The sequence below is a fragment of the Xanthomonas sp. WHRI 6106 genome (assembly GCF_040202405.1).
Lineage (GTDB): Bacteria > Pseudomonadota > Gammaproteobacteria > Xanthomonadales > Xanthomonadaceae > Xanthomonas > Xanthomonas cannabis.
Map to the genome: position 1 here is coordinate 428,908 of NZ_JBEGFC010000001.1, position 56,986 is coordinate 485,893.

A 56,986-nucleotide genomic window follows, 5' to 3' on the forward strand; every position below is an offset into this window, starting at 1 on the left:
CCAGCGCATGCCTTGCCGCGCCGATCCGGGAAAGAAATGGTGATTGTTGTGCCAACCTTCGCCGAAGGTGATCAGCGCCAGCAGCCAGTTGTTGCGGCTATCGTCGCGCGTGTCGAAGCGGCGGCTGCCGAAGCGGTGCGCCAGCGAGTTGATGGTGAACGTTGCATGGAACAGCGCCACGGTGGAAATGGCGAACCCCCACACCAGCAGCTGCGGCCCGGTGGTCTGCAGCGCCGGCGCCGCATCGGCCAGCCAGTCGCCAAGCAGGTACAGCCCCAGCGCCAGCAGCACCGGCATCACGATGTCGAAGCGGTCGAGAAAGCGCAGCTCGGCAAACCGACGCAGATCCGGGATCGCCTCCCAGTCAATGCGGAAATTGCGCGGGGTCAGGAACCAGCCGGTATGGCTCCACCAGAAGCCATGGTGGGCCGGCGAATGCGGGTCGCGGCCGGTGTCGGTATGCCGATGATGGTTGCGGTGATGCGCCGCCCACCACAGCGGCCCGCGCTGCACGCAGGTGGCGCCGATGGCCGCAAACACGAACTGCAGCACGCGCGAGGTCTTGAACGCGCGATGCGAGAAATAGCGGTGATAGAACCCGGTGAGGGCGAACATGCGCAGCGCATACAGCGCCAACGCCGTGCCGACCGCAAACCACGACGCGCCCACCCAGAACACCGCAAGGCAGGCCACATGCAGCGCAATGAAGGGCAGGGCACGCAGCCAGTCGACCCGGTCGGCGCGCGCCTCGTCCAGCGGCTCATCGGTTTGCGAATCCACCCAGCGGCGCAGGCTGCCGACACGGGATGCAACCCAGCCACGGCGCTGCGTGGAGGGCGGCTGGGGCGGTGCAGCGCGAGGGTCGAGTTCAGTACTCGGCACGCATGAATCTCCATGGATAGTCGTGACCCTCTACGGAAACGGCCGGCCAATAGATGCACCAGCCCGCTTGATCGTCGCATGCATGGATGAGGCCCGGTCGGCTGCACCAGGCAATCGCGCAACGCGCACACCAATGTGTGCACCCAGTATCACTGACGCGGATGAGGCTGCTTGTGAAAGACGCTGCGCAGACAGGGGCGCATGCCAGCCAGATCGGCGCGTCTCGCGCAGGCCTGACGGCTCCCTGCCGACGGGAGCCGGCAGGGGCCAATGCACTGCGAAGACGATTGGCAAACGCCTGCTGCGCACCGTCATGCGACGCGCAACAGGTGGGTGCCACGATGGATCAGGGCGCCATTGCCAGCGTGCTGATGCCACCCTTGGCGACCACGGTGCCGGTGGCCACGCCACCCGGCGCACCGCCCGGTGGCTCCAGCGTCACGGCCAGGATCGCCTCGTTGCTCAGCATGGGCATCAGCTGATCGGGAATCTGCGCGCGACGTGCGCGCTGGTCGTCGAAGGTGCCCATCGAATGCGCCTTGCCGTCGGGAGTGATCAGCCACAGCTCCGGCACCTTGTCGGCGGTGGCGGTGCGATCCAGTGGCGTCACGGTGATGGTGTGCTTGTCGGCATCCATCAGCGCCACATACCCCGGCCGGCCGTCCTCGGTGGCGAGGGTGGACGTCATGGCGATGCCGGTGGCCGGCGGCGGCGTGACTGCAGGCGGGGTGACCGGCGTCTGCACCACAGGCCCCGAGGTCGGTGGCGGCACCGGTGCCTGCGGCGTGCGCAAGGTCAGCAGTGCGAGCACGCAGACGGCCGCGGTGGCAACGCCACCCGCGCTGGCCCAGCGCCAGAACCGCACGTTGTTCCACAACGGCGCGACCGGCGCGGTGGTCATGGCCGGCGTTGCCGAAGGCACGGCACGTAGCGGGGTGTCGAAGGCCAGGCTCTGGCGCACCTGCGCCCAGACCTGGTCGGGGGGCGTCACCGCGGCGATTTCTTCCAGCAGTGGCGCCAGATGCGCCTGCCACTGCAGCACCGCCTGCGCGAACTGACCGTCGGTGGCAATGCGCTGTTCGGCTGCCAGGCGCTCTTCGGCGCTCAGCAGACCTAGTACGTATTCGCCGGCAAGCACGTCGCGCGGCGGTTCCTGGTCGATGGGAAAGGGCGTGCTCATCGTTCCAGACATGCCTTGAGTTTGGCCAGGCCGCGGCGGATCCAGCTCTTGACCGTGCCGATCGGTGTATCGGTGCGCGCGGCGAGTTCTTCGTAGGTGATGCCTTCGAAGAACGCGGTGCGGATCAATTCGCTGCGTGGCGGCTCGAGCTCGGCCAGGCAGTGGTCGATGCGCCGCCGCGTGCTGGCACGCTCGGTGCGCTCCAGCGGCGAGACATCGCCATCGCGCAGTTCACCTGCATCGTCCAGTGCCACGTTGCGGCGCTGCGGCGCGTTGGCGCGCAGGTGATCGATCGCCTTGTTGCGCGCGATCATCGCCAGCCAGGTCAGCCCGCGCGCACGGCTGGGGTCGAACTGGCCGGCCTTGTGCCAGATCAGCGTGAACACGTCCTGCAGCACCTCTTCGGCTTCGGCACGTTGCGGGATCATGCGCAGGCAGACCCCGAACAGTTTGGGCGAGGTCTGCCGGTACAGCGCTTCGAAGGCATGCCGGTCGCCGCCCGCGGTTGCGGTCAGCAGGCGTCCGGTTTCATCGTCGTCGTGGCCAGGAATGGCACTCATGCGGTCGGGCGTTGGGTAAGGTGGGGGCGATGCTACCGGACTGGGCAGGCGCTGTCTGTCACTTGCGCAGCCACAGCAGCACGGCTGCGAGCAGCAGCAGGATCTCCACGCCGGCAAGCGCCACGGTAGGCGCGGAGACCGGCCACAGGCGCGCCAACGAGACGCTGCGGAACAGCACGATGGGGACGTAGAAGGCCAGTGCGACCAGCAGGCCGGTGCGTGGCTGGTCGATCCAGGCGAAATAGCCGAACAGGAACGCCATGCCCAGCTGCAGGCCGCCATAGATGACCAGATATTCCGACTGGCCGGCCGGCGACAGCTGCGTGTAGCCGACCGCGTTCGCGGTCTTGGTCGGGGAGAGCGTGCACCAGATCGCCAGGACGACGTAGAGCACTGCGTTGATCCAGAGATAGGCTTTTGCCATGACGGTGGTCCTGTACGAGGAATGGGTGCCCGGGCCGTTGTACGCAACGGCGTGTGGTCGGGCGTGAAGATGTGGCGCGTGTGGCTCACGGCGCCTCGCAGCTGCGGGCCAGCGCCTGCTCGCGCGCCTGGCGCAGCTCGTCATCGGTGCTGGCACGCGCAGCGGTGTCCGGGAAAACGATGCGCACCCGCGGGTAACGCCCCTGCGCATCGCGCAGGTTGCCGACGCCGCGGAATTCGAGCAGACGCTTGTTGGCGATGGAATAGCGCACCTCCAGCGACGGCACCGCCGCGCCGTACCACGCATCGAGCGAAATGCGCAAACGCCGCTGGCCGCCGCTGTCGTCGATGCGTTCGACCTTGAACGCCAGCTGCCGCTGCAGGCTGGGCAAAACGAAGTCCACGCGCTGCGGGGCGCCGGCGAGCGCGTCCCAGTGGGTGCGCAGATATGCATCGAAGCCGGCATCGATCACGCGCTCGTCTTCGCCGGCCGGCAGTGGCGTATGGCGTTCGGGTTTGCCGGGCAGCTGCTGGAACATTTCGCGCACGCCATCGCGCCGACGCACGCCTTCGCGATAGCCGTCGCGTCCATCGAGCAGGCTGAAGTCGGGCGCGGTGCCGCCGCCTTCGACCTGCTTGCGCGCAAAGGGTTGCCCGTTCGGGCAGCGATACAGCACCAACCGGCCGCCGTCGTCGAGCAGCCAGTGCGATTCGCGATACCGCAGTGCGCCGTTGTCGGCATCGAAGGCATCGCCTTCCACGCGCGTGACCGCTGCGGCCGACAGCGGCGCACTGCCCAGCACCAGCAGCAGCAACGGCGGAATCGGCCGGCAGTGTCTGGCCAGTGCGGCAACGGCAGCAGCAAATGGACGCATCGGTGGAGTCCTCGATGGGAGTGCCTAGCAATACGGGCGCGGCCGCAGCACGGATGCGCCGGCGGGGTCAGGACGTTCCTGACCGCATGTAGGACTGGGGCCACCGGTCCGGCGCCGCGTCGGGTCGCGCGGCTGGGAGCGCGCAGGGCCAGTACCGATGCCGATGCCTAGCCGGCGGCGTGCAGCACGATGCAATCCACCGGGCATGCCGGCAGGCACAGCTCGCACCCGGTGCACAGCGGTGCGATCACCGTGTGCATGTGCTTGGCACCGCCGACGATGGCATCCACCGGGCAGGCCTGGATGCACTTGGTGCAGCCGATGCAATCGGCTTCCACGATCCAGGCCACCTGCGGCGCTTTGTGCGCGCCGCGGCTGCGATCGAAGGGGCGCGCCGGCACACCCAGCACCCGGGCTAGCGCCCGCGCGCCGGCATCGCCGCCGGGCGGGCAATGGTCCACGCCGGCACGCCCATCGGCCATGGCCTGCGCGTACGGGCGGCAGCCGTCGTAGCCGCACTGGCCGCACTGGGTCTGCGGCAGCAGGCGGTCGAGGCGTTCGACCAGGTCGGGCACAGGCGTGATCATTGCCGCATCAGTGCAGCGGATGGCCGCGAAACCAGCGCTGTTGCGCCAGTGCGAGCATGGGTTTGTCTTCGCGGCTGTCGCCATAGGCATGCACGCACGCATAGTGCGACAGATCGTAGCGCGCGCGAATCTGCGCGGCCTTGTGCGGCCCGCAATCGCCCTGGGCATAGCGCCCGCTGAGGCGGCCGCCGTGGTGCTCCAGCCGGTTGCAGATCAGCGACAGCCCGTGTTGCGCGCACCACGGTTGCAGGTACAGATCCAGCGATGCCGACACCAGCACCACTTCGTGCCCCTGCGCCTGATGCCAGTCGATACGTTGCATCATCTCGGCACGCAACACGCCCGGGAGTGCGGTGCGCGCGTAATCGGCGCCATGCGCGACCATCTCGTCCAGCACGCGGCCACTGAACACCAGGCGCGTCACGCGCGCGCGCAGGGCCGCTGCAGACACAATGCCCATGCGATAGCCAAGCACCCAGGGGCCGACCTGCCACTTTGCCGCTGCCACCTGCGCCGGCGCCGCCACCTTGCGCAGAAAGCGCGCGTAGGTGTCGCAGGTGGTGATGGTGTGATCGAAATCGAACAGGGCCAGGTGCATGGGGGGCTGGGATTTGGGATTGGGGATTCGTAAAAGTTGGGGGCGAGAGTTGGTTCGGGAGCGAGAGTCGGGAGCGAGAGTCGGGGAGGGCGCTGTATTTCTCGGGCCAATCCGTTTTCCCTTCTCCCTGTTGGAGAAGGTGCCCCGCAGGGGCGGATGATGGTACGGGCGAAGCCACATGCAGTCTGGAAAGACGTCAGGGCTCCGCACCGTACCCTCATCCCGGCCCCTCTCCCGGCGGGAGAGGGGCTTGCACCTCGGGGATGTGTGGAAACGGGCTCGGCACTCGCTTTTGAAATCTCTCAGTGGTCAGATCCTGGAGCTTCACCGAGCATGTCTCGCAGACCAAATCAGGTGTTGCTTCTACGAATCCCCAATCTCCAATCCCGAATCCCGCTTCACCGCACCGGCATACCCGGCTGCGCGCCATCATCGGCATCCAGCAGCGCCAGTGCGCCGCCGTCGAAGCCGGCCGACAGGATCATGCCTTCGCTGATGCCGAAGCGCATCTTGCGCGGGGCCAGGTTGGCGATGAACACCACGCTGCGGCCGACCAGCGTTTCCGGTTCGCCATAGCTGCCGCGGATGCCCGAGAAGATCTGGCGCTTGCCCAGCTCGCCCGCATCCAGTTCGAAGCGCAGCAGCTTGTCCGAGCCTTCCACGAATTCGCAGACCAGCACCTTGCCGATGCGCAGGTCGAGCTTGGCGAAATCGTCGATACCGATGAGGCCGGGATTGGGGATTGGGGACTGGGGATTCGCAGCGGCGGCGGGCTTTGCGTCGGCCTTGGCTGGTGCGGGCTTGGCGGTTGCAGCGGGTACAGCAGGCGCGGCGAGAGTGTCTTTGGAAGCGTCGGTCATGGCGTCGATCAGTTTGGGGTCGATACGGGTGAACAGGGCGGTGTAGGGCTGGATCGTATGCGTCGTCAGCGGGCGCTCGACGTCTTCCCAGCTGGTCATCGGCGCAGACAGAAACGCTTCGGCTTCGGCGCAGGTGCGCGGCAGGATCGGCTTGAGCGCAGCCACCAGGATGCGGAACAGGTTCAGGCCCTGCGTGCACACCGACTGCAACTGCGCATCGGCGCCGTCCTGCTTGGCAATAACCCACGGCTTGGTGTCGTCGATGTACTTGTTGGCCTCGTCGGCCAACGCCATGGTCTGGCGGATCGCGCTGGCCGCATCGTTGCGTTCGTAGGCCTCGCGAATCGGTGCCAACGCCGCGACGAAACGTTGGTATTGCGCGGCATCGGGAAGCGCCTCGGCCAGCTTGCCGTCGAAGCGCTTGCCGATGAAGCCGGCGCAGCGGCTGGCCAGGTTGACGAACTTGCCGACCAGATCCGCATTCACCCGCGCGATGAAATCGCCCAGGTTGAGATCCAGGTCGTCCACACCACCGGAGGATTTGGCCGCGAAGTAATAACGCAGCGCTTCCGGCTCCAGGCCGACATCCAGGAACGTCCGCGCCATCACGAAGGTGCCGCGCGACTTGGACATCTTGGCGCCGTCCACGGTGAGATAGCCGTTGACGTGCAGGCGCGTGGGCGCGCGGTGGCCGGTGCCGTGCAGCACCGCCGGCCAGAACAGCCCGTGGAAATTGACGATGTCCTTGCCGATGAAGTGATGCAGCTCGGTCTGCGTGCCGGCCACCAGATGCGATTCGAAGTCTTCGCCCATCTGCGCGCACAGCGTCTTGAAGCTGCACAGATACCCGATCGGCGCATCCAGCCACACGTAGAAATACTTGCCCGGCTGGCCGGGAATCTGGAAGCCGAAATACGGCGCATCGCGCGAGATGTCCCAGGCGCGCAGGCCGCCCTCGGTGTCCAGCCATTCCTTGAGCTTGGCCTTGACGCCGGGCAGTGCCACGTCGCCGGCCAGCCACTCCCGCAGGAAGCCGTCGAAATGGCCCACTTCGAAGAAGAAATGCTCCGAATCGCGCAGCTCCGGCGTGGCGCCGGAAATCACCGACTTGGGCTCTTTCAGCTCGGTTGGCGCATAGGTGGCGCCGCAGACTTCGCAGTTGTCGCCGTACTGGTCGGCGCTGCCGCAATTGGGGCAGATGCCCTTGATGTAGCGGTCCGGCAGGAACATGCCCTTGGCCGGGTCGTAGAACTGCGCCACCGAGCGCCGGCTGATATGGCCGGCGGCCTCGAGCCTGGTGTAGAAGGCCTCGGTCAGCTCGCGATTGACCGGCGAATTGGTCGAGTCGTAATGGTCGAAGGTCACCCCGAACGCGGCGAAATCGCGCTCATGGCTGGCCTGGACGCTGGCGATGAAGGCTTCCGGAGTCACCCCGGCCTTCTCGGCGGCCAGCATGATCGGCGTGCCATGGGTGTCGTCGGCGCAGACGAACCAGGTCTTGTCGCCGCGCAGGCGGCGCGCGCGCACCCAGATATCGGCCTGGATATAGCCGACCAGATGGCCAAGATGCAGCGGGCCGTTGGCATACGGCAGGGCAGTGGTGACGAGTGCGGTGCGGGTCATGGCAGGCGTAATGCGGGGGACACGCGATTATCGCACGGCTATGCCAGCTGCCCGCCAACGTCCCCGGGGCAGGGCTGCAGGCCGGCGACCGGGCCCTTACCAGGCCCGGTCGCCGGCAGCCCTCAGAACCGGTGATTCAGGGTCAGCATGTAGCGACGGCCCAGCCCGTCATAGACCCACGGAAACGCCGCCAGCTTGTCGGTCACATTCAATGCGGCCAGATTGACGCTGGTGTGGCTGTCGAGCGCATAGCCCACGTTCGCGTCATAGGATGTAAAGCTGGGAATGCCTGCAAAGTCGCGTGTCTCGACCGTGTTGTTGAGGTCATACACCGCGCCGCTGGTGTAGTTGGCGCTCAGGCCAAGGTTCCAGTGCGTGCTCATGTAGCGCGCATTCCACTGGAATTGCCGCTTCGAGGTGTTGATCTCGCCGACCGCTTCGTCGGGCGGAACATCCTGTGCCGGCGCGCTTTCCAGGGTTTTGGGGAAATAGCCGTAGAAGCCCAGATCCACCACGCCGGTGCCCCAGTTCATGTCGGCCAGATCAAACCGATAATTGACCTCGGCCGTCCAACCGCGGAAGTTGGTGTACGGGCCGTTGGTATAGCTGGTGCGGATACTGTTGGCCACACCGGTTTGCGGGTTGCGCGTGATCAGGCTGCAGAAGCTGTTGGCATTGGGGACGTCGTTGACGTTGAAGGTGTCGCTATCGAAGCAGCCTGAGGCAATGTCGGCCTCCGTCAGCGTGGTGATCGCGTTGGTGATCTGGATGTCGTACCAGTCCGCTGCGATGCGCAGACCCTTGATCCATTCCGGCTGCAGCACGATGCCAGCCGTCCACGACTCTGCCTGCTCGTTTTGCAGGCGCGTATTGCCACTGACCGATCCAAGCTGGCTGCTGGGCGCCTCCTCAAACGATGCCGGGTCGACGTTGCTGTAATAGTCGAAGAATGCCTGGCAGTTGCGTGCACGCACGTCCGGCCGGGGGCCGCTGCCGATCTGCGCTGCGCTGCAAGGCTCGGGGATGAAGTAGTACGCGGGCTGTTGGCTGGTGTAGAGCTCGGCAATGGACGGAGCGCGGAACGAGCGGGTCTTGTTGCCGCGCAGCTGTACGCCCGCAACGGGCTCGTATTGCAGCCCGTAGGTGTAGGCGCTGAACCAGCCGTTGACGGTATTTTCAACCCGGCGGATCTTGCCGGTCACATCCAGCCGGTGCAGGCCAGGAATATTGGCGTCCGGGTTGACCAATGGCGCAAGAATCTCGCCGAAATATTCGTTGGTGGTGTACTCGCCGGAGGCCGGCTGGATCGGAACCGAACGCCCCTGGCCCAGACGCTCGAACTCGCTGGGCGTGAAGTTGCCCTGTTCCTTGCGGCGCTCGTAGCCGGCATTGAATCGCAGTTCGCCGCCTGGCAGGTCCAGCAGCGCGCCGGTAATATTGGCGTTGAACACTGTCTGCTTCATTTGCGCTTCTGCATGCGTCGGCGTGGTGACGTACCCGCGCGCAGCCGAAGAGGCTACACCTTCGCCGAAGATGTTCAACGGAACGCACGCCGGGTCGGCGGTGGTCCCGGCAGCCGCACTGTCGCAGACGATCTGGCCTGCACCATTCCGGGTGACATTGAGCGCATTGATGAAGTTCTGCTGGATCAGTCCGGTGCCGTAATAATCAAAGTTGCCTTCGCCGCGATTGACGCTCGCCTCCCAGGTGAAGTTACGACCAGCCGCATCGAACGCACCTTGCAGGCCGAAGACCGCGCGCCACAGGTTGGTGTCGGTGCCCGAGTTGTTCAAGGCCAGGTCGCGCGATGAGCGTGAAAGTACAAAGTCTTCTGCACCCAGGTTGCGCAGCACCTGCCGGTTTTGTTCGGTGAGGAACGGGTTGTTGATGTTGAAGTTCAAGGTGCCGCTCTGGTCGCCGCTGCCATCGACCGCGCCCACGCCGAAGCCGGCGGCGTTATAGACGTTCTGATCGACCAGCTCGCGTGCAGTCGAGCTGTAGAAGGAGGCTTCGAAAAAGCCGGAGACGTGCTCGTTGAAGTCGTAATTGCCGAGGGCAAACACCGACTTGCGGTCCAGGTCGGAAATGATCTGGGATGTTTCGGTCAGATCGACGCCGTCACCGCCGGAGGCATCGCTGACGCCAAAATTGGTGCCGGGGTTGTAGCTCACCAGGTTGCCATTGCGATCGAACTGCACGAACTGATCTTCGTTGCTGCCGAATCCACGCAGCTGCCCGCTGGCGTCGCGCACGGTGTTCCCGTCGGCGGGGAACAACACGCCACCCCAGGTCATGTCGCTGATGCGGCGATTGCGGATCAGGACACGCCCGGGGATGCCGTCGTTTGCGCCCGTATTGAACCCGGTTTGCGGGTTTACCCGGCCGTCGTTGCCAGGCGTCCGGCCCGGCTGAAATGCCGCGATCGCGCTGGCCGAAGGGTTGGGACGGGACGAATAGCTCTGGCGAAGGAATCTGCGTGCCGAGCTGAGGACGCCCTGGCTGTTGTCGGCGTCCAATGCGATGGTCACGTTCCCGCGGCCATCGGCAAAATTGCTGCCGAGCAGCGCCGAATAGTTGAAGCGCTCGTTGTCGCCGCGATCGGTGAGGCCATAGCCCATGCGCACCTCGGCACCCTGGTAGTTCTTCCTCAGGATGATGTTGCTGACGCCGGAAATTGCATCCGAGCCGTAGGTCGGAGCGCCGCCCACGCCGATGGTCTCGACCTGATCGATCAGGATGGTCGGGACAACATTGAGATCCACCTGGGTGCCTCCACCATCGGGGCCGAAGACGGTTGGGGGATTGGAGGAAACGAAGCGACGGCCGTTGATCAGGGTTAGTTGACGATTCGAGCCCAGACCGAAACGGCCAAGAAAGTTGACGCCCGCACCATAGCCGGATTGGTCGCCCTGCGAGGACGCACCCGCACTGAAGCTGGGTTGGATGAACATCGCATCGGCCACGTTGGTAAAGCCGAAGCCCTGGATGTACTCGCGGCCAACAACGTTCGCCGGCTCCAACGAATCGAACCCGACACGGGCGATGCGTGAGCCGGTCACCATGACACTATCGAGCTGCTTCGCCTCTCCGCCGGTACTGGCCTGGTCGGATGCAGCCGTTGTAGGTGCTTCACCCGTCTGCGCCTGTGCGGTGGTGGCGGCTACCAGTGCAGACATCAGGGCAAGACTCAGCGAGCTGGCGCGTGGCCAACGTGTGCGATTACTCATGGAATGGTTCTCTCCTCTAGCGGGCAGCGGTCATGTCGCAACGCCATGACCGGCGGATGAATTCGCGGGACATGTTTACCCCGTGTTAATTCATGCACGGTTGTGCTCGCTTTTGCAACGCGTCCATTCGCATTTGCTACGTATTTGGCGCATTAACTTCGTCATCGCCGCCGAACTGCCAGGCGCACTTGCTGGCGCACGTTGAAGATGACTCGTCAGTTGCAGGCGGAAGCGATTGTGACGCCCAGGGTGCGGCTCTCGCGAGTTGTATACCGCAAGAGGGTTCGCGCGGCTGACCAGGAAGGTCGGTCTCGCGTGCTGCACAGATAACGAAACGGGGGGGCGGTTACGTGGCGCGGTAACCCCCGTCGGAGAATGGAAGGCCGCCGCTTGCTGCTCGTCTACAGCGCAAACGGGGATGGTGGCGCATTGCACGCCACCATTGGCCATCGCATGTGCTGGTTACTCACGCACCCAGGTCTGCGTGCGGCCCAGCGCTTCGATGCCCACGTAGCCGCGCATCTGCAGCTTCTTGCCGCCTTCGGTCAGGGTGATCTTGGCCTTGTAGGTCTTGCCCTTGGCCGGATCGAGCACCGAACCGCCGTCCCACACGGCGGTGCCGTCGGCCTTGAGGCCCCACAGGATGGTCATGCCCTTGATCGGCTTGCCCTTGCGCTCGCCCTCGCACTTGTCGCAGAGCGGGTTCGGGCCCTTGGCCGACTGCAGGATCTCGACGACTTTGCCGCTGAGGGTGCCGTTGGCGGCCTGTTCGATCTGCACCACCGACTTGGGCTTGCCGGTTTCATCGTCGATGGTCTTCCAGCGACCGACCGGCGAGTCGGAGGCCTGAGCCAGCAGCGAGGCGGCGGCCAGCGGCAGGGCCACCAGCAGGGTCTTGAAGGTCTTGCGCATATGTCCCCTCCCAGGGATTGCTAGGGCCGCCGTCGGCGGCCTGATCGCGAATGTATACCGTGGAGTATGGTGCGGGAAAGACGCCCTGGAAGATGCGTTCATGCGCGGCCGCTGCAGGGTGAGCACACCCCCGGCCTTCCGAACCACGCGCGCGCGACTACGGCGGACGCCGCAGCCACGCCACGTTGCTGCGGCCATCACAGCCTGCTCCACCCGGCAGGTCAATTGGCCAGCAGACTGATCCGTCTACGGTTGTCGTCCGGTACCCTGTCGATCAGCTTGTTGTCGGGGTCGAACCCGGCTTCGATGGGCAGGTCGTCGACAGTCAAGGTGAAGCTGGGCGTTGCGCTGGTGACGTGCTGGCGTCGCAGCGCCAGCAGTGGCGCCGGGGCGTTCTTGGCAGAGGGCAGGCCGTAGATCGCCACTTCGATCCAGTCGTCCATCGGCACCGCGTGTTCCTTGCCGCGGCCATCGGCCTGCATCTTGGCCGCCTGCGCCTGCACGGTCACATCGAAGCGTCCATCCGGGCGCTTGCGGGCCTGCGCGCTCACCACGCGGTTGTCGTAGAAGGTGATCCTTTCGAACAGGTCGGTGATCATTGCCTGCTGATCGGGGCGTGCCTCGGCACGAATGGCCTGCAGCAGCTCGGCGGAGGTGGTGTAAGGCGGCTGCTGAAATGCCTTGGCCTGCAAAAAACGCTGCAATGCGCGATTGAGCGCCTGTTCGCCGAGTTCCTCGCGCAGGCGGTAGAATACCAGCGAACCCTTGCGGTAGTGGATGTACTGCTGGTTTTCCACCCGATACAACGGCAGCTCATCGATCGTTTCGCCGCTGCGTCCTTCCAGATAGCGGTCCAGTTCGTACTTGAGGAAGCGGCGCATGCGCGCGCGCTCGTATTCGCGCTCCATCACCATCAGCGCCGAGTACTGCGCCAGTGATTCGGACAGCATGGTGGCGCCTTGCACATTCGCACCGATCACCTGATGCGCCCACCACTGGTGCGCCACCTCATGCGCGGTGACGTAGAACACATAGTCGATGTCGTTTTTGTCGCGCAGGTCGGCGATGAACCCAATCGATTCGGAATAAGGGATGGTGTTGGCGAACGACTGCGCAAACCCCGCATAGCCCGGGAACTCGATGATGCGCACCTGATGATGCTGGTAAGGGGTGAAATTGGCTTCGTAATAGGCCAGCGACTTCTGCACGCCTTCGATCATGCGTTGCACGTTGTACGGGTGCTTGGGGTCGTAATAGATCTCGATTGGAATCTTCTTGTAGTAGGCCTTGCGCACCTGCCAGCGCGCCGACAGGTAGGCATAGAAGTTGAGCATCGGGCGATCCATCACGTAGCGGAAGCAGCGCCTGCCAGCCTGCTGGAACTCCTTCTGCAGATAGCCGGGCGCCAGTGCGATCTGATCCGGGGCAGTGCAGATGGTGCTGGCGAACTGTAGCCAGTCAGCATCGTTGCTGACATACGTGTTGGCGCGGGCAGCCTGGTCTTCCAGCTTGGGCATGCGCGTCGGCTCGCCCAAGCCACGCTTGCGGCGGTCGTTGCGGTCGGTGATCTCGGTTTGCGTGTTGTAGCCGAACCAGGGCAATGACCTGCTGTTGAAGAAAGTGCCGTTGGCGACCAGATCGGTCTGTGCCTGCGCGGCGGTAAGGCCATGCGGGTGCTGGTCCACACGGAAGCGGAACATGCGCTCCTCGCCAGGTTGCAGCGGGTGCTGCAATCGATAGATGCGGTAGCCGGCCGGAATGTCATGTGTGATCAGCGTCTGCCCGCCCAGATCCACTGTCACCAGGCTACGGTCGCCGCTGCGGCCCTGCATGCCGATGTGCACCTCGCTGATCGGTACGCTGTGGCTATTGCGCACGGTCCAGGTGGCATCGATCACGGCTGACTGCGTTTCCGGATGCAGGTCGATGTGGTTGTCCACGGCGATGATGCGCGGCTGCGGCAGGTCCTTGTACTTACGGTACTCGCGCTCGTAACGTGCTTGCAGGTCCAGCTCTTGTTCCGGCGACAGGAAGCTGTTGTAGACGTTGGTGTTCCAGTACAGCCAGCCGCCGATTGCTGCAAAGCCGAGCAGGCTGATCGCCAGTGCCGCGCCGGTGAGGCTGCGCAGGCGCCGCAGCGCCACGCGCGCACGTTGGCGCAGGCCATGGCCGACACCACGCGGCCAGAACGCCGAGGACAGCAGCAACAAGGCCAGCAGGAACACGCCCCAATACGCCTGGAACCACAACTGTCCGGGCAGGAAGTGGCCAAAGCCGTTCATGTCCGAATACGGTGCGTTGGGCCAGCTTCCGAAGTTGTACAGGTTCTGCGTGTAGTCGAGCAGCGACAATACCGATTGCCCGATCAACACCAGCATCAGCAATGCGTAGCCGACGAACTTGTTGTTGCTCAACACCTGTAGCACCAGGGCCATGCCACCCATCAGGACGTACAGCACCGAGCCGAGCGCCATGGTCTTGAGATACAGCAATGGCTCGATCGTGGTGTAGCCACGGCCGAGTTGCAGCACGATCGAGGTCAACGCGCCAGCGAACTGGAAGCTGGCGATCACGGCCAGCAAGGCGACGAACTTGCCGAGCAGCGGAACCCAATCCGGCACCGGCATGGCATCGGTGATGCCGTCGATGCGGTTGCCGCGTTCCTTCCACACCAGTTCGCCGGCATAGAACAGCACCACGATGATCAGCAGAAAGCTGTAGCTGTTCTGCAGTGCTTGCAGCATCAACGAGGTGACCGGCAACACGGCGGTGCCGTAAAGGCGCGCATTGAACAACGCGGTCGGGACGAAGTTGGCCAGGCCCAGCATGAGCAGCACCACGAACGGCGTGCTGCGCAGCACGCCGAGCGTGTCGAAACGGATCTGGCGCAGCAGCTGCCGGAAGGCGGTGGTGGCCGCGAAGGCGGGCGTCACGGTGAGGCCGGTGGTGGTGATGGCACGCACGCTGGCTGTTTGCGCGCTGGAAGACGCCGCAGGCGTCGTGCCGCGGCGACCACGCGTGTCGCTACGTTCGGTGCGGAACCGTGCGAAGGTCGCAGCGAACAGCAGCCCGCCCATGCCCAGCCACAGCGCGCGATTTGCGAGCAGGTAGCCGGCCAACGGAGGTAACTGCAGGTTGCGTTGTTCCGCCGACCAGTAGCGCAGCGTTTGCGATAGTGCGCGGATGCCGAGCGGGTCGGACAGGGTCGCAACCCAGACGTTGTCCAGATCGGCCAGCAGTGCACGGCTCACGCCATACAACACGAAAACCACGATGACGCCGATGTAGACCCACAGGATGCTGCGCGTGGTGACCGCCAGCAGCGACAGCAGCGCGGTGGTGAACAGCAGGTTGGGCAGCACCAGCACCAGCAGCGACCACAGGTACGGCAATAACGAGACCGGCCCCAGCCGCGCCGGGTCGATCCAGGGCATGAACTGCGCTACGAACATGCCCAGCGCGATCACCAGATACATCACCGTACCGGCGATCAGCGCCGCGCCGATGCGGCCGCACAGGTAATCGCGGCGACGCACCGGCGTGGAAAACACCAGCTCTGCGGTGCCCAGCTCGAAATCACGCAACAACGCATTGCTGACGAACAGCGCAGCCACCAGCAGGCCGAGCAGGCTGAAAATCGCCAGCACGCTGGCGATCACGGTCGGCGCGTTGCGCAGCACATTGCCGATGCCGCCACCGATCTGCACGGCATCGCTGGCCAGCGCGGCAAAGGCCAGCAACGCGTATAGCGTGGCTAGCAGCCACAGGAAGGGCGAGCGCAGTTGTTCGCGCAGTTCGAAGCGCAGGAACGCCAGGATCATGGCCGCGCTCCGTCAGGCAGCCAACGCGTGCTTGCGCAGGCGCTGGAAATAGACATCCTCAAGATCGGGAGCGACCTGCTCGAAACCCGGTTCCGGGCAGTCCGCACTGAACACGTGGATCACCGGATGGCCGGCGATCAGGCGCGTGGACAACACGGTGAAGCGCGCTTCGTAGTCGGGCAGGGTGCTCTTGCTGACCCGCTTGCGCCATACCTGCTGATGCAGCATGTCGATGGCGTCGGACGGCCGTCCTGTCAGCAACACCTGGCCCTTGTTCATGATGGCCATCGTCGGGCACAGGTCGGTGACGTCTTCGACGATGTGGGTGGACAGGATCACCACCACGTTTTCGCCGATCTCGGCCAGCAGATTGAGAAAGCGATTGCGCTCTTCCGGATCCAGCCCGGCGGTGGGCTCGTCGACGATTACCAGCTGCGGGTTGCCCAACAGCGCCTGCGCAATACCGAAGCGCTGGCGCATGCCGCCGGAGTAGGTGCCTAGCTTGCGCTTGCGCGCATCCCACAGGTTGACCTGCTGCAACAGGCGCTCGACCACCTCCTTACGCTGTGCACGGTTGGTCAGCCCTTTCAGCACCGCGAAATGATCGAGCAGGTCCAGCGCGCTGACCTTCGGATACACACCGAAATCCTGCGGCAGATAGCCCAGCCGGCGCCGCAACAGGTCTTTTTGCTTGAGTACGTCGATACTGCTGCCGTCGGCGCCGGTCAGCGTCACGCTGCCCGAATCCGGCTCCTGCAGGGTGGCGAGCGTGCGCATCAGCGAGGACTTGCCGGCGCCGTTGGGGCCGAGCAGCCCGAACATGCCGCGGGGAATGTCGAGCGTGATACCTTGCAGCGCATGCACGCCGTTGGCGTAGGTCTTCGACAACGCGCGGATCTGCAGCATGGACGGTTCCTTTGCCCTGGGTACTGACGATCATCACGGCGTTGCCGCATTGCCGCATGCGCCGGAAGTCATGCCACATTGACGCGCAGATGCAGTGGATGTGACCGTACCGCGCAACCGGGCTGCGAGGTCCGCAGGTTCTAACCGACCTCGTATAACTCCAGTGGCAACGCATCCGGGTCGGCGAAGAAGGTGAAGCGGCGGCCGGTGTATTCGTCGATGCGGATGTCCTCGGTGGCCACGCCGTGCGCGTTGAGATGCGCGACCGCGCTGTCCAGATCTACGACGCGAAACGCCAGGTGGCGCAGCCCTTGCGCTTCCGGGCGGCTGGGGCGTGCCGGGGCAGCGGGAAACGAGAACAGCTCGATCTGTCCGCCGTCGGGCAGCGCCAGATCCAGCTTCCACGAATTGCGCGCCTGCCGGTAATGCTCGTCGAGCACGCGCAGGCCCAGGATCCCGCAGTAGAACTGTTTGGAGCGCGCGTAGTCGCCAGCGATGATGGCCACATGGTGGATGCCGGCGAGCATCATGCCGCGCTCCGACGCATCGACGTGGGCCAGCCGGGCAGTGCCGGCACGCTCGACGGCGCCGCGCCTGCAGAGGGCAGGCGTGTGCCCGCGATGCAGGACGCAGTCGCGTCATCGCACGCAGGGTGCTGTGACATTGGCAGCGTTGTGGGCAAGCCCACAGCAAGCAGGTAGTGCGCGGATGGTTGCGCAGATGGAAGGTAATGGTGCGGCATGTCAGAGGACCGGCAGAAACCAGTCGGCAGCATAACCGCCCGAGCGTTAGCCGCAGGCCCTGTTTCACCGCTCGCCAACGCACGGCCGTGCCCGTCTGTGTCCGTTGGGCAGGTTGGCCGATCGACATCGGGCGGAAGTGATGCAATGCGCCTGACGCAGCGCTCCGTGCGTGCACAGCGAAGACCACCGCACGGCTGACTCGTCCACGGCGCCAGCGCGCACGTGCAGCGCCAACATCCTCCGCCTGGCAGGCCGATGTCAGGGGTTTGCCGATGGGCGGCACTGTCGACGCAACCGATGCTGGACACCGATGTCGTATCGGTGCGCGTTTGCATCGCCGCCGGGGCATCGTCCTTCCATGTCAGGAACTTACCCATGTCCATTCTCGCGTTCCACCCGCCGCATCTCAAATCCATCCCCCAGGGCGTACATGTGATCCAGCACCCGGCCGACACGCTGCCAGGTCGCGACGCGATCGTCGCAGCCTTGCCGCGCACGCGCAGGACACGCCGCAGTTGCAGTACGACACGGTGTGGATCGGCGGCGGCCACGGCAATGTGGACAACCGCGGCGCACCGACCCAGTTCAACGGCTGCAGCGATGTCAAAGTGTTCACGAAGTTCATCGAGGATCTGGTCGCCATCGGCATCCGCACGCCGGCGCTGATCGTCGATACCTGCTTTTCGCTGGCCTCGCTGCCGCAACTGGTCCCGCTGCTCACCGAGCACGGCGTGTTCGCCGGCTGGTCGGGCATCTGCAACAGCAGTCGCATCGAAACGCTGACATCGGGCCGCTTGCCTGCGCTGGTTGAGCAGCCCGAGACTGTGCTGGCCCAGGTGACCGCGGCCGCGTCCAGCCAGTTGGTCTACACCGCACACGACCGGGTGCTGATCCGCTATGCGCCGTTGACCGTGAGCGAGGGAGTGATGACTGCCTGCGATAGACGCGATACCGAGGCAACTCTCGCTCGCGTGGGCAGGGCGACCTGGCAGGGCAGGCCGCTGATCGCGACCGAACAGCGCATCGAGGACCGCGCCGGGTTCATCGAACGCCTGCACAAACTCTGACCGGCACTGCACCGCCGCCCATCCGCGCATCCACCCAACACAAGAGGACTGTCTCCATGACCACCTACACCAACAACGGCACCGGCACGTTCAGCAGTGCCAGCAGCAAGATCCGCAAGCATGTGCTCGACGACTACCTGACGGCGAAGATCGCCAACTATGTCGGTATCGGCCGCAGTAAGGTCAACGACGATACAGTGCTCCAAGTCCCCGCCGACTATGCCAACAGCGAAGGCGTGATCGTGGGCATGGATCTGGTCAAAGGCCTGCGTGTGGACCTGCAGCGCGCCCAGACCCACGACGGGAACACCTACGCGACCTGGCAGGTGCAGTGGGGCACCGGCAGCGACGGCAAAACCGGCGGTGCCTATGCCGGCGTGTTGATGCGCGTGGCGACAGACTTCACGTTCGCGGAGTTTCGCAACGCGATGCGCGAGAGCTTCGGCTATACCCCGGGCGCGTATTGCCGGCTCGATCCCTGACCGGCACGGCGAACGTTCTGCCCTCGCGCGTCCTGCGCGAGATCCCGCGCGAACTGCTGCACGACGTGCGGCCGAAGGTGCGGGTCTCGCGTAGCGCCTCGCTGGGCGCGCCGCGCAGCATCCGGCACGGCATGATCGAGGCGCCGGCGATCACGCTCGGCGCCAACGTGCAGCATCCCAGGGTCGGCGGCGTGGTCACCGACGACGAGGACAACGGCGCGCCTTCCCGCGTGCAGGCCTAGTTGGACCCGGCACGGTCAAGGCGCGTCGCACGTACAGGGCAGGCGTGTGCCCGCGATGCAGAGCGCAGCAAGGTCATCGCATGCACGGTGCTGTGGTATTGGAAGGTTCGTGGGCAGACCGGCCGCGCGCAGAGGTTTGCGCAGCTGGATGGTGATGATGTGGCAGGTCGAGGGACTGCGGATACCAATTGGCGGCATCGCCGCCCGTCAGTCAGCCAGAGCGCATGGCTCATGGTTCGTCCGCACACGGCTGTGCCCGCCTGCCTGCGCGTGGCAGGATACGGCTTCCCCCCGATCAGATGCACCCATGCCCGAGTCGTCGTCGACCACCGCACCGCAGTTCCAGCGCAGCATGCAGGTGCGTCATCTGGTGATGCTGTCGCTGGGCGGGGTGATCGGTACCGGGCTGTTTTTCAACACCGGTTACATCATTGCCAGCACCGGCGCGCTGGGCACGGTGATCGCGTATCTGATCGGCGCGCTGGTGGTGTACCTGGTGATGCAGTGCCTGGGCGAGGTGGCAGTGGCGATGCCGCAGACCGGCGCATTCCATGTGTATGCGGCGCGTTATCTGGGCCCGGCCACCGGCTACGTGGTGGCGTGGTTGTACTGGCTGACCTGGACGGTGGCATTGGGATCGAGCCTGACCGCCGCGGCGTTCTGCATGCAGTACTGGTTTCCGCATAGCCCGGCATGGCCGTGGTGCCTGCTGTTCTGCGCGCTGATCTTCGGCTTGAACACGGTGTCGGCGCGCTGGTTTGCCGAGGGCGAATTCTGGTTTTCGTTGATCAAGGTGATCACCATCGTGGTGTTCATCGTGCTGGGTGGCGCGGCAGTGATCGGTGTGCTGCCGCTGGCCGACGGTTCGCCTGCACCGGGGCTGCGCCATCTGCGCGCCGACGGCTGGTTTGCGCAGGGCAGCTTGCCGATCCTGATGACGATGGTGGCGGTGAACTTCGCGTTTTCCGGCACTGAATTGATCGGCGTGGCCGCCGGTGAAACCGCGCAGCCGGCACGCGCGATTCCGCTGGCGATCCGCACCACGCTGGTACGGCTGGTGGTGTTGTTCGTAGGCACGGTACTGGTGCTTGCCGCCTTGCTGCCGGCCGGGCAGGCAGCGGTGGAAAAAAGCCCGTTCGTGCGCGCATTCGAATTGCTGGGCATTCCGTATGCGGCGGATATCCTGAATGCGGTGATCCTCACCGCGATCCTGTCGGCGGCCAATTCCGGCCTGTACGCAGCCGCGCGCATGCTGTGGTCGCTGGCCAACGAGGGCACCCTGCCCGCGGGCCTGGCGCGTCTGACCCGCCGCGGCATCCCCTTGCGCGCGGTGTCGCTGAGCATGCTGGGCGGCTTGCTGGCGCTGCTCACCGGCGTGTATGCGGCCGACACCGTGTTCGTCGCCATTTCGGCGGTCTCCGGCTTTGCGGTGGTGGTGGTCTGGCTGAGCATCTGCGCTGCGCATTACCGGTTTCGCCGCCAGCTGCTGCGCGATGCGGTTGCGCTGGAGACGTTGGCGTACCGTGCGCCGTGGTATCCGTGGACGCCGATCCTGGGCTTTTTGCTGTGTCTGCTGGCCTGCATCGGCCTGGCGTTCGATCCGCAGCAGCGCATCGCGCTGTACTGCGGCATTCCCTTCGTCGCGCTGTGTTATGGCGCCTACGCATTCACCCAATGGCTTGCGGCCCGGAGACTGCACCCATGACGATTCTTCCACGCCAGCCGCGCGCCAACGCGCCTTTCAGCCAGGCCTTGCAGCATGACGGTTATGTGTTGCTGGACGGCGCCCTGGCCACCGAGCTGGAACAGCGCGGCTGCGATCTCAACGATGCGCTGTGGTCGGCGCGCGTGCTGATGGAGCAGCCGGAGCTGATCTACCAGGTGCACCGCGATTATTTTGCTGCCGGAGCGCACTGCGCGATTACCGCCAGCTACCAGGCCACGCCGTTGGGTTTTGCCGCGCGCGGCCTGGACCTGGCGCAGTCGCAGGCCCTGATCGCGCGCAGCGTGGCGCTGGCCGTGCAGGCGCGCGCCGATCATCTGCAGGGCCGGCCGCAGGCCGCGCCGCTATGGGTGGCAGGGTCGGTCGGGCCGTACGGTGCCTATCTGGCCGATGGCTCGGAATATCGCGGCGACTACGTGCTGCCGCTGGCGCAGATGATGGACTTCCACCGTCCGCGCATCGCCGCGCTGGCCGCGGCCGGGGTGGACGTGCTGGCCTGCGAGACCTTGCCTTCGGCCAGCGAGATCGACGCCTTGCGCCGGGTGCTGGAAGAATTTCCGCAGCTGCACGCATGGTTTTCGTTCACCCTGCGCGACGCGGCGCATCTGAGCGATGGCACGCCGTTGGCGCAGGTGGTGCCGGCATTGGATGCCTGCCCGCAGGTGCTGGCGGTGGGGATCAACTGCATTGCGCTGGACCAGGTCACTGCAGCGTTGCAGAGCCTGGCGGCGCTGACCACGCTGCCGTTGGTGGTCTACCCCAACTCGGGCGAACACTACGACGCCAGCGACAAGCGCTGGCACGCCGGCGATGCGCCGGCGTGCACCCTGGCCGACCAGCACACGCAGTGGCTGGCCGCCGGCGCGCGCCTGATCGGCGGCTGTTGCCGCACCACGCCGCGCGATATCGCCGCGTTGGCCGCGGCGCGGGCGGCCGCCCGGGGCTGACGATGGTCACGGCGGTGGCGCGCCGTGGCCGCCGCCGCCGCGGTGGACGGGCAGGCGCGGCGCGTCTGCCGGCGAGCGGTGGCACGCCGGTTTCGGGACGCGCGCGACGGGACTGTGCCGCGCGTGTCTGCCTCAGCCCTTCTGGGTGGCGATCCAGCGCTGGATCTTCTCCTGCAGGATCTCCAGCGGCACCGAGCCGTCCTTGAGCACTTCGGTGTGGAAGGCGCGCACGTCGAAGCGCGGCCCCAGCTCGCGTTGGGCCTGTTCGCGTAGCTGCGCGATCTTCATCTCGCCCACCTTGTAGGCCAGCGCCTGGCCGGGGATGGCCATGTAGCGATCGACCTCGGCTTCGGCATCGGTGCGGCTCATCGCCGAGTTGTCCAGCATGTAGTCGATCGCCTGCGTGCGGGTCCAGCCCTTGCTGTGCAGGCCGGTATCGGCGACCAGCCGGATCGAGCGCCAGAGCGCGTTCTGCAGGTAGCCGTAATAGTTGTACGGGTCCTGATACAGCCCCAGCTCGCGGCCCAGCGATTCGGCGTACAGCCCCCAGCCTTCGATGTACGCGGTCTCGCCGCCCAGGCGACGGAACTTGGGCAGGTCGGTCAGTTGCTGCTGCAGGCCCAGCTGGTAGTGATGGCCGGGGATCGCCTCGTGCAGGTACAGGCTCTCCGCTTCCCAGGTCTTGCGCGAGGGCAGGTCGGAGGTGTTGACGTAGAAGATACCCGGCGTGCTGCCCGCGCTGCCGTTGGCACTCGGGCGCATGTACGAGCCGCTGGCTGCCGACTGCGCGCGCTGCGGTTCCACCGCCCGCACTTCCAGCTCCGGCATGCCCTGGACGGTGAACAGGCGCGGCACCGCGCCCTGCACGCGTCCCTGCAGGCCCCGGTAATACCCCAGCAGCTCGGTCTCGCTGCGGAAGCTGAAGCGCCTGTCGGTCTGCATGAACTTGTAGAACTTGGGCAGGTTGCCGCGGAACTTGACCTGCTTGGTCAGCGCCTGGATCTCGCCCTGCAGGCGCGCCACCTCGTCCAGCCCGATCTGGTGGATCTGCTCCGGGCTCAGCTCCGAGGTGGTGCTCTGGCGCACGTCGTAGGCGTACCAGGCCGCGCCGTTGGGCAGTGCCGCCAGGCCGTCGGTGTCGCGACAGGCCGGCAGGTATTCGGTGGCGATGAAGCCGCGCAGCGCGCGGTAGGCCGGCAGGATGCGCACCTCGATTAGCCGCTTGTACTCGGCGGTGAGGCGCTGCTTGTCGGCTTCGGGCATGTCGGCCGGCAGGTTGCGGATCGGCCCCCAGAACAGGCTGTCCTCGGCACTGCGTGCAATGATCGCGTCCAGCTGCGGCAGCACTTTCTGCATCAGCACCTTGGGCTGCACCACGCCGGCCTGCATGCCGGCGCGCATGTTGGTGATGGCCTGGTCGAACAGGTCCGGGATGCCCAGCGCACGCCGCGACCAGTTGTCGTAATCCTTGACCGTCTTGAACGGCTGGGCGCCGGTGCCCGAGCCCAGCACCACGGCAATGCTGGCGATGTTGTAGAACTGGTTGATCGGCAGCATCCAGCTGGGGAACTGCTCGGCGGCCAGCGCACTGCGCGCATCGCGCACGAAGATCTGGTAGCTCAACAGGTCCTGGCCGCTCAGACCGTCCGGCCCGAGCGCCTCGGCCTTGCCCAGCCACAGCACGGTGAAATCGTGCGACTGCTGACGGAATGCCGGCGACAGGAAGTTGGGCAACTGGTCGTTGTAGCGGCTCTCGCCCTGGAAGGTGGCCTGCAGCGGGTTGAGCTTGAGCGAGGCGTCCCAGTACTGGTCGTAGAGCAGGTTGAGTTGCTGGGCCTTGGTCAGCACCACCGGGGCAACGACGGGCCGCGGGCGCGCCTTGGCTGCCTTGCTGCCCTTGGCGGTCCTGGAGCCCTTGGCCGCGGGTTTGGTGGTCTTCTTGGCTTTGCTCGCCTTCGCGCGCGTCTGCGTGGTCTGTGCCTTGGCGGTCTTCTTCTTGGCCGCATCGGCGGGCGCTGCCACTGGCAGGCTCAACACGGCGGCGAGGGCCAGCGACAGCAGGCGGGAAAAGCTGAGGGGCATTACCGGCTCCGGAAACAAGCGAGCGGGGAGCTTGCCCGATCCGCACGGTTACGGCCACCCATCGCGGTCATACCGCCTATCGGCAATTCATGCAGCGCACTGGCTGGACGTGGTTCCGCTTCGGATGATGCAGCGCGGCAATCGGCGGATGCCTTGCAGCGCCTGGGAAGCGCGCCACCCGGCAAGCCTTGCCGCTCAATCGGCCGCGGCGTCCTGGCGCAACTGTTCGGCCCGCTCGGCGCCCAGGTAGGCGCCGATGCCGCGGCGCGCCAGATACAGCAGCGGGATCAGCAGGACGGCAAAGCCCATCTTGTACACATAGTTGAGCGTGCTCACCGCCAGGAACTGATCCATCGACCAGTGCTGGGGCCCGAGCACGAAGGCGATGTAGATCACCACGAAGCTGTCCACCAGCTGCGACACCGCAGTGGAGCCGGTGGCGCGCAGCCACACGTGCCGTTCGCCAGTGAGCTTGCGGATGCGATGGAACACCGACACGTCGATCAACTGGCCGACCAGGAACGCCACCAGCGAGCCGCCGATGGTCCACAGCCCTTGCCCGAGCACCGCCGCAAAGGCGGCCTGATAGTCCGGCACGCCCTGGCTCTGCGCCGCGGTCACCCACCACCCGGCCGGCGCCAGCGCAATGGCCGCAAAGGCGAACGCGAAGCCGTAGCCGATCAACGCCACCGCCACCCACGAGATGAAACGCACCCCGCGGCTGCCGAAGAACTCGTTGATGGTGTCGGTCATGATGAACACCACCGGCCACAACAAGGTGCCGGCGGTGAAACTCAGCGAGCCGCGTTGACCGAACAGGTTCCAGTTCAACGGCGCGATGCCCAACGTATCTTCCAGCGCGAAGATCTTGACGCCGATGAACTCGGCCAGTGCCGCGTTGACGCAGAAGAACGCGGCCAGCGCAATGAACAGGCGTACCGCACGATCGTCGAGGGTACGCGTGTGCGTCATGGTCTCAGCGGTCCGCGGTCCGGGTGAAGGGAACCGATTCGGGTGCCACTGCGCCGCCGGAGATGATGAAGCTCATCGCCTGATCCACGCTCCAGTCGGTGGGCGTGAGCAGCTCCACCGGCACGATTTCCAGATAGCCGGAGGTCGGGTTGGGCGTGGTCGGCACATACACCGCCGCCAGCTCGCGGCCGGTGCCCTGTTCCTTGATGACGCGGGTGACCAGGCCGACCGACTTCATGTCGCGATGCGGAAAGTCGATCAGCACCACGCGCTGGGTGCTGCCCGGCTGGGTCTGCAGGATGTCGAGCAACTTGCGCGCGCTGTCGTAGACCACGCTGGCCAGCGGGATGCGCCGCATGATCGCCTCGAACCAGCGCAGCAGACGCTGGCCGATCACGCGCCGGCTCAGGATGCCGACAAACAGGATCGCCGCCACGGTGGCGATCAGCGCGATGGTGTTCTGCACCCAGAGCGCCTTGATCCAGCCCAGGTTATCCGGGAACGAGGCGGCGATACGCTCGGACAGCGGCACCACCCAGGGGCTGCTGATGCCCGAGAGCAGCGCGAACACAAACTTCACCACCACCCAGGTCAGCCAGACCGGCAGCAAGGTCAGCAACCCGGTGAGAAACACGCGTTGCAGGGAAGGGCGGGAATGCGGAGTGGGGGATTCGGACATCTGCATAGTGTAGGCATTCGGCCGCGTCCGGTGGAGGTGAGGCCGGGATTGGGGAGTGGGCATTCGGGGTTTGTAAACGCGCTCACTCACTGTTGGACTGCTGCGATTGGTAGTTGCTGCGGCAATTGCAACTGCAACTGCAACTGCAACTGCTGGGGCAGAGGCAGTTGCAGTGTCAGTGGCAAAGGCAAGGGCGAGGGCAAGGGCAAGGGCAAAGGCAAGACAAAGGCCGCTCCCTTCTCCCGCCGGGAGAAGGTGGCGCGTAGCGCCGGATGAGGGTACGACCGCCATTGATGTCGGCGACCCGACCATCCTAGCCACGCTGCATGAAAACCGGCAGGCCGTCGCCAGCGTCCGCCGCCTTTGCCCGGACATTGCGCGTGTGTGTCATCCAATCGGTTGTCGCTGCTTTTGCCTGCTGAAGAACGCGATGCCGATACGTGGACGCGTCTTCGTCCACCCGTCGCGGTGCTGCGCCGATGGCACTAAGATGCGCAGTTTCCCAGGGATGGATGTGCACATGCTTGCCAAGTTCCTCAAGACCGCCTTGCTCGGTGTGTGCATCCTGCTTGCGGTAGTAGCGGCGCTGTATGCCGTCTCCCAACGTTGGCCCATTCCCGATGCACAGCGGCAGGCGCTGGCGCAGCTACGTCAACCGCTGCCGCCGTTGCGTGGGGCCAATATGTTCGTGGCGCTCTGGTCGCTGTCCTACGCGGTTCCGGAAGCGCAGCGCAAGACCGTGCTGGCCCAGGACGTGGAACGCCTGAATCGGCTGCCAAGCGAGGCGCCGTTTCGCAGTGCCGTCGCGGACTATCCGCGCCTGCCAAGCTGGCCAGCCACCGCGCCAGCCCTGTGCAGCGCCAGCGCAGGCGGATGTTTACAGCACGTACGCGAACAACCGCAGGCCTATGCCGATGCGCTGGCCGCACAGGCGCCGATGCTGAGCAAGATGCGGGCATTGGCCAACTACACCGACTACCGCAGCCCGTTCCGGCCACGCGCCGATATGACGTTGCCCGAGCTGCCGCGGATGCCGCTGTCGATGACCGCCAGCGCACTGGATTTCGTCCAGGGGCGTACCACCCAGGCCTTGAGCGATGTCTGCACCAACGCGCAGGTTGCCCGGGTGCTGCTGCGTAGCAGCGACAACCTGGCGGTCACGATGATCGGCGCGGCGATGCTGCGCGGCAACGCGCAGCTGTTTGCGGACATGCTGGCCGAGCTGCCGGCGCAGCCGCCGCTGCCTGCGCAGTGCGCCGCGGCATTCGCACCGGCCGCGATGGAAGAGATCTCGCTGTGCAATGCGCTGCACGGCGAATCGCGCTTGGTGTTTTCGATGCTGCAGGACGCGTCTGTCCAGGATGGCGATCGCGACTGGCTGGATCGCATCTCGCCACGGCTACTGGACCGCGAGCGCACCCAGGCGCTGCTGGCACCGACCTTTACCTGGGCCTGCAGCGCGCCGGTGCGGGCATTGCTGGCGCAGGATCAGGCGCTGCCGCCCGGCATGGTGGCAACGCCCGACACGGCCACGGTGGCCTGCGTGGCCAATGCCACCGGCTGCCTGTTGGTCAGCGCGGCGCGTCCGGACTATGCCAATTACCAGCACAAGCTGCAGGACACTGCCGCGGCAGTCCATGCGGTGGCAGCCCTGCTGTGGTTGCGCGATCGCCCGGCCGATACGCGGCCGCTTGCGCAGCGACTTGCCGAGCTGCCGCCTGCACTGCGCGGACAGATGCGCCCGCTGCAGGCTGGCGGCGACGGCAAACATCTGACCATCGCTCGGTATGCCAGACGCGAGGACGGTGCCGGAGACGATCGCTGGCCACTGCCGGCCAGCCGGCTTGCGGAGCGCGCGAGCACTGCGATCCAGTAGCGTCGCGACGCGTCAGTGGCGTGGCGCATCCATCAGGTCGCTAGTGGAGCCTGTGAGGCCACGACCTGGTCCGTCAGCAGCGCCTCTGGTACTTCATGGCCGAGCCGGTGCGATCACCACGGGATTGCGAGGCGTGCGCGCCGCAGTCATGGCACCCACCGCAGTCAGCTACGCTGAAAAGCAACATGCCGCGTCCCTGACAGGACGCGGCATGTAGATGTGTCGCTGTGCAGGCGCGCAGCAATAACGCACACCGCATCGGTGCGCAGGCGTACCGCCGCATGCTTAGAAGCGGAAATTCAACCAGCCCATCACGAAGGTCGAATCGCCATAACCGGCTCTTTCCAGCGCGGGGCCGGCCATCAGGTGCTCGGCGCGGAAGGTTACCGACCAGTTCGGGTCGATGTTCCAGGTGGCGTTGATGCGCGGCATGGTGCCGATGCGGCGCTCGCCGGTGTTCTGCGTGCGTGCATAGGCGCGTGCCTGGTTGTTGTAGATCGCATCGCTGGTGGTCTGGCGCCACAGGGTTTCCCATTCCAGATTCACGGTGAGCTTGGAGGTGGGCGAGAAGGTAAAGGTCGGCGCGGCGGTGACCAGATTCACCGGACCGAAGAAGGTGGCCCAGCTGAAATAGATCGTGTTGCCGTACAGGAAGTTGTTGTTGCGCAGCGTGCCGGTACCGGAGGTGCCGCCACCGCCGGAGGCGATTTCGCTATGGAACCCCAGGCGCGGCTTCCAGCCGGTTTCGCTCAGCGACCAGGCGTTGGAGGTGCTGGCCATGTAGGCACGCAGGTCGCGTCCGCCAAAGCTGCCGCGCTGCACGGTCACGAACGAATCGGTGCGCAGCTTGCCCACGTTGCCCCACAGGCGCAGGCCGTAGTAATTGCGGTGCTCTTCGGCGGTCTGCCGGCCCCACACCTGATTGTCGTTGCGGAATTGATAGAAGAACGGTTCCAGGTACATCGGCTTGGCGGTCGGCAGGCGGTAGCCACCGACCACACCGCGGAAGTGCCGCGAGCGGTCGATACGGTCGTCGCCCAGGCCTTCGGTGCCATCCAGGTTAAAATTGAAGTCGAACACGTCGACACGCGTTTTGTCGCCGATCGCCCAGGCACGCGCACCGTTGAAGGTGACGAAGATGTCGGTATTGTCGCGCAGCGCCATCAAGGTGGTGGGGCCATCGACGAAGACCTGGCGGCCGACCCGCAAACCGGTGTCGGCGCTGCCGATGCGGCCTTTCACGTCGAAGAACACCTGCTGCAGGATGGCGTTGTTCTCCTGCGTACCGGTCTTGGCGCCTTCGTTGCGCCCATCCAGGCTGCCGTGCGCCAGTTCCGTGTACAGACGGAAGTGTTCGCCCACGTGCAGGTCCGCGCCGAAGAACGCGCGCAGCAGATACTGCTGTTGCGAGTGGCTACCGGGAATCAGCCCTGGGTTGGTGATGGTGTTGCTGCGCACGCGCAGCTCGTTGCTGAGCGAGACGTAGACATCGCCGTCTTCGCTGAGCGGGATGTACTTGAGCGGATCGAACGGGCTCTTGCGCTTGGACGTGTCTTTCAAATACGACCAGTCTTCGGCCCAGCGCACCTGCCACATGTTGCCGCCCTGCTTGGCGCCCCAGCCCTGGGCTTCCTGCGGGTAGCCCTTTGCGGTGGCCGGCGCGGTGGTCACCGGCGCCTTGGCCGGCTCGGCAACGGCCTGCTCGGCATTGGCCGGTGCCGGCTGCACCTGCGCCAGCGCCAGGCCCGGCAACGCCAACCCGATCGCAAGGCACAGGCGCCGCGTGGCACCAAAGGAAGTATCAGCCATGGCCGGCTGCGCCAAGCGTGTCAATTGCATCGTCTTGCCCCATCGAAAAATGAAAACCCCTGAGCGAAGCTTATCGGCACGGGGGGCGTTGACTGTAGTAAAGCCGTGCCGGAAACGCAGTAACCCAAAGGTTCTAAGCTCATGAACGGACTGGGGTTTGCGTAGGCGGGCGCTAGCGGGGCGGGGATTGGGGATTCAGCATCGGGGATTCGCAACGGCGGCGCTGGGTTTTTGCGGTGGAGCTCGCTGCGACGCCGACACTGGTCGAACAAGCTGGCGACCACCGCTTTGTTTTCGTTTTGGCGAATCCCCAATGCCGAATCCCCAATCCCCGCCCGTGACTACCGGCACATCCACTATAGCTAGGTTCTACATAGCATCACCTTCGACCTAGCGGAGATGGCCGATGAGCGAGCCAGATATCCACCTACGCAAATTTCAGAAGGAGCTGAGTGCGGGCACTGTGTCGCTGGCCTTGCTGGCCGTCCTGGCACAGGCGGACGAGCCGCTGTACGGCTACCTCATCGCCAAGCGGCTGGAGCGGCTGGGAGGCGTGCTCAGCGGCAAGCAGAGCGCCCTGTACCCGGTGCTGCGCAATCTGGAGGGGGCAGGGCTGTTGCAGAGCCATATCGAGCCATCTGCGTCTGGGCCGCCGCGCCGTTATTACCGCATTAACGACAGCGGGCGTGACTGCCTGCGCGAATGGACCGCCGCCTGGCGCGCCACCCGTGATTCCGTTGACTCAGTGCTGCAGGGGACCCACTTATGAACACGATTGTGCAGTCACATCCGTTGCCGACCACCATTTCCGATTACCTGGCGCAGCTGCGGCAGGCGCTGGCGGGCGCCGACCCGGCGATGATCCAGGACGCGCTCTACGACGCCGAAGAATATCTGCGCGCCGAGCTTGCGGAACAGCACGGCAAGAGCGAGGCGGAGGTCATTGCAGGCGTGGCTGGCAGCTACGGCGCGCCGGAGGAAGTGGCCGAGATCTACCGCGAAACCGAAGTGACCGTGACCCGCGCGTTGCGTCCACCGGCGCCGCCCAAACGCGCATCGTGGATTGGCAACTTCTTCGGTGTGGCAGCCGACCCGCGCACCTATGGCGCACTGTTCTACATGCTGCTGTCGCTGCTTACCGGCGTTTTTTATTTCACCTGGGTCGTCACTGGCGCGAGCCTGTCGATCGGGCTGCTGATCCTGATCATCGGCGTGCCGTTGCTGGTGTTGTTCTTCGGCTCGGTACGGGTGTTGTCGCTGGTGGAAGGCCGCGTGGTCGAAACGCTGCTGGGCGTGCGCATGCCGCGTCGACCGCAACATCCGGGCCTGCAGGGCAGTTGGCTGCAACGCATTGGCGCGATGTTCACCGACGTGCGCACCTGGAGCACGATGCTGTACTTCGTGTTGATGCTGCCGCTGGGAACTCTCTACTTCACCGTGTTTTGCACGCTGCTGTCGCTGTCGCTTGGGCTGGCCGCTTCACCGCTTGTCGTGTTGTTCGACAACACGGCCGTGCTGACCTGGGATGGCGTGGACATCACCGGTTCCTGGCTGACGTTGCCGTTGTTCGCGGTGGGCGTGCTGTTGTTGTTCGTCACGCTGCATCTGGCGCGCGCCTTCGGCAAGTTGCACGGCATGTTCGCCAAGCAGCTGTTGGTCAAGAGTGGCGAAGCGGCTGCGTGACGCGCGCGAGCGATGTATTAGCATGCACAGCATCGATGATGGCGTTTGCAGGCCGGCATTGCTTCGCGTGCTGTCGCACGTAGAACAGCTGACAACACATGGCGAGCAGTTGTCGGTCGGGTGTGGGCAGCGCACAGGAACCGGAGTGTGCGCGCGAGATATACCGTGCTGGCCGCGGGCCGCGCGCACCTGGCGGTTGGGTAGCAGGTTTGCTGGGCGACCTTGGTGGCGATACAAAAAAATCCCCGGCCGTGCCGGGGATTTTATTTCTTGGTTCAGGCGCGCTTGCCGCGCTTGCGGATCGGGGTCACGGTGGCGGGGTCGCGGCTGCCGACCGGGTCGGCATCGTAGCGGGCGATGAATTCGCGTACCTGCGGGTACACCACTTCACGCCAACGACGGCCGCTGAAGATGCCGTAATGACCGGCGCCTTCCACCACCAGATGACGGCGATGCGCCGCATCGATGCCGGTGCACAGATCGTGTACCGCTTCGGTCTGGCCAAGGCCGGCGATGTCGTCCAGCTCGCCTTCGATGCTCAGCAGCGCGGTATTGCGGATCGCCGATGGCTTGACCAGTTGGCCGTCCACTTTCCACTTGCCCTGCGGCAGCAAAAACTCCTGAAACACCACGCGGATGGTGTCCAGGTAATACTCGGCCGGCATGTCGAGCACGGCGTTGTATTCGTCGTAGAACTGCCGATGCGCTTGCGCATCCTGCAGGTCGCCCTTGACCAGATCGGTGTAGAAATCCCAGTGCGACATCACGTGCCGGTTGGGGTTCATCGACAGGAAGCCGGCGTGCTGCAGGAAGCCCGGATACACCTGACGGCCATGGCCCGGATACGGGAACGGCACGGTGTGGATCAGGTTGTTCTGGAACCACTCGATACCGTTTTCCGTGGCCAGGTTGTTGACCTGGGTGGGGCTACGGCGCGCATCGATCGGCCCGCCCATCATCACCAGCGAGCGCGGGGTGGGCTCGTCGTTGCTGGCCATCAGCGAGACCGCCGCCAACACCGGTACCGTGGGCTGGCACACGCTCACCACGTGCAGGCGCTCGGCGCCGATATGGCGGATGAACTCCTGGATGTAGGTGATGTAGTCCTCGAGCCGGAACGCGCCTGCTTCCAGCGGCACCATGCGCGCGTCCACCCAGTCGGTCACATAGACCTTGTGGTTGCGCAGCAGGGTGCGCACGGTGTCGCGCAACAGGGTGGCGTGGTGGCCGGACAACGGCGCCACCACCAGCACGGCCGGTTGCTCCTTCATCTTGCCGATCAGCTCGACGTGGTCGCTGAAACGCTTGAAGCGCAGCAGCCGGCTGAACGGCTTGCTCAACACTTCGCGTTCGATGATCGGCAGCGAATGGCCATCGACCTCGACATCGTCCAGCGCCCAGGCAGGCTTTTCGTATTCCTTGCCCAGCCGATGAAACAGCTCGTTGCTGGCGGCCATGCGTTCGGCACCGGGAAGCGATGCCCACAGGCTGTCGGGGTCGGAGAACATCTTGGCGTTCGCCTGGGCCTGATGCACCCAGGGGGCTAGCAGATTGCGGGTCAGCTCATGCAGTTGATAAAGCATTCCACCCATCCGTGCGGTTTTGCTGCCGCGCAGCATACCGGGTTTGGCGCATTTGCACCTTAATGGGGCTCCGGACGGTTGAGGCTGTCATGGGAGCTATGGCAGACATAGGCTGCGTTATCTGCTGCTGTCTGTGCTCGTTCAGATGGTGTGCACGGCTGGAAGATCGCGCTTGGCGGCAGGCCGACGCAGGGCCTGCAGAAGCAAGCCCCTCTCCTGCGGGAGAGGGGTTGGGGTGAGGGTACGGTGCGAAGCCACGTCCATTCAAATTGCATCAGGCTTCGCCCGTACCCTCATCCGCCCCTGCGGGGCACCTTTTCCCAACGGGAGAAGGAACAGCTCGCGCGGTTGCAAGGTGGCGTTAGGCGGCCGGATGACGTAGGGCCCGTAGAAGCAAGCCCCTCTCCTGCGGGAGAGGAGTTGGGATCAGGGTACGGGGCGAAGCCACGTCCATTCAAATTGCATCAGGCTTCGCCCGTACCCTCATCCGCCCCTGCGGGGCACCTTCTCCCGACGGGAGAAGAAGGAACAGCTCGCGCGGTTGCAAGATGGCGTTCGGCGGTAGGCCGACGCAGGGCCTGCAGAAGCAAGCCACTCTCCTGCGGGAGAGGGGTTGGGGTGAGGGTACGGGGCGAAGCCCACGCGGAATCAAACGCGAGCTGGCGATACACCAACCACGTCAAGCCTGGTACGTCATCGCAACCCGTTCCTGCGAGGCGCCTTCCCCCGGTCGCCAGCAGCCGCGAACATCTGCTCAGCTGCGCTCCAATGCAGACGTCTCTCCAGCCAATTGCGGCGACAACCAGCAGTGCGACCCGAGCGCAGTAAAGCCCACGCTGGCGAAGCGGCGCCGGTACCAGCGCGATGGCCGCGCCTGAAAACCGTCATGGTCGCCTTCGAAGGCATCTTCTTCGGCAAAGGTTTCCAGAAACGCCACGCCTGCGCACATGTCGGCCAATCCGGGCAGGCCCTGATTGAATTCGCGCGTGGGCACGTAATGCAGGACATCCGAGCAGATCAGCAGATCTACCGGTGCGCAGGGGCGCAGCCAGGCGAAGTCGCCGAAGCGGGCAGGGTGGATCTGGCGGCTACGGCCGTAGCGCCGGACGGCGTAGTCGCTGCTGTCAAAGCCCAGGTAGCTGAGCTTGGGACGCAGCGCCAGCAAGGGCGCGCGCCATGCGGCTTCGCCGCAGCCGACATCCAGCACGCTGCGGATCGGGCGTTCCAGGTAGTACTCGGCCTGTGCGACCGCGAGTGCGACCTTGCGTCGCAGGCGAGCGGGGTCGGCCAGCCCGGCATCGCGATACCAGCGGCGGAAATACTGGGCGTCGTACTGTTTCTGGTCTGACTGCTGCATGGTCTCAGCTGCTTTCGCGCGTGCGGATGGGTGAAAATGCGGGCCATCCTACGCGAGCCAACGGAGCCAGCGCATGACCCTGTATTTGTGGATCAAGACCTTCCATCTGTTGTTCGTGATCGCCTGGATGGCGGCGGTGTTCTATCTGCCGCGCATCCTGGTCAACATCGCCGAAGCCGGCGGCGAATCTGCAGTGCGCGCACGCCTGGTGCTGATGGGCCGGCGGCTGTACAAATTCGGCCACAGCATGCTGGGGCTGGCGCTGCTGCTGGGCGCAGTGCTGTGGCAGGGCTACCGCGTGATTCCCGATTTCCCGACCATGGTGACCGGCGGTTGGCTACACGCCAAGCTGTTCGCGGTTGCGTTGATCCTGGCGCACTACATCGTGGCCGGGCGCTGGCTGAAGGGCGTGGACCAGGGCCGTGCCGTCCCGAGCGGGCGTGCACTGCGTTTGTTCAACGAGGTGCCGGTGATCCTGCTGGTCGGTGTGATCTGGCTGGTGCTGGCCAAGCCGTTCTGAGCGGCGTTGCGTGCAAGGCGGCATGGCGTCGCCTCGTACGCAGGAGCCGAGGCTGACGTCGCCGCGATGCCGGCCTGAAACGTCAGCAGGATCACCATCCGGTAGGACGGACCACCGCTGCGCACCACGTGCACGCAGCAGGCCAGCTGCAACACGATCGAGCGCAGCAGCGACTCAGGGTGGCTGGGACGTCCTGTCCATTAGCGGGTTGCGCGCGCTCCGGGCCACGGAGCGCGAGCATTCAGTGCCCCTCGTAGGCACCGTAGCTACGCAGGCGCTCGTAGCGCTGCTGCAGCAAGGTTTCCACCGGGATCTTTTCCAGCGCGTCCAGCTCGTTGAGCAGCACGGCCTTCAGGCGCTTGCCCATCTGCTCGGGATTGCGGTGCGCGCCGCCGGTGGGCTCGCGGATCACCTTGTCCACCAGGCCCAGGCCCTTCAGGCGCTTGGCGGTCAGGCCGAGCTGTTCGGCGGCGTCCTTGGCCTTGGCCGCGTCCTTCCACAGGATCGAGGCGCAGCCTTCCGGCGAAATCACCGAATAGGTGCCGTATTCCAGCATCAGGGTGCGGTCGCCCACGCCGATCGCCAGCGCGCCGCCGGAGCCGCCTTCGCCGATCACCGTGCAGATCACCGGGATCTTGAGTTCGGCCATTTCCAGCAGGTTGCGCGCGATCGCCTCGGACTGGCCGCGCTCTTCCGCACCGATGCCCGGGTAGGCGCCGGGGGTGTCGATGAAAGTCAGCAGTGGCAGGCGGAAACGCTCGGCCAGCTTCATCAGGCGCAGCGCCTTGCGGTAGCCCTCCGGGCGCGGCATGCCGAAGTTGCGCGCCACCTTGGTCTTGGTGTCGCGGCCTTTCTGGTGCCCGATGATCACCACCGGGCGGCTGTCGATGCGGCCCAGGCCACCGACAATCGCCTTGTCGTCGGCATAGGCGCGGTCGCCGGCCAGTTCCTGGAATTCGTCGCAGATGGTGCCGATGTAGTCCAGCGTGTACGGGCGCTGCGGATGGCGCGCCAGCTGCGAGACCTGCCAGGCAGACAGGTCACGGAAGATCTGCGCGGTACGCACGCGCAGCTTGTCGCGCAGGGCGCGGACTTCGGTTTCCACGTTGACTGCAGGCCCGGTACTGGCCTTGCGCAGTTCCTGGATCTTGGCTTCCAGATCGGCGATGGGTTGCTCGAAGTCGAGGTAGTTAGGATTCATGCAATGGCGTCGTCAACGTAAGGCGGGGAGTGTAGCTGAAGCGGTGTGGCTGGCCCGTACGCAGCCGTGCGGTTGCACGGCCGGGATTGGGGATTGGGGATTGGGGATTCGGGATTCGGGATTCGCAAGAGCACCGTCATGGCCTCGACGCGTCAGTAGACTGCCGTAGCGAATCCCCATTCCCGAATGCCAAATCCCGGCCCCTCAGGCCCATGGCGGGCTGTACTTGATCTTCACCGTCCGCACCGCCGGGTCGGCGCGCAGGCTGTCCATCAGCTGCTGGTCGATGCGCACCGAGTGGTTGCCGTTGAGGTCGAGCATGCCGGCCACCCCGCCGCTGGGGGCGCGCAGCAGCAGGTCCAGGCGCAGGGGGGTCTTGCCGGGGCGGTGCTTGGCCAGCAGCGCGTCGATGCGCTTGAAGGCCTGCCTCTCGCGCAGGTCCAGGCGCAATGACAGGCGCTGTGCATGGTCGGCGCAGATCTGCTCGTAGTCCCAGCACTGGCGGATGCGCAGGCTGTAGCCGCCGTTGAATTCGTCCTCTCGCAGGCCGCCCTTGACGATCAGGATGCGGTCGCGGGTGAGCAGGTGGCCGAACTCGGCCATCGCATCGGAGAACGCGCTGCACTCCACCCGGCCACGGCCGTCTTCGAGCTGCACGAACACCTGGCTGTCGCCCTTGCGGCGCACCCCGACCACCTGGCCAGCCAGGATCGCACTGACTTCCGGGCGCCAGGCGCGTTTTTCGCCGTCGCCGCCACCACCGCCGCCGCCACGTTGTTGCGAGGCAAGAATCTTTTCCAGCGCGCCCAGGTCGCAACCGACCAGCTCGCGGACTTCTTCGCGGTGCGGATCGAACGGATGCCCGCTGAGGTAGAAGCCCAGCGTTTCGCGCTCGCCGGTGAGCAGTTGGCCCAACGGCCATTCCTTGCTTTCGGGCAGGTCCAGGCGCATCGCCGGCGCGCTCGGGTCGGGCCCGCCGAACAGCGAGTTCTGACCGGAGGCGCGTTCGCGCGCCATCTGCTCGGTGGCCTTCATCACCTCAGGCAACTGCAGCATCAGCGAGGCGCGGTTCTTGCCCAGGCCATCCATCGCGCCGGCATTGATCATCGCTTCCAGCGTGCGCCGGTTGAGCTTGGCGGTGCCCACGCGCGTGCAGAAATCCAGTAGCGTGGTGTACGGGCCGCCGCGCCGGCGTTCTTCGACGATGGCTTCGCACGCGCCCTGGCCGACGCCCTTGATCGCGCCCAGCCCGTATTGAATGGTGTCCGGGCTGGCGGCCTCGAACTGGTAGGCCGATTCGTTGACGCGCGGCGGCTTGACGGTGAGGCCGAGGTTGCGCACCTCGTCCAGGAAGCCCACCACCTTGTCGGTGTTGTCCATGTCCGAGGACAGCGTGGCGGCCATGAACTCGGCCGGGTAATGCCGTTTCAGCCACGCGGTCTGGTAGCTGACCAACGCGTAGGCGGCGGCGTGCGACTTGTTGAAACCGTAGCCGGCGAACTTCTCCATCAAATCGAAGATTTCGTCGGCCTTGGCCGCGCTCACGCCGCCCTTGGCTGCACCTTCGCGGAAGATTTCGCGGTGCTTGGCCATTTCGGCCGGCACCTTCTTGCCCATCGCGCGACGCAGCAGGTCCGCGCCGCCCAGCGAATAATCGCCGACGATCTGCGCCATCTGCATCACCTGCTCCTGGTACACCATGATGCCGTAGGTGTCTTTCAGGATGACTTCGGTGCGCGGATCGGGATACACGATCTCCTGCTGGCCGTGCTTGCGCGCGTTGAAGTCCGGGATCAGGTCCATCGGGCCGGGGCGATACAGCGACACCAGCGCGATCAGGTCTTCGAAGCGGTCAGGGCGTGCGTCCTTGAGCAGGCGGCGCATGCCCGAGGATTCGAACTGGAACACCGCACCGGTATTGCCCGAGGCGAACACGCCCTTGTAGGTGGGCACGTCGTCCAGCGGAATGGTGGTGATATCGACCGGGTCGATGCCGGCGCGCGCATGGCGCACATTGATCGCCTTGACCGCCCAATCGATGATGGTCAGCGTGCGCAGGCCGAGGAAGTCGAACTTCACCAGGCCCACCGCTTCGACGTCGTCCTTGTCGAACTGGGTCACCGGGTTCTTGCCGCGGCCGTCTTCGTCGTGTTCGGCGAACAGCGGGCAGAACTCGGAGAGCGGTTCGGGCGCGATCACCACGCCGCCGGCGTGCTTGCCGGCGTTGCGGGTGAGGTCTTCGAGCTGGCGCGCCAGATCCATCAGGTCGCGCACATCGTCTTCGACCTGGTAGCGCTGGATCAGGTCCGGCGAGGCCATCTCCGAATCCTTGCCTTCGCCCATCGCATCCTTGAGCGTGATGCCCAGGATGTTGGGGATCAGCTTGGCAACGCTATCCACCAGACCGTAGGTGAAGCCGAGCACGCGCCCGGCATCGCGCACCACCGCCTTGGCGGCCATGGTGCCGTAGGTGATGATCTGGCTGACGCGCTCGCGGCCGTACTTGCGCGCCACGTAGTCGATGACTTCGTCGCGCCGGTCCATGCAGAAGTCGATGTCGAAGTCGGGCATCGACACGCGCTCGGGGTTCAAGAAGCGCTCGAACAGCAGGTTGTACGGCAGCGGGTCCAGGTCGGTGATCTGCAGCGCCCAGGCCACCAGCGAACCGGCACCGGAACCGCGGCCCGGGCCGATTGGAATGCCCTGGTTCTTTCCCCACTGGATGAAGTCGGCCACGATCAGGAAGTAGCCGGGGAAGCCCATCTTGATGATGGTGTCCAGCTCGAATTCGAGCCGGTCCACGTAGTCCTGGCGGGTCTTGCCCGGTGCGATCGGGTTCTTTTCCAGGCGTGCGGCCAGACCGTCGCGCGACTGGCTGCGGATCCAGCTGTCCAGCGTCTCGTCGTCCGGCACCGGGTAGGCGGGCAGGAAGTAGGTGCCCAGGCGCATCTCGATGTTGCAGCGTTGCGCCAGCGCCAGCGTGTTGTCGATGGCGTCGGGGATGTCGGCGAACAGCGCCGCCATCTCCTCGCTGGACTTCATGTACTGCTGGTCGCTGTAGTCACGCGGGCGCTTGGGGTCGTCGAGCACGCGGCCCGACGAAATGCACACGCGCGCTTCGTGCGCGTTGAAGTCGCTGGCGTACAAAAAACGCACATCGTTGCTGGCCACCACCGGCAGCCCGCGCACGCCGGCGGCATGCAGCGCGAACTGGTTGAAGCGCTCCTCGCCCTCGCGGCCGGTGCGGGTCAGTTCCAGATGCAGGCCATCGCCGAACACGCGCTGCCAGTCGGCCAGCTGCTGCTCGGCAAGATCCGCGCGGCCCTCGTTGAACAGGCGCCCGGCCAGGCTGTCGCGGCCGGCCAGCGCGAACAGGTTGGCGTGCCCGGCCTGCAGCCATTCCGGATGGATCGCCACCCCGCCTTCAGGGCGGTGGCCTTCCATCCAGGCGCGCGTCAGCAGCCGCGACAGGCTCAGGTAGCCTTCGCGGTCGCGGCACAACAGGGTCATGCGCCACGGCGTCATGTCCGGCGTGGCGATCATCACGTCGGCGCCGGCAATCGGCTTGACGCCCACGCCTTCGGCGGCCTTGTAGAACTTGACCAGCGCGAACAGGTTGTTGAGGTCGGTGACTGCCAACGCGGGCATGTCGAGCTCGACCGCCCGGCTCAGCAGGTTGGCCTGCTTGGCCTTTTTCGGGTCAGCCTGATCCGGTTTCTCGGGCACACGGATGGTGGAATCCGCCAGCGAGAACTCGGTGTGGACGTGCAGATGGACGAAGCGGGAAGTGGACATGCGAGACCGGAATAATGCGCGGTCAGGGTACCGGCGGGGGCGAAGGCGAACAAGGCTTGACAGGTGGGCGGCGGGACCCGGGACCCGGGACCGGGGACCCGGAACAGCGGTGGATCGCCTGGTTGAAAGCCCGCGCATCGCTTCCTGCACGGGCGGTGGGGCGCCGGTCCGTGCCTAGACGGCGCCGGCGTGTTGCACGATCCGCAGCTGTTCCGGGTCCCCGGTCCCGGGTCCCGGGTCCCGGCCTTCCAGCGCCAACCGCACCGGCGCAAAGCTGCGCCGATGGTGCGGGCAGGGCCCGTGGCTTTGCAGCGCGGCCAGATGGATCGGGGTGCTGTAGCCCTTGTGCTGGTCGAAGCGGTATTCCGGGTGTTGCGCGTGCAATTCGTGCATCAGGCGGTCGCGGGTGACCTTGGCCACGATCGAGGCCGCCATGATGGCGCGGTCGATGGCATCCCCGCCAATCAGGGCCTCGGCCGGGCAGGGCAGCCCCTTGGGCACCCGGTTGCCGTCGATGCGCGCAAATCCGGCCACGTGCGCCACGCCTTCCACCGCCCGGCGCATGCCGAGCATGGTCGCCTGGTAGATATTGATGCGGTCGATCTCTTCGCTGTCGATCAGCACCACCGACCACGCCAGCGCACGGTCGATGATGCGCGCATACAGCTGCTCGCGCCGTTCGGCGGTGAGCTGCTTGGAATCGTCCAGCCCGTTGATGCGCGGCTTGCCGGGGTCGAACACCACCGCTGCCACTGCGACGGGACCAGCGAGCGGGCCGCGGCCAGCTTCGTCGACGCCGGCGGTCAACATCCGGGATTCGGCATTTGGGATTTGGGATTGGCCAAACAAGGGCGGCTGGCGGAGGTCGGTCATGCCGTTGCTCCTGACGAATCCCGAATCCCCACTCCCGAATCCCGGTCCTCCAGCAGCTCCGCCACCGCGTCAGCCGCGCGCGCCGAGGCGTCGCGGCGCAGTTCGGCGTGCAGGGCCAGGTAGCGCGGTTGCAGGGCGGCGACCTTCTCGGGGTGCTTGAACCAGTCGAGCAGGGCGACGCACAGCCGCTCGGGCGTGCAGTCGTCCTGCATCAGCTCCGGGGCCAGGTCGTCGTTGGCCAGGATGTTGGGCAAGGCGTAGCGGTTGACCTTGAGCAGGCCCAGCGTCTTGACGATGCGGTAGGTCAGCGGCGCGACCTTGTAGCCGACCACCATCGGGCGCTTGACCAGCATGGCTTCCAGTGTGGCGGTGCCGGAGGCCAGCAGCACCACGTCGGCGGCCAGCATGGCGGTGCGCGCCTGGCCGTCGAGCAGGTGCGAGCGCAGCACCGGCAGCGACGAACGCGAGAGCTGCTCGGCCAGCACTTGCTTGCAGCCGGGGTTGGCCGCGGGTACCAGTACATGCAGGTTGTGCAGATGCTCGGAGACCAGCCAGGCGGCCTGAAAAAAGGTGTTGCCGAGCCGGCTGATCTCGCCATGCCGGCTGCCGGGCAACACGGCCAGCACGGTGCTGGACGCGGAGATGCCGAGCTTGGCGCGCGCGGCCTCGCGGTCGGCCTGGTAGGCGATATCGTCGGCCATCGGGTGGCCGACGAAGCGCGCATCCACGCCGTGCCTGGCGTAGATCGGCGGCTCCATCGGGAACAGGCACAGCACCAGGTCGGCACTGACGCCGATCTTCTCGGCGCGCTTCTCGCGCCACGCCCACACCGAGGGGCTGACGTAATGCACGGTCTTGATGCCGCGCTGCTTGAGCCAGCGCTCCACCGGCAGATTGAAATCCGGTGCATCGATGCCGATGAATACATCCGGCTTCCACGCCAGCACGCGCTCCCGGAACGCGCTGCGCAGCTTGAGCAGGCGCGGCAGATGGCGCAGCACTTCGGTCAGGCCCATCACCGCCAGCTCGCTGGCATCGAACCAGGTCTGGCACCCGACGCCACGCATCGCATCGCCGCCGATGCCGACAAATTCGGCTTTCGGATAGCGCAGCCGCAGCTGCTCGATCAGCCCCGCACCGAGGATGTCGCCGGAGGCTTCGCCGGCGATCAACGCGATACGCGGAGAGCGGAGATTGGAGATTGGGGATTGGGGATTGGCTAGCGCGTCGTGCACGACTTGGCCCGGTCTGGTGGGGATGCTTTCCATCCCCAATCCCGAATCCCGAATCCCGGCGTTCATCGCAACAACGGCCGTTCTGCTGCGTCGATGAACTCGAGCATGCCGCGCACATCGTCGCTGCTCTTGGCCTGTTCGGCCAGCTGCAGCTTGGCGTCGGCCAGCGGCAAGCCGGCCACGTACAGCGTGCGGTAGGCACGCTTGATCGCGGTGATGCGCTCGGCGTCGAAGCCGCGGCGCTTGAGCCCTTCGCTGTTGATGCCGCGCGGGCGGCCCAGCGATTCGCTGCCGACCATGGTGAACGGCGGCACGTCGCCGTTGGTCAGTGCGCCCATGCCCAGGAAGGCATGCGCACCGATGCGGCAAAACTGGTGCGCGCCGGCAAAGCCGCTGATGATCACGTAGTCGCCCACGGTGACGTGGCCGGCCAGGGTGGTGTTGTTGGAGAACACGCAGTGGTTGCCGACATGGCAGTCGTGCGCCACGTGGGTATAGGCCAGCATCCAGTTGTCGTTGCCGACAACGGTGATGCCGCCGCCGCCGCCGGTGCCGCGGTTGATGGTGACGAACTCGCGGATCACGTTGCCGTCGCCGATCACCAGCTCGGTGCGTTCGCCGGCGTACTTCTTGTCCTGTGGCTCGCCGCCGATGGCCGCATGCCCGATGAAGCGGTTGTTGCGGCCGATCCGGGTCGGGCCATGGATCGAGCAATGCGGCCCCACCTCGGTGCCGGCGCCGATCTCCACGTCCGCGCCGATCAGCGAGAACGCGCCGACGCGCACATCGCTGGCCAGCTGCGCCGAGGGATCGATGACGGCGGTGGGATGAATCAAGGGTGCTTGATCACGCATCGTGTCTCACCTCCAAAAAGCGGATTATTCCTTGGCGCCGGCGCACATGACTTCCGCGCTGGCCACGATTTCGCCGTTGACCTTGGCCTCGCCGTAATAGCATCCCATGTTGCGGATCAGGCGCTTCATCTGCACTTCCAGGATCAGCACGTCGCCCGGCACCACCTGCTTGTTGAAGCGCGCGTTGTCGACCTTGACCATGTAGAACAGCTTGGACAGCGCATCGCGCCCCAGGCCGAGCTGGGTCATCACGCCGCCGGCCTGCGCCAGCGCTTCGATGATCAACACGCCCGGCATCACCGGACGGGTCGGGAAGTGGCCCTGAAAGAACGGCTCGTTGATGCTGACGTTCTTCTGCCCGACGATGCGCTTGGCCTGCAGGTCCAGTTCGATGACCCGGTCGATCAGCAGGAACGGGTAGCGGTGCGGAATCAGCGTCTGGATCTGGTTGACGTCGATCGGCAGCTCGTAAACGGGGTGACTCATGCGTTCTCCTTGCCCACAGCCAGGATGCGCCTTGCCAGCGCATCGAGTTGTTTGAAGCGCGCGGCATTCTTGCGCCACGTGCGATTGTCGGTGAGAGGGGTGCCGGACGAATACTCGCCCGGCTCGTGAATGGAATTGCGTACCACCGACTTGCCGGTGATCACCACCTTGTCGCAGATCTCCAGGTGGCCGACCACGCCGACGTGCCCGCCGAGCAGGCAGTAGCGGCCGATTTTGGCGCTGCCGGCAATGCCGGTGCAGCCGGCAATCGCGCTGTGCGCGCCGATGCGGCAGTTATGCGCGATCTGCACCAGGTTATCCACGCGGACGTCTTCTTCCAGCACGGTGTCTTCCAGTGCGCCGCGGTCGATACAGGTGTTGGCGCCGATCTCGCAATCGTCGCCGATCACCACCCCGCCAAGCTGCGGCACCTTGATCCAGTGGCCGGCATCCATCGCCAGGCCGAAGCCGTCGGCGCCGATCACCGCGCCGGGGTGGATCCGCACGCGCTTGCCCAGCCGCACGCGCGTGACCAGGGTGACCCGGGCCAGCAGTTCGCTGCCGTCGTCCACCACGCAGTCCTCGCCGATGATGCTGCCGGTGCCGATCACGCAGCCATCGCCCACGCGGCTGCGCGCACCGATGCTGACGAACGGGCCGACATGGGCGCCCGGCGAGACTTGCGCGGTGGGGTCGATCACTGCCGATGCATGGATGCCGGGCGCGCGTACCTGCGCCACGTCGAACAGCGCGGCGATCTTGGCGAACGCGGTGTACGGGTCCTTGGCGACCAGGGCGGTGCCCTTGGCTGCCTCGGCATCGTCGGCGCGCACCACCACCACTGCGGCCTGGGTCTCGGCCAGCTGCGGGCGATAGCGCGGGTTGGACAGGAAGCTCAGCTGCCCCGCGCCGGCATGGGCCAGGGTGGCGACACTGGTGACTTCGGTGGTGCCGTCGCCGACGACGGTCAAGCCAAACTGTTCGGCAATCGCACTGGCGGTCAAGTGCATCAGGGTGAACCTCGCGTAAACATTAGGTGGCTGTTTTTACGGAAAAAAACCCGACCAAAGAGTTGCCAAACATGCAGGCGTATCTCTTCGCAGGTCGCAATCGTGCGGCGAACCTAGGAAGAAGCATATGAAAACTGCCCTCTCCATTGTCGGAAGCCTGCTCCTGCTTGCCGCCGTGACCACCGCATCGGCCGATGACTTCGCCGATCAGCGTGCCCAGGCGCATAGCTTCTGGGATCAGCAAATTGCCTGCGTCGATGCGTCCGACTGGAGCGCCACCTACACCTGCCTGAGCACCGTTTGGGATAGCTACCGCTAAAAGCTGCGCAGGATCCAGCGGTTCCTAAACAAACAATGGCGGCCCGAGATATCGGGCCGCCATTGTTGTGCTCACGTCTCTTAGAACTGACCGCCGAAGGTGAACTGCAGGCGCTCGATCTCGTCGTTGTCTTCCTTCTTCAGCGGGAACGCGTAGCTGATCGAGATGGGGCCGACCGGGGCGCGCCACAACAGCGCCACACCGGTGGAGGCGCGCAGTTCGTTGGCCTTGAAGTTGTCGACGCCGCTGTAGACGTTACCGAAATCGAAGAACGCCGACACGCGGGCCGACGGGCTGTCGAACAGCTTCGGGAAATACATTTCCACCGAGCCGACGGTCTTGAACGAGCCACCCAGCGGCTGACCGCGATTGAAGCCGTTGATCGGCTCCGAACGCGGGCCCAAGGTATTGTCTTCAAAGCCGCGCACCGAGTTGGTACCGCCGGCGTAGAAGTTCTCGTAGAACGGCAGGCCGGTCGCGGTGATGGTGCGCGAGGTGCCATTTGGGCCTGCCACCACGCGGGTACTGTCATTGCCATAGCTGTCGCCGTAGCCCAGCTCGAAGCGGGTGTTCAACACCAGCGCCGGAATGATCGGCCAGTAGTTCGAGATCTGGTAATTGAGCTTGTAATACTCGACCGTCGAGCCCGGCAGGGTGGTTTCCAGGCCCACGCGCTGGTACAGGCCGCGCGTCGGCATGAAGAAGTCGTTGCGGGTGTCGCGCGCCCAGCCCAACTCCGTACGCCAGGCGTGGAAGGTGCGCGTGCCGATTGCATCGATGTAATCGACGATGGCCTGCGGCGTGGTGCCGGGAAAGGTGGTGATCTGGTTGCTGTCGATGCCGACCATCGCCGAGACGGTGTCGTTCTCGGTGATCGGCACGCCGAACACCACCTGCGCCGAGCCGTTCTTGCTGTTGAACTGCGCCGTGTTGAAGTCCGAGTAGTCCAGCGAACGCCACGACAGGTTGTAGCCCAGCGACACGCCGTCATCGGTAAAGAACGGGTTGGTGTAGGAGAACGCATAACGCTGCTGGAAGGTGCTTCGCGACGCTTCCACTGCCACACGATTACCACCGCCCAGGAAGTTGTTCTGCGACAACTGCACCGAGGTGGTCACACCGAAGGCCTGCGAGAAGCCCAGGCCGAACACGAAGCTGCCCGAGGTGGTTTCCTTGACGTCATAGATCACGTCCACCTGGTCGTTGCTACCGGGCACCGCAGGGGTTTCCACGTTCACCGACTCGAAGTAGCCCAGGCGCTGCAGACGGATCTTGGAACGGTCGATCGCGGCCTGCGAGTACCAGGTGTTTTCGAACTGGCGCATCTCGCGGCGCAAGACTTCGTCCGAGGTGCGGCTATTGCCCTTGTAGAGGATGCGGCGCACGGTCACGCGCGGGCCGGGCACCACCTGCAGATTCACCGCAACGGTGCGGTCCTCGCGGTTCGGGGTCGGGATCGGATTGACCTTGGCGAACGCGTAGCCGACGTTGCTGAGCGTGTTGGTGATCGCATCGGAGGTGTATTCGAGCAGCGCGCGCGAGAAGATGTCGCCGGCCTTGGGGATCACCAGGCGCTCGATGTCTGCCTGCGGCAGCACGGTATCGCCCGTGACCTTGATCTCGGAAATCTTGTACTGCTCGCCCTCGGTGACGCCGGCGCTGACGAACATGTCGCGCTTGTCGGGGCTGATCGACACCTGGGTGGAGTCGATGCTGAAGTCCACATAGCCGCGGTCCAGGTACCAGGAATTGAGCTTTTCCAGGTCGCCGGACATCTTTTCCTTGGAGTACTGGTCGTCGCGGCGGTACCACGAGGCCCAGTTGTGCTCCTTGGACTCCCAGTTTTCCAGGATGTCCTCGTTGGCGAACTTTTCCGTACCGATTAGGTTGACGTGGCGGATCTTGGCGGCCTTGCCTTCCTTGATCGCAATCGCCACGTCCACGCGGTTGCGGTCCAGCGGGCTCACCGTAGGGGTGATCTCGACGTTGTACTTGCCGCGGTTGTTGTACTGGCGGGTCAGTTCCTGGGTCACGCGGTCCAGGCTCAGGCGGTCGAAGGTGCCGCCCTCGGTCAGGCCGATGTCGCCCAGGCCCTTGAGCAGCTCCTCGGACTTGATGTCCTTGTTGCCGGTCACGGTGAGCTTGTTGATCGCCGGGCGTTCCTTGACCGTGATCACCAGGATGTTGCCCTGGCGGTCCAGCTGCACGTCCTCGAAGAAGCCGGTGCGGTACAGCGCGCGGATCGAGTCGGCCACCTTGGCATCGTCCACGGTGTCGCCACGGTTCACCGGCAGATAGGTGAACACGGTGCCCGAAGCGATGCGCTGCAGGCCGTCGACGCGGATGTCGCTGGCAACGAACGGCTCGGCGGCCAGGGCAACGGCTGGCAGGCTGAGGCCGGCGGCAAGAGCGAGGGCAAGCAGGCGGCGAGTGGGAAGACGCGTCATGTCACATCCGGTTGGAGTCGATTTCAGGTGTTGCTGGGTGCCGGCGTATGACGACGACAACAGGCGGAAAGAGTGGAGCAGTTTCATCGTGGAACCAGGCCAAGGATGTCGTTGTAGAACGCCAGTCCCATCAGCCCGGCCAGGACCGCCAGGCCGACGTATTGCCCGGCAATCATGGCCCGTTCGCTGATCGGGCTGCCCTTGACCAACTCAATAAGGTAATACAGCAGATGCCCACCGTCCAAGATCGGGATGGGCATCAGGTTGATGATCGCAAGGCTCAGCGACAGCAGGCCCAGGAAATACAGGAACCAGTCGAGCCCGCGTTCGGCCGAGGCATTGGCGGCGCGCGCGATGGTGACCGGGCCGGAGATGTTCTTGACCGAGGCCTGGCCGGTCAGCATGCGCTTCATCATGCCCAGCGAATCGGCGCTCATCCGCCCGGTTTCGCGGATCGCGGCCGGCACCGCGGCAAACAGGCCGTACTGCTGGCGGCTGTCGTACTCCGGGGCGGGCGCGGCGGCCGGGCGGATACCGATCATCCACTGGCCCTGCGGCGACTTGCGCGGGGCAATCTCCAGCGCCAGGCGGTCTTCGCCCTGTTCGCCCTTGCGCGCCACCTCGATCATGCCCGGGCCGCCGTGCTCGCCCAGCGCCTGCACCTGCGGAATGATGTCCTCGGCCGAGCGGATCGGCTGGCTGTCGATGGCCACGATACGGTCGCCCGGCTTGAGCAGCCCGTCGGCGACCGAGCCGGGCACCACCTCGGCGATCACCGGCGGCTGCAGCATGAACTGCCAGCCGATCCCGGCCAGCGAGGCCACCCGGTGCTCGTCGAAGCCGACCGGCAGCTGCGACAGGCGCAAGGTGTGCTCGCTGTTGCCGGCGCCCTCGGTGGCGGTGAGTACCTGGATGTCGCGCCGGTCCATCGCCGCGGTGGTGAGCTGCATGCTGGCATCGCTCCAGCTGCTCACGCTGCGGCCATCGATGCGCACGATACGCTCGCCCGGGGTCAGCCCGGCCTCGGCGGCCAGGCCGTCGACGCGGCCGACAGTGGCCGAATAATCCTGCTTGCCGACCACGAACATCGCCCACAGCATCGCCATGCACAGCAGCAGGTTGGCGATCGGGCCGGCGGCCACGATGGCGATGCGCTGCCACACGGTCTTGCGATTAAATGCCTGATCCTGCTCGGCCGGGTGCACGTCGCCTTCGCGCTCGTCGAGCATCTTGACGTAGCCGCCCAGCGGAATGGCCGCCACCACGAACTCGGTACCGTGCCGGTCGCGACGCATCCACAGCGGCTTGCCGAAGCCCACGGAGAACCGCAGCACCTTGACGCCACACCGGCGTGCGACCCAGAAGTGGCCGAATTCGTGGAAGGTCACCAGCACACCCAGGCTGACGATCATCCACCAGACCGAACCGATGAAATCACCCATGGATGCAACTCGGTTGCGTGGTTCGGTCAGGCATGAAAGGCGTGGTGGGCGAGGGCGCGTTCGGTGATCTGCCGTGCTTGCGCGTCGGCAGAAAGGAGGATGTCGAGGGTGTCGGCATTGTGCCGCGGAAGCGTTGTCAGCGTGTGTTCGACCAACGCTGGGATCGCTAGGAAACCTATCCGGCCCTGAAGAAACGCTGAAACAGCCACTTCGTTGGCCGCGTTCAGGATGGCCGGGGCGGTTCCGCCAGCACGCAAGGCCTCCCAGGCCAGCCGCAGGCAGGGGAAGGCCGCGGTGTCGGGCGCTTCGAAATCCAGCCGGCCCTGCTGGAGCAGGTCCAGTCCCGCCACCCCGGAGTCGACCCGTTCCGGCCAGGCCAGACCGACGGCCAGGGTGGTGCGCATGTCCGGCAGGCCAAGCTGGGCCAGGGTGGAGCCGTCGACGAACTCGACCAGCGAATGCACCAGGCTCTGCGGGTGCACCAGTACATCGATCTGCCCGCCGGGCAGTCCGAACAGGTGGTGCGCCTCGATGACTTCCAGGCCCTTGTTCATCAGCGTGGCCGAATCCACCGAGATCTTCGGCCCCATCGACCATTTCGGGTGGGCCACGGCCTGCGCAGGCGTCACGGCCGATAGCGCAGTGCGGTCCCAGCCCCGGAACGGGCCGCCAGAGGCGGTGAGGATCACCCGGCGTACGCCGCGGCTGGCATCGCACGAGCGCAGGCACTGGAAGATGGCGCTGTGCTCGCTGTCGATCGGGATGATCTCCGCCCCGGCTGCCGAGGCGGTGCGGGTCAGCAGCTCGCCGGCCAGTACCAGCGATTCCTTGTTGGCCAGCAGCAGGCGCTTGCCGGCGCGCGCGGCTGCCAGGGTCGAGGGCAGCCCGGCGGCGCCGACGATGGCCGCCACCACGGTATCGCAGGCATCGCTGCCCGCCAGTGCGTCCAGCGCCGCGGTGCCGGCATGCGCCTGGGTGGCCAGGCCGGCGGCGCGCAGGCCGTCGCGCAGTAGCGGGTACAGCGCCTGGTCGGCGATCACCGCATGCGCGGGCCGGTGCGTGGCGCACAGCGCCAGCAGGGCATCGACCTGGCTGCCGGCCGACAGCACGCTGGCGCGCAGCCGGTCCGGATGGCGGGCGATGACGTCCAGGGCCGACGTGCCGATCGAGCCGGTCGCGCCGAAGACGGCGACCTGGCGGGGAGAAGAGCCAGCCATGCTTAGAATCCGAGAATTTCCTTGCCGAGTGCGAACACCGGCAGGGCGGCGAGCACGCCATCGATACGATCCAGCACGCCGCCGTGGCCCGGGATCACCGTGCCCGAGTCCTTGGCGCCGGCATGGCGCTTGAGCAGGCTCTCGAACAGGTCGCCCAGCACCGAGGCCAGCACCGCGACGGCCGCAACCAGCACCAGCTGCGGCACATGTGCCAGGGTCAATCCGGCCAGCCAGCCAAACGCGCAGGCCACCGCGATACCGGCGGCCATGCCGCCGAGCAGTCCTTCGATGGTCTTGTTGGGGCTGATGCGCGGCGCCAGCTTGTGCTTGCCGAACGTGCGCCCGGCGAAATACGCGCCTGAGTCGGCCGCCCAGACCATGGTCAGCGCGGTCAGCAGCCACAGGTTGCCCTTGTCCGGGTTGGCATGCAGCAGCACCAGCGCGGCCCAGGCCGGCAGCACCGCCAGGGTGCCGGCGGCCAGCTTGAGCGCGCGTGCCTGGCCGTTGCCGTGATCGGCACCGAAGGTGAAGAAGCGCAGCCACAGCAGCGCCAGCACCCACCACACCACGCCCACCAGAGCGGCGATCTGGAACAGCACCATGGAGCCGGCCGAAGCCCACACCATCAGCACCATCAGCAGCAGGTTGAGCATCAGCAGCACGGTACGCGGCAGGCTGTCGTCGATGCCGGAGAGCTTGAGCCATTCCCACAGCCCGGTCAGGAACAGCACCGCCGCCAGCGCCGCCAGCCATTGCGTGGGCAGCAGCACGATCGCGCAGATGGCGAGCGGCGCCATGATCAACGCGGCAATCACGCGGGTCTTGGTCATGCGGAGGAAGTCTCCGTCGCCTTCTCGGCGATCTGGGCGCTGGTCAGGCCGAAGCGACGTTCGCGCCCGGCGTAATCATCCAGCGCCTGCTGCAGGACGCCGGCATCGAACTCCGGCCACAGGGTTTCGGTGAACCACAGCTCGGTGTAGGCCAGCTGCCACAGCAGGAAATTGCTGATGCGGGTGTCACCGCCGGTACGGATGAACAGATCCGGCGCCGGCAGATCGGCCAGGGCCACCCGGCTGGCGAGCAGGGCTTCGTCGATCTGCTGCGGTTGCAGGCGACCGGCGGCCACCTCTTCGGCCAATGCGCGGGCAGCCGCAGCGATGTCCTGGCGGCCGCCGTAGCTGGCCGCGATGCTCAGCACCAGCCGCGCGTTGCCGGCGGTGCTGCGTTCGGCTGCTGCCATGCGGTCGCGCAACGGGGCGGCGAAGCGGCTGCGCTCGCCGATGAAACGCACCTGCACGCCGCGTCGCTGCAGTTCCTCGACCTCGCGGTCCAGCGCGTGCAGGAACAGCTTCATCAGCGCATCCACTTCTTCCTGCGGGCGGCCCCAGTTTTCACTGGAGAACGCGAACAGGGTCAGCGCGCTGACGCCTTTTTCCAGGCAGAAATCGATGGTGCGGTTGACCGCCCGCGCACCGGCGCGATGGCCGATCATGCGCGGACGTCGCCGACGCTGCGCCCAACGCCCGTTGCCATCCATGATGATGGCAATGTGGCGCGGTATCGCGTCGGAGGGAGGGGCTGGATGCATGGCAGGCGATGCCACGATCAGACCGTCATCAATTCCTGTTCCTTGCCCTTGACGACCTCATCCACGTCCTTGATGGCCTTGTCGGTCAGTTTCTGGATGTCGTCTTCGGCGCTGCGGGCTTCGTCTTCGGTGACGGCCTTGTCCTTGAGCAGATCCTTGACCTGCTGGTTGGCATCGCGACGGATGTTGCGGATCGCCACCTTGCTGTCTTCGCCTTCGCCATGCACCGACTTGCTGAGCTCCTTGCGGCGCTCCTCGGTCAGCGGCGGCAGGTTCAGGCGGATCACGGTGCCCACCACGGTCGGGGTCAGGCCCAGATCCGAGGCGTAGATGGCTTTTTCCACGTCCTTGATCATGCCCTTGTCGAACAGGCTGATGACCAGCGAGCGGCCTTCGGAGACGCTGATGCTGGCGACCTGATTCAGGGGCGTGTCGGCGCCGTAGGCCTTGACCTTGATACCGTCCAGCAGCGCCGGCGAGGCACGGCCGGTGCGGATGGTGGCGAGGGAATGGCGCAGAGCATCGATGCTCTTGGTCATGCGCGTCTGCGCGTCTTGTTTGATCTGGGTGAGCATCGCCGGAATCCGTGTGGAGCTGAATCCGGGGATTATAGCCGGGACTGGGGTTTCACGACTCGCAGGCCGTGAGGACCCGCGCAGCCGGTTCACTTGCCGCCCCCCTTTCACGCAGGGCACCGGGTCGGAAGCCGGCTGCACGACGCGACGCGCCGTGCCTTTGCGACTCTCCAATCCCGACTCCCGAATCCCGAGCCTTAGCTCCGGCCCTGCACCAGCGTGCCGATCTGCTCGCCGCGCAGGATGCGCAGCAGCACGCCGGGCTCGCTCATGCCGAAGATGCGCAGCGGCAGGTCGCTGTCGCGTGCCAGTGCGAAGGCCGCGGTGTCCATCACTTCCAGGCCCTGCAGGATAACTTCGTCGTAGGTCAGGCTGTCGTAGCGCACCGCATCGGTGTGCTTCTTCGGGTCCTTATCGTATACGCCGTCGACCTTGGTTGCCTTGAGCAGCAGGTCGGCGCCGATCTCGATCGCGCGCAGCGCCGCGCCGGAGTCGGTGGTGAAGAACGGGTTGCCGGTGCCCGCAGCGAAAATCGCGATGCGTCCCTTTTCCAGGTGACGCATGGCGCGGCGGCGGATGAAGTCTTCGCACACATCGTTGATCTTGATCGCGCTCATCACGCGCACCTTGGCGCCGAGCTTCTCCAGCGCATCCTGCATCGCCAGCGCATTGATCACCGTGGCCAGCATGCCCATGTGATCGCCGGTGACGCGGTCCATGCCGCTGGCGGCCAGGCCGGCGCCGCGGAAGATGTTGCCGCCACCGATGACCAGCGCGACCTGCGCACCGGCCTGCTGCGCTTCGATCACTTCATGGGCCAGGCGATTGATGACCTTGGGGTCGATGCCGTAGTCCCCGTCTCCCATCAGCGCCTCCCCGGAAAGTTTGAGAAGGATGCGGCGATAGGAAAGTTCGGACATGGGGGAGGCCTCGGGGGTAGGGGACGGCAAACGCCGGCAATTCTAGCGGAAGCCTGTCCCCGGGCGTGGTAAAAATTCCTTTGTCGGCGGCGACGTGACGCGTTGCTCAGTGCGCGCGCGGGTTGGGCGGCGTCGGTACATCGGTCGCATCGTAGGCGGTGACACGGTTGCGGCCGCGATGCTTGGAGCGATACAGCGTGCTGTCGGCGGCCTGCAGCAGGTGCTCGATGCTTTCGAACTGGCGCTCGATACCGCCGTGCGTGGCCAGGCCTGCAGAGAAGGTGATATGCAACGGGCCGCCCTGCAGCTGCGCCATCGGCGTGCGTGCGGTCTCGGCAAGAATGCGCTCGATCACCATCAGCGCCGCGTCGGCCGGCGTGTTGGGCAGGATCACCAGGAATTCTTCGCCACCGTAGCGCGCCACCAGATCGCTGGTGCGCACCATGCGTTGCAGTGTCTGCGCAAAATTGCGCAACACCTCATCGCCAACCAGATGGCCATGCGCATCGTTGACGCGCTTGAAGTCGTCCAGGTCGATGAAGGCGATCGACAGCGGCCAGCTCTGCCGCGAGGCCAGTTCGAACTCATGCGTCAGCGCGGTGCCGAGCTGATGGCGGTTGAACACGCCGGTCAATGCGTCGCGGCTGGCCTGTTCGGCCAGATGGCGCATGCGGTTTTCCGATTCGTCGGCATGCCGGCGCGCTTCGGCCACGTCCTGCAACTCGCGCAGGCTGCGCAGCATCGCCAGTTCGCGCGCCTGCTCGAAGATCATCTGGATGTGCTCGGGTTGCGGCACGCGGATGTCGAACAGCGCTTCCAGCTCGGGCAGCGATTCGGCGATGCGCTCGATCACTTTCTCGAAGCGCTCGGCATCCAGTTCCAGGATGTCCTGGGCCTGGCGCTGCGCGCGCTCGGTGGCGGTGACGGCGCTTGCGGAGAGCCAGATGTCGGCCAGCCGCCCGGACAGCGCGACGCAGGCCATGAACGGCTCCAGGCTCGCCGGTTCGTCCTCGCTCTGCGCGATCGCATTCTGCAGGTACGGCGGCAATTGCCATTGATGCGCGAGCCAGGCGCCCACCTCGGCATGGGTGGCACCCAGGTGTTCGCGTTCGGCATCCAGTAGCGATGCATTGTCCGGTGCCTGCTCCAGCAGTGGCCCGTACAGCTCGGGCGCACCTTGCAGCAGCGCCAGCTTGCCGATGTCCTGCAGCAGGCCGGCCAGCATCAATTCTTCGGGTTTGCGGATGCCATAGGCCTGGCCCAGGATGCGGCTGGCCAGCGCGCACAACCCGGCGCGACGCCAGATGTGCTCATGCAGGGGATGGGCGGTGAAGGTGTTGCGCACGCCGTGCACCATCGAGAAGCCCAGCGCCAGACTCAGGGTGGCATTGAGTCCGAGCATGGTCAGCGCCTGGCCCAGGTTGTCGACGCGGCGGCGGCTGGCGTAGAGCGGCGAGTTGGCCACGCGCAGCATGCGTGCACTCAAGGCCATGTCCATGCCGATGACGTTCGCCGTGGTGGTCATGTCCACGTCCGGGTCCTGCGCCAGTTCGATCACGCGCAGCGCAACGCCAGGTGGCGATGGCAGGTTGCGGCAGTAGTGCAGGGCGGCCTGAAGATCTGGTTGCATGAGTCATCGCCGACGGTGATCGCAAGCATACAGCTGCGTTCGTTGAGTAGGGCACGCCATGGCCCGCCATCACCGCGCCGTATGCGCGATGGGTGTCGAGAACCTGGTCGGTATCTGGATTTAGCGGCACCCGTCAACCGATCTGTAGCGTCGAGCACGGTTTGCCGCATGCCGGATGTGTTCGCTTCAGGTTCGGGCGCTGGGCCCGCCGTGCGGCAAGGACGGGCACAAAAAAAGCCGCGGCATGCCGCGGCTCCTTCTGCAATGTGGCGAAGATCAGGCCAGGCCGGCCTGCTTCATCACTTCGGCGGCGTAGTCTTCCACCACCTTCTCGATGCCCTCGCCAACGGCCAGGCGCTGGAAGCCGATCACGTCCGCACCGGCGGCCTTGACGGCCTGCTCGACGGTCTGATCGGTGTTCAGCACGTACGGCTGGCCGTACAGTGTGACTTCGTTGACGATCTTGCTGATCTTGCCGCTGATGATCTTTTCCAGGATCTCGGCCGGCTTGGACTTGTCCTTTTCGGACATCTTGGCCAGTTCGATTTCCTTTTCCTTGGCAATGAATTCGGCCGGAACGTCGGACGCCTTGACGTGCGGCGGGTTCATCGCCGCGATGTGCATGGCGATGCCGCGTGCCAGCTCGATGTCGCCACCCTGCAACTCGACCAGCACGCCGATGCGGCCGCCGTGCACGTAGGCCGCGACGTTGTTGGCGCTGTCGATGCGGACCAGGCGACGCACCTGCAGGTTCTCGCCGACCTTGGCGATGACTGCGGCGCGACGCTCTTCGATGGTCTCGCCGCTGTCGAGCTTGACGCTCTTGAGCGCTTCGGCATCGGCAGCGTCCGAGTTCAGTGCGGCATTGGCCACGACCTCGGTGAAGGCCAGGAAGTTCTCGTCCTTGGCGACGAAGTCGGTTTCGGAGTTGACTTCGACCAGCACGGCCTTGCCGCCGGCCTGTGCGGTGGCGATGCGGCCTTCGGCGGCAACGCGGTCGGCCTTCTTGTCGGCCTTGGCCAGACCCGACTTGCGCAGCCATTCGGCAGCGGCGTCGATGTCGCCAGCGTTTTCGACGAGTGCCTTCTTGCACTCCATCATGCCGGCGCCGGTGCGCTCGCGCAGTTCCTTGACCAGGGAAGCAGTGATTTCCACGGGATTACCTCATTGGACGAATGCGTGCGGCGGAAAGGATTCCGCCAGTAGGAGACGGTGCAGCGTGCTGGCCGCCCCCGTTGTGTCTTCAGTGGCCCGTACGACGGGTCGCGATGGACCTGCCGGGGCTGCGGCCGCACAGCATGGTGCGGCCGCATTGCATGCCGATTACTCGGCAGCGGCGGCGTCAGCCTTCTTGTCGCCCTTCTTGGCCGGAGCGCGACGGCCCTTGCCTTCGTCGCTGGCGTCGGCCGAGAACTCTTCTTCGCGCACCGAAGCGGAGTTCGGCGCAGCAGCCTTGCCTTCCAGCACGGCATCGGCGGCGGCGCGTGCGTACAGCTGCACGGCGCGGATGGCGTCGTCGTTACCCGGGATGGCGTAGTCGACCAGGGCCGGATCGTAGTTGGTGTCGACCACGGCGATCACCGGGATGCCGAGCTTCTTGGCTTCCTTGATGGCGATGTCTTCATGGCCGATGTCGATCACGAAGATCGCGTCGGGCAGGCGGTTCATTTCCTTGATGCCGCCCAGCGAGGCGTCCAGCTTCTCGCGCTCGCGACGCAGGCCCAGCACTTCGTGCTTGACCAGCTTGTCGAAGGTGCCATCGGTCTCGGCCGCTTCCAGTTCCTTCAGGCGGGCAACCGACTGCTTGACGGTGCGGAAGTTGGTCAGCGTGCCGCCCAGCCAGCGCTGGGTCATGAACGGCATGTTGCAACGCTCGGCTTCTTCCTTGATGGACTCGCGCGCGCTGCGCTTGGTGCCCAGGAACAGCACGGTGCCGCGCTTCTGCGCGATCGAGGAGAGGAAGTTCATCGCATCATTGAAGAGCGGAACGGTCTTCTCGAGGTTGATGATGTGGATCTTGCCGCGCGCGCCGAAGATGTACGGCGCCATCTTGGGGTTCCAGTAGCGGGTCTGGTGGCCGAAATGGACGCCGGCTTCCAGCATCTGGCGCATGGTGACTTGGGGCATTGAAGTAACTCCGTGAGAGCGGAATCGCCGTGCGCGGCCTTGACTTTTGGAGTCCGCACATGGGTGTGCGGGCTGTTGCGAGGGACTCGCATCAAACGCACAAGATTCCGGGGTTGGGCTTCCCTGTTGCCTCCGCGACGAACCCCTTGTGAGGGCACCCCGGCGCGGATGGCGGCAGCAGGTGTGGATTCGTCGGTGACGTCCGACGTGAACGACGCAATGCGTGAGAGACGCAAAACGGCCGGCGGAGTATAGCTGGCTGGGTGGCGAGGTGCAATTGGTGTGGTTCTGAGGCAGCTGACAGTGATCGCTGGGGGATTCGGGATTGGAGATTGGTTTAGAGCGGATCGCGAATGACCGGTCGTGTCGCACGGTCCGAAGGACGGCGAGGCCAGCAACGCTTCTGCGAATCCCCAATCCCGAATTTCCAATCCCGGCCCTCAGGGCTCCAGCGTCAGCGTGCTCTCGATATCGCCATTGACGCGTGCCACGAAGCGGCCGCTACCGGGGAGCAGGTTGGCCGGCAGTGCCCACTGCCGGGTCTGGCCTGGCAGCACATAGCCGGCCAGGTCGTCACGAATGCTGCGGCGGGTGCCGCCGGCATCGATGAAGGCCAGGTCGGCCAGGCGTGCGTGGCTGAGCCCGGCATTGTGCACGCGCAGCGTCCGCTCGACGCCCTGGCCGGTCAGCGAGGCCTGCAGGCGCGGATGCCCGCTTCCCGGTTCGCTGGGCAGCGCGAACACCGGGGTGGAGTACCGCAGCAGCTCGGTCTCCTGGCTGGTGGCGTGCTGGGTTACCACCAGCCGGTAGCTGTCTTCGGTGGTCGCGGGGCTGGGGCCAAGGCGGATCACCCGCAACAACTGCCGGCCTTGCGGCGGGATATCGAACTGGCTGGGGCTGACGGTGGCGCCCAGGGCCGGTTCCAGCACCTCGCGATCGCCTTGCTGGCGCCAGCGGTAGATCCTGGCATCGGCACGCCACGCGTGGGCGTCCTGGTTATAAAGCCAGACGGCGGTCTGATCGGTGTCGGCCGGGATGTGCGCGGTAG

The 56,986-nt window shown here is 65.6% G+C and carries 46 protein-coding genes, 1 other RNA gene and 2 pseudogenes (2 of these 49 running past the window's edge); 10 read left to right on the forward strand and 39 right to left on the reverse strand.

All coding sequences use genetic code 11. The features are described from left to right. The 13 genes from ABQZ09_RS01950 to gloA2 all read right to left on the reverse strand — a co-directional run. On the reverse strand, positions 1-882 hold the 5' portion of the coding sequence (locus tag ABQZ09_RS01950) for an acyl-CoA desaturase (RefSeq protein WP_349775971.1). Its footprint begins 117 nt before the window's first position; the window shows 882 of its 999 coding nt (coding positions 1-882); the start codon lies at positions 880-882; its stop codon lies off the left edge, out of view. Between the two features lie 346 nt (positions 883-1,228). After that, entirely contained in the window at positions 1,229-2,062 is an 834-nt protein-coding gene (locus ABQZ09_RS01955) for an anti-sigma factor (protein ID WP_349775972.1), read from the reverse strand. Further along, positions 2,059-2,622, reverse strand: a complete 564-nt coding sequence (locus ABQZ09_RS01960; protein WP_039412353.1) for a sigma-70 family RNA polymerase sigma factor — start codon at positions 2,620-2,622, stop codon at positions 2,059-2,061. The genes ABQZ09_RS01955 and ABQZ09_RS01960 overlap by 4 nt, the downstream gene beginning before the upstream one ends. 58 nt (positions 2,623-2,680) lie before the next feature. Then, a complete protein-coding gene (locus ABQZ09_RS01965) occupies positions 2,681-3,046 on the reverse strand; it encodes a DUF4345 family protein (RefSeq protein ID WP_047693671.1) in 366 nt (121 codons plus the stop codon). Between the two features lie 85 nt (positions 3,047-3,131). Next, positions 3,132-3,920, reverse strand: a complete 789-nt coding sequence (locus tag ABQZ09_RS01970) for a hypothetical protein (protein WP_349775973.1) — start codon at positions 3,918-3,920, stop codon at positions 3,132-3,134. 167 nt (positions 3,921-4,087) lie between these two features. Next, on the reverse strand, positions 4,088-4,507 hold the full coding sequence (gene rnfB, locus ABQZ09_RS01975; RefSeq protein ID WP_349775974.1) for an Rnf electron transport complex subunit RnfB: 420 nt from the start codon (positions 4,505-4,507) through the stop codon (positions 4,088-4,090). A 7-nt stretch (positions 4,508-4,514) separates the two neighbouring features. Continuing rightward, positions 4,515-5,105 carry an HAD family hydrolase gene (locus ABQZ09_RS01980; RefSeq protein WP_349775975.1) on the reverse strand — a complete coding sequence of 197 codons (591 nt, stop codon included), beginning with the start codon at positions 5,103-5,105 and terminating at the stop codon, positions 4,515-4,517. Positions 5,106-5,503: 398 nt separating this feature from the next. Further along, positions 5,504-7,588: a methionine--tRNA ligase gene (gene metG, locus ABQZ09_RS01985; RefSeq protein WP_349775976.1), complete on the reverse strand. Its 2,085-nt coding sequence runs from the start codon at positions 7,586-7,588 to the stop codon at positions 5,504-5,506. A gap of 122 nt (positions 7,589-7,710) precedes the next feature. Next, the gene (locus tag ABQZ09_RS01990) at positions 7,711-10,815 is read right to left on the reverse strand and encodes a TonB-dependent receptor domain-containing protein (RefSeq protein ID WP_349775977.1); all 3,105 of its coding nucleotides are present in this window, start codon (positions 10,813-10,815) and stop codon (positions 7,711-7,713) included. 462 nt (positions 10,816-11,277) lie between these two features. Further along, a complete protein-coding gene (locus tag ABQZ09_RS01995) occupies positions 11,278-11,727 on the reverse strand; it encodes a DUF2147 domain-containing protein (RefSeq protein ID WP_047693663.1) in 450 nt (149 codons plus the stop codon). Positions 11,728-11,948: 221 nt separating this feature from the next. Continuing rightward, positions 11,949-15,548 (reverse strand): ABC transporter permease/M1 family aminopeptidase, encoded by a 3,600-nt coding sequence (locus tag ABQZ09_RS02000; protein WP_349775978.1) that lies wholly within the window; start codon positions 15,546-15,548, stop codon positions 11,949-11,951. Positions 15,549-15,560: 12 nt separating this feature from the next. Further along, positions 15,561-16,454, reverse strand: a complete 894-nt coding sequence (locus tag ABQZ09_RS02005; RefSeq protein ID WP_349775979.1) for an ABC transporter ATP-binding protein — start codon at positions 16,452-16,454, stop codon at positions 15,561-15,563. A gap of 140 nt (positions 16,455-16,594) precedes the next feature. Beyond that, entirely contained in the window at positions 16,595-16,984 is a 390-nt protein-coding gene (gloA2, locus tag ABQZ09_RS02010) for an SMU1112c/YaeR family gloxylase I-like metalloprotein (protein WP_184552281.1), read from the reverse strand. A 743-nt stretch (positions 16,985-17,727) separates the two neighbouring features. Between gloA2 and ABQZ09_RS02015 the strand changes: the two genes are divergently transcribed. The 5 genes and pseudogenes from ABQZ09_RS02015 to mmuM all read left to right on the forward strand — a co-directional run bounded on the left by ABQZ09_RS02015 (position 17,728) and on the right by mmuM (position 21,658). After that, positions 17,728-18,264, forward strand: a complete 537-nt coding sequence (locus tag ABQZ09_RS02015; protein WP_349775980.1) for a hypothetical protein — start codon at positions 17,728-17,730, stop codon at positions 18,262-18,264. Between the two features lie 56 nt (positions 18,265-18,320). Then, a complete protein-coding gene (locus ABQZ09_RS02020; protein ID WP_349775981.1) occupies positions 18,321-18,746 on the forward strand; it encodes a hypothetical protein in 426 nt (141 codons plus the stop codon). A 17-nt stretch (positions 18,747-18,763) separates the two neighbouring features. After that, positions 18,764-18,988: pseudogene (gene uvrD, locus ABQZ09_RS02025) on the forward strand (DNA helicase II); the annotation flags it as partial. Positions 18,989-19,295: 307 nt separating this feature from the next. After that, positions 19,296-20,693, forward strand: coding sequence for an S-methylmethionine permease (gene mmuP / locus ABQZ09_RS02030; RefSeq protein ID WP_349775982.1), 1,398 nt, complete (start codon positions 19,296-19,298; stop codon positions 20,691-20,693). Beyond that, positions 20,690-21,658 carry a homocysteine S-methyltransferase gene (gene mmuM, locus ABQZ09_RS02035; RefSeq protein ID WP_349775983.1) on the forward strand — a complete coding sequence of 323 codons (969 nt, stop codon included), beginning with the start codon at positions 20,690-20,692 and terminating at the stop codon, positions 21,656-21,658. The genes mmuP and mmuM overlap by 4 nt, the downstream gene beginning before the upstream one ends. Before the next feature lie 132 nt (positions 21,659-21,790). On the opposite strand, the gene ABQZ09_RS02040 is transcribed toward mmuM, so the two are convergent. The 3 genes from ABQZ09_RS02040 to ABQZ09_RS02050 all read right to left on the reverse strand — a co-directional run bounded on the left by ABQZ09_RS02040 (position 21,791) and on the right by ABQZ09_RS02050 (position 25,391). Continuing rightward, positions 21,791-23,740, reverse strand: a complete 1,950-nt coding sequence (locus ABQZ09_RS02040; RefSeq protein WP_349775984.1) for a DUF885 domain-containing protein — start codon at positions 23,738-23,740, stop codon at positions 21,791-21,793. A gap of 195 nt (positions 23,741-23,935) precedes the next feature. Further along, positions 23,936-24,712, reverse strand: a complete 777-nt coding sequence (locus ABQZ09_RS02045; protein WP_349775985.1) for a queuosine precursor transporter — start codon at positions 24,710-24,712, stop codon at positions 23,936-23,938. Positions 24,713-24,716: 4 nt separating this feature from the next. Then, a complete protein-coding gene (locus ABQZ09_RS02050) occupies positions 24,717-25,391 on the reverse strand; it encodes a DUF502 domain-containing protein (protein WP_039409647.1) in 675 nt (224 codons plus the stop codon). A gap of 520 nt (positions 25,392-25,911) precedes the next feature. On the opposite strand from ABQZ09_RS02050, the gene ABQZ09_RS02055 reads away from it, so the two are divergent. Beyond that, positions 25,912-27,267, forward strand: a complete 1,356-nt coding sequence (locus ABQZ09_RS02055; RefSeq protein WP_456362097.1) for a hypothetical protein — start codon at positions 25,912-25,914, stop codon at positions 27,265-27,267. Positions 27,268-27,552: 285 nt separating this feature from the next. Here ABQZ09_RS02055 and ABQZ09_RS02060 read toward each other — a convergent pair whose 3' ends face one another. Beyond that, complete coding sequence (locus ABQZ09_RS02060; protein WP_039409611.1) at positions 27,553-29,106, reverse strand: alginate export family protein; 1,554 nt, start codon at positions 29,104-29,106, stop codon at positions 27,553-27,555. A 376-nt stretch (positions 29,107-29,482) separates the two neighbouring features. On the opposite strand from ABQZ09_RS02060, the gene ABQZ09_RS02065 reads away from it, so the two are divergent. Together ABQZ09_RS02065 and ABQZ09_RS02070 are read left to right on the forward strand one after the other, a co-directional pair. Then, on the forward strand, positions 29,483-29,845 hold the full coding sequence (locus ABQZ09_RS02065; RefSeq protein WP_349775986.1) for a PadR family transcriptional regulator: 363 nt from the start codon (positions 29,483-29,485) through the stop codon (positions 29,843-29,845). Then, positions 29,842-30,759: a sensor domain-containing protein gene (locus ABQZ09_RS02070; protein ID WP_349775987.1), complete on the forward strand. Its 918-nt coding sequence runs from the start codon at positions 29,842-29,844 to the stop codon at positions 30,757-30,759. Before ABQZ09_RS02065 ends, ABQZ09_RS02070 begins: the two co-directional genes overlap by 4 nt. A gap of 86 nt (positions 30,760-30,845) precedes the next feature. On the opposite strand, the gene ABQZ09_RS02075 is transcribed toward ABQZ09_RS02070, so the two are convergent. The 3 genes from ABQZ09_RS02075 to ABQZ09_RS02085 form a co-directional block, all read right to left on the reverse strand. After that, positions 30,846-30,921: non-coding RNA, sX9 sRNA (locus ABQZ09_RS02075), on the reverse strand. A gap of 113 nt (positions 30,922-31,034) precedes the next feature. After that, positions 31,035-32,378 carry a polyhydroxyalkanoate depolymerase gene (locus ABQZ09_RS02080; protein ID WP_228313696.1) on the reverse strand — a complete coding sequence of 448 codons (1,344 nt, stop codon included), beginning with the start codon at positions 32,376-32,378 and terminating at the stop codon, positions 31,035-31,037. Positions 32,379-33,096: 718 nt separating this feature from the next. After that, positions 33,097-33,699, reverse strand: a complete 603-nt coding sequence (locus ABQZ09_RS02085; RefSeq protein WP_039409602.1) for a methyltransferase — start codon at positions 33,697-33,699, stop codon at positions 33,097-33,099. A 73-nt stretch (positions 33,700-33,772) separates the two neighbouring features. Between ABQZ09_RS02085 and ABQZ09_RS02090 the strand changes: the two genes are divergently transcribed. Continuing rightward, positions 33,773-34,219 (forward strand): CopD family protein, encoded by a 447-nt coding sequence (locus tag ABQZ09_RS02090; protein ID WP_166750617.1) that lies wholly within the window; start codon positions 33,773-33,775, stop codon positions 34,217-34,219. Between the two features lie 77 nt (positions 34,220-34,296). On the opposite strand, the pseudogene ABQZ09_RS19860 reads toward ABQZ09_RS02090, so the two are convergent. The 8 genes and pseudogenes from ABQZ09_RS19860 to lpxD form a co-directional block, all read right to left on the reverse strand. After that, a pseudogene (locus ABQZ09_RS19860) lies at positions 34,297-34,389 on the reverse strand (tetratricopeptide repeat protein); the annotation flags it as partial. 71 nt (positions 34,390-34,460) lie between these two features. Then, on the reverse strand, positions 34,461-35,420 hold the full coding sequence (locus tag ABQZ09_RS02095) for an acetyl-CoA carboxylase carboxyltransferase subunit alpha (RefSeq protein ID WP_228313695.1): 960 nt from the start codon (positions 35,418-35,420) through the stop codon (positions 34,461-34,463). Positions 35,421-35,624: 204 nt separating this feature from the next. After that, the gene (gene dnaE / locus ABQZ09_RS02100; protein WP_349775988.1) at positions 35,625-39,215 is read right to left on the reverse strand and encodes a DNA polymerase III subunit alpha; all 3,591 of its coding nucleotides are present in this window, start codon (positions 39,213-39,215) and stop codon (positions 35,625-35,627) included. Between the two features lie 174 nt (positions 39,216-39,389). Further along, on the reverse strand, positions 39,390-40,088 hold the full coding sequence (gene rnhB, locus ABQZ09_RS02105; protein ID WP_349775989.1) for a ribonuclease HII: 699 nt from the start codon (positions 40,086-40,088) through the stop codon (positions 39,390-39,392). After that, a complete protein-coding gene (gene lpxB, locus ABQZ09_RS02110) occupies positions 40,085-41,356 on the reverse strand; it encodes a lipid-A-disaccharide synthase (protein ID WP_503018343.1) in 1,272 nt (423 codons plus the stop codon). Before lpxB ends, rnhB begins: the two co-directional genes overlap by 4 nt. 29 nt (positions 41,357-41,385) lie before the next feature. After that, positions 41,386-42,177 carry an acyl-ACP--UDP-N-acetylglucosamine O-acyltransferase gene (lpxA, locus tag ABQZ09_RS02115; RefSeq protein ID WP_166743297.1) on the reverse strand — a complete coding sequence of 264 codons (792 nt, stop codon included), beginning with the start codon at positions 42,175-42,177 and terminating at the stop codon, positions 41,386-41,388. Between the two features lie 24 nt (positions 42,178-42,201). Beyond that, the gene (gene fabZ / locus ABQZ09_RS02120) at positions 42,202-42,663 is read right to left on the reverse strand and encodes a 3-hydroxyacyl-ACP dehydratase FabZ (protein ID WP_349775990.1); all 462 of its coding nucleotides are present in this window, start codon (positions 42,661-42,663) and stop codon (positions 42,202-42,204) included. Beyond that, positions 42,660-43,673 (reverse strand): UDP-3-O-(3-hydroxymyristoyl)glucosamine N-acyltransferase, encoded by a 1,014-nt coding sequence (gene lpxD, locus ABQZ09_RS02125; protein ID WP_349775991.1) that lies wholly within the window; start codon positions 43,671-43,673, stop codon positions 42,660-42,662. Before lpxD ends, fabZ begins: the two co-directional genes overlap by 4 nt. Before the next feature lie 127 nt (positions 43,674-43,800). On the opposite strand from lpxD, the gene ABQZ09_RS02130 reads away from it, so the two are divergent. Continuing rightward, on the forward strand, positions 43,801-43,992 hold the full coding sequence (locus tag ABQZ09_RS02130) for a hypothetical protein (RefSeq protein ID WP_349775992.1): 192 nt from the start codon (positions 43,801-43,803) through the stop codon (positions 43,990-43,992). Between the two features lie 80 nt (positions 43,993-44,072). Here ABQZ09_RS02130 and bamA read toward each other — a convergent pair whose 3' ends face one another. The 11 genes from bamA to ABQZ09_RS02185 all read right to left on the reverse strand — a co-directional run. Beyond that, a complete protein-coding gene (bamA, locus tag ABQZ09_RS02135; protein WP_047693624.1) occupies positions 44,073-46,439 on the reverse strand; it encodes an outer membrane protein assembly factor BamA in 2,367 nt (788 codons plus the stop codon). An 83-nt stretch (positions 46,440-46,522) separates the two neighbouring features. Beyond that, positions 46,523-47,881: an RIP metalloprotease RseP gene (rseP, locus tag ABQZ09_RS02140; protein WP_349775993.1), complete on the reverse strand. Its 1,359-nt coding sequence runs from the start codon at positions 47,879-47,881 to the stop codon at positions 46,523-46,525. 26 nt (positions 47,882-47,907) lie between these two features. After that, positions 47,908-49,098, reverse strand: coding sequence for a 1-deoxy-D-xylulose-5-phosphate reductoisomerase (locus ABQZ09_RS02145; RefSeq protein ID WP_349775994.1), 1,191 nt, complete (start codon positions 49,096-49,098; stop codon positions 47,908-47,910). Between the two features lie 2 nt (positions 49,099-49,100). Then, positions 49,101-49,928 (reverse strand): phosphatidate cytidylyltransferase, encoded by an 828-nt coding sequence (locus ABQZ09_RS02150; RefSeq protein ID WP_349775995.1) that lies wholly within the window; start codon positions 49,926-49,928, stop codon positions 49,101-49,103. After that, complete coding sequence (gene uppS, locus ABQZ09_RS02155; protein ID WP_349775996.1) at positions 49,925-50,686, reverse strand: polyprenyl diphosphate synthase; 762 nt, start codon at positions 50,684-50,686, stop codon at positions 49,925-49,927. Before uppS ends, ABQZ09_RS02150 begins: the two co-directional genes overlap by 4 nt. A gap of 17 nt (positions 50,687-50,703) precedes the next feature. Next, positions 50,704-51,261, reverse strand: a complete 558-nt coding sequence (gene frr, locus ABQZ09_RS02160) for a ribosome recycling factor (protein ID WP_349775997.1) — start codon at positions 51,259-51,261, stop codon at positions 50,704-50,706. A gap of 197 nt (positions 51,262-51,458) precedes the next feature. Next, positions 51,459-52,181, reverse strand: coding sequence for a UMP kinase (gene pyrH, locus ABQZ09_RS02165; RefSeq protein ID WP_039412029.1), 723 nt, complete (start codon positions 52,179-52,181; stop codon positions 51,459-51,461). Positions 52,182-52,287: 106 nt separating this feature from the next. After that, positions 52,288-53,811, reverse strand: coding sequence for a sensor domain-containing diguanylate cyclase (locus ABQZ09_RS02170; protein WP_184552243.1), 1,524 nt, complete (start codon positions 53,809-53,811; stop codon positions 52,288-52,290). Between the two features lie 276 nt (positions 53,812-54,087). After that, a complete protein-coding gene (gene tsf, locus ABQZ09_RS02175; RefSeq protein WP_349775998.1) occupies positions 54,088-54,966 on the reverse strand; it encodes a translation elongation factor Ts in 879 nt (292 codons plus the stop codon). Positions 54,967-55,134: 168 nt separating this feature from the next. Further along, a complete protein-coding gene (gene rpsB / locus ABQZ09_RS02180) occupies positions 55,135-55,938 on the reverse strand; it encodes a 30S ribosomal protein S2 (protein WP_349775999.1) in 804 nt (267 codons plus the stop codon). A 440-nt stretch (positions 55,939-56,378) separates the two neighbouring features. Next, positions 56,379-56,986: the 3' portion of a fimbrial biogenesis chaperone gene (locus ABQZ09_RS02185; protein ID WP_349776000.1), read on the reverse strand. It continues 100 nt past the right edge of the window; 608 of the gene's 708 nt are visible here — the last part of the coding sequence; its start codon lies off the right edge, out of view — the gene reads right to left on this strand; it ends in the stop codon at positions 56,379-56,381.

What these genes read in the sequence shown, in the direction of transcription:
- ABQZ09_RS01960 (WP_039412353.1), bottom strand. Translation starts at nt 2,622, where the DNA reads ATGAGTGCCATTCCTGGCCACGACGACGATGAAACCGGACGCCTGCTG.
- ABQZ09_RS02085 (WP_039409602.1), bottom strand. Translation starts at nt 33,699, where the DNA reads ATGCAGCAGTCAGACCAGAAACAGTACGACGCCCAGTATTTCCGCCGC.
- ABQZ09_RS01970 (WP_349775973.1), bottom strand. Translation starts at nt 3,920, where the DNA reads ATGCGTCCATTTGCTGCTGCCGTTGCCGCACTGGCCAGACACTGCCGG.
- ABQZ09_RS02045 (WP_349775985.1), bottom strand. Translation starts at nt 24,712, where the DNA reads ATGACGCACACGCGTACCCTCGACGATCGTGCGGTACGCCTGTTCATT.
- bamA (WP_047693624.1), bottom strand. Translation starts at nt 46,439, where the DNA reads ATGACGCGTCTTCCCACTCGCCGCCTGCTTGCCCTCGCTCTTGCCGCC.
- ABQZ09_RS02090 (WP_166750617.1), top strand. Translation starts at nt 33,773, where the DNA reads ATGACCCTGTATTTGTGGATCAAGACCTTCCATCTGTTGTTCGTGATC.
- fabZ (WP_349775990.1), bottom strand. Translation starts at nt 42,663, where the DNA reads ATGAGTCACCCCGTTTACGAGCTGCCGATCGACGTCAACCAGATCCAG.
- ABQZ09_RS02150 (WP_349775995.1), bottom strand. Translation starts at nt 49,928, where the DNA reads ATGACCAAGACCCGCGTGATTGCCGCGTTGATCATGGCGCCGCTCGCC.
- rseP (WP_349775993.1), bottom strand. Translation starts at nt 47,881, where the DNA reads ATGGGTGATTTCATCGGTTCGGTCTGGTGGATGATCGTCAGCCTGGGT.
- ABQZ09_RS01990 (WP_349775977.1), bottom strand. Translation starts at nt 10,815, where the DNA reads ATGAGTAATCGCACACGTTGGCCACGCGCCAGCTCGCTGAGTCTTGCC.
- ABQZ09_RS02055 (WP_456362097.1), top strand. Translation starts at nt 25,912, where the DNA reads ATGCTTGCCAAGTTCCTCAAGACCGCCTTGCTCGGTGTGTGCATCCTG.
- ABQZ09_RS02060 (WP_039409611.1), bottom strand. Translation starts at nt 29,106, where the DNA reads ATGCAATTGACACGCTTGGCGCAGCCGGCCATGGCTGATACTTCCTTT.
- lpxB (WP_503018343.1), bottom strand. Translation starts at nt 41,356, where the DNA reads ATGGAAAGCATCCCCACCAGACCGGGCCAAGTCGTGCACGACGCGCTA.
- pyrH (WP_039412029.1), bottom strand. Translation starts at nt 52,181, where the DNA reads ATGTCCGAACTTTCCTATCGCCGCATCCTTCTCAAACTTTCCGGGGAG.
- ABQZ09_RS02080 (WP_228313696.1), bottom strand. Translation starts at nt 32,378, where the DNA reads ATGCTGCGCGGCAGCAAAACCGCACGGATGGGTGGAATGCTTTATCAA.
- gloA2 (WP_184552281.1), bottom strand. Translation starts at nt 16,984, where the DNA reads ATGATGCTCGCCGGCATCCACCATGTGGCCATCATCGCTGGCGACTAC.
- rnfB (WP_349775974.1), bottom strand. Translation starts at nt 4,507, where the DNA reads ATGATCACGCCTGTGCCCGACCTGGTCGAACGCCTCGACCGCCTGCTG.
- ABQZ09_RS02065 (WP_349775986.1), top strand. Translation starts at nt 29,483, where the DNA reads ATGAGCGAGCCAGATATCCACCTACGCAAATTTCAGAAGGAGCTGAGT.
- ABQZ09_RS02000 (WP_349775978.1), bottom strand. Translation starts at nt 15,548, where the DNA reads ATGATCCTGGCGTTCCTGCGCTTCGAACTGCGCGAACAACTGCGCTCG.
- ABQZ09_RS02050 (WP_039409647.1), bottom strand. Translation starts at nt 25,391, where the DNA reads ATGTCCGAATCCCCCACTCCGCATTCCCGCCCTTCCCTGCAACGCGTG.
- frr (WP_349775997.1), bottom strand. Translation starts at nt 51,261, where the DNA reads ATGCTCACCCAGATCAAACAAGACGCGCAGACGCGCATGACCAAGAGC.
- ABQZ09_RS01995 (WP_047693663.1), bottom strand. Translation starts at nt 11,727, where the DNA reads ATGCGCAAGACCTTCAAGACCCTGCTGGTGGCCCTGCCGCTGGCCGCC.
- ABQZ09_RS02020 (WP_349775981.1), top strand. Translation starts at nt 18,321, where the DNA reads ATGACCACCTACACCAACAACGGCACCGGCACGTTCAGCAGTGCCAGC.
- ABQZ09_RS01965 (WP_047693671.1), bottom strand. Translation starts at nt 3,046, where the DNA reads ATGGCAAAAGCCTATCTCTGGATCAACGCAGTGCTCTACGTCGTCCTG.
- ABQZ09_RS02130 (WP_349775992.1), top strand. Translation starts at nt 43,801, where the DNA reads ATGAAAACTGCCCTCTCCATTGTCGGAAGCCTGCTCCTGCTTGCCGCC.
- mmuP (WP_349775982.1), top strand. Translation starts at nt 19,296, where the DNA reads ATGCCCGAGTCGTCGTCGACCACCGCACCGCAGTTCCAGCGCAGCATG.
- ABQZ09_RS02040 (WP_349775984.1), bottom strand. Translation starts at nt 23,740, where the DNA reads ATGCCCCTCAGCTTTTCCCGCCTGCTGTCGCTGGCCCTCGCCGCCGTG.
- mmuM (WP_349775983.1), top strand. Translation starts at nt 20,690, where the DNA reads ATGACGATTCTTCCACGCCAGCCGCGCGCCAACGCGCCTTTCAGCCAG.
- uppS (WP_349775996.1), bottom strand. Translation starts at nt 50,686, where the DNA reads ATGCATCCAGCCCCTCCCTCCGACGCGATACCGCGCCACATTGCCATC.
- ABQZ09_RS02170 (WP_184552243.1), bottom strand. Translation starts at nt 53,811, where the DNA reads ATGCAACCAGATCTTCAGGCCGCCCTGCACTACTGCCGCAACCTGCCA.
- ABQZ09_RS02005 (WP_349775979.1), bottom strand. Translation starts at nt 16,454, where the DNA reads ATGCTGCAGATCCGCGCGTTGTCGAAGACCTACGCCAACGGCGTGCAT.
- ABQZ09_RS02070 (WP_349775987.1), top strand. Translation starts at nt 29,842, where the DNA reads ATGAACACGATTGTGCAGTCACATCCGTTGCCGACCACCATTTCCGAT.
- lpxA (WP_166743297.1), bottom strand. Translation starts at nt 42,177, where the DNA reads ATGCGTGATCAAGCACCCTTGATTCATCCCACCGCCGTCATCGATCCC.
- ABQZ09_RS01955 (WP_349775972.1), bottom strand. Translation starts at nt 2,062, where the DNA reads ATGAGCACGCCCTTTCCCATCGACCAGGAACCGCCGCGCGACGTGCTT.
- ABQZ09_RS02145 (WP_349775994.1), bottom strand. Translation starts at nt 49,098, where the DNA reads ATGGCTGGCTCTTCTCCCCGCCAGGTCGCCGTCTTCGGCGCGACCGGC.
- ABQZ09_RS01980 (WP_349775975.1), bottom strand. Translation starts at nt 5,105, where the DNA reads ATGCACCTGGCCCTGTTCGATTTCGATCACACCATCACCACCTGCGAC.
- dnaE (WP_349775988.1), bottom strand. Translation starts at nt 39,215, where the DNA reads ATGTCCACTTCCCGCTTCGTCCATCTGCACGTCCACACCGAGTTCTCG.
- metG (WP_349775976.1), bottom strand. Translation starts at nt 7,588, where the DNA reads ATGACCCGCACCGCACTCGTCACCACTGCCCTGCCGTATGCCAACGGC.
- ABQZ09_RS02095 (WP_228313695.1), bottom strand. Translation starts at nt 35,420, where the DNA reads ATGAATCCTAACTACCTCGACTTCGAGCAACCCATCGCCGATCTGGAA.
- lpxD (WP_349775991.1), bottom strand. Translation starts at nt 43,673, where the DNA reads ATGCACTTGACCGCCAGTGCGATTGCCGAACAGTTTGGCTTGACCGTC.
- rpsB (WP_349775999.1), bottom strand. Translation starts at nt 55,938, where the DNA reads ATGCCCCAAGTCACCATGCGCCAGATGCTGGAAGCCGGCGTCCATTTC.
- rnhB (WP_349775989.1), bottom strand. Translation starts at nt 40,088, where the DNA reads ATGACCGACCTCCGCCAGCCGCCCTTGTTTGGCCAATCCCAAATCCCA.